Annotated in this window: 50 protein-coding genes and 3 pseudogenes (1 of these 53 only partly in view); 33 read left to right on the plus strand and 20 right to left on the minus strand. The window is 59.2% G+C overall.

Annotated features, from left to right (window positions below):
• Positions 1–115: 115 nt before the first annotated feature.
• Positions 116–808 (minus strand): DUF4352 domain-containing protein, encoded by a 693-nt coding sequence (locus EJ997_RS11895; protein WP_126704736.1) that lies wholly within the window; start codon positions 806–808, stop codon positions 116–118.
• A 131-nt stretch (positions 809–939) separates the two neighbouring features.
• Here EJ997_RS11895 and EJ997_RS11900 point away from each other — a divergent pair, with 131 nt between their 5' ends.
• The 8 genes and pseudogenes from EJ997_RS11900 (at position 940) to EJ997_RS11930 (ending at position 8,595) form a co-directional block, all read left to right on the plus strand.
• The gene (locus EJ997_RS11900; protein ID WP_126704737.1) at positions 940–2,445 is read left to right on the plus strand and encodes a sensor histidine kinase; all 1,506 of its coding nucleotides are present in this window, start codon (positions 940–942) and stop codon (positions 2,443–2,445) included.
• Between the two features lie 11 nt (positions 2,446–2,456).
• Positions 2,457–3,158 (plus strand): response regulator transcription factor, encoded by a 702-nt coding sequence (locus tag EJ997_RS11905; RefSeq protein ID WP_126704738.1) that lies wholly within the window; start codon positions 2,457–2,459, stop codon positions 3,156–3,158.
• A gap of 407 nt (positions 3,159–3,565) precedes the next feature.
• Positions 3,566–3,748, plus strand: a complete 183-nt coding sequence (locus tag EJ997_RS13815; RefSeq protein ID WP_206501679.1) for a DUF4956 domain-containing protein — start codon at positions 3,566–3,568, stop codon at positions 3,746–3,748.
• A gap of 44 nt (positions 3,749–3,792) precedes the next feature.
• Positions 3,793–4,132 (plus strand): annotated as a pseudogene (locus EJ997_RS13820) (DUF4956 domain-containing protein).
• Positions 4,129–4,884 (plus strand): VTC domain-containing protein, encoded by a 756-nt coding sequence (locus tag EJ997_RS11915; RefSeq protein WP_126704739.1) that lies wholly within the window; start codon positions 4,129–4,131, stop codon positions 4,882–4,884. Before EJ997_RS13820 ends, EJ997_RS11915 begins: the two are co-directional and overlap by 4 nt.
• Entirely contained in the window at positions 4,881–6,614 is a 1,734-nt protein-coding gene (locus tag EJ997_RS11920) for a carbohydrate-binding domain-containing protein (protein ID WP_126704740.1), read from the plus strand. Before EJ997_RS11915 ends, EJ997_RS11920 begins: the two co-directional genes overlap by 4 nt.
• 258 nt (positions 6,615–6,872) lie before the next feature.
• Positions 6,873–7,391, plus strand: coding sequence for an O-acetyl-ADP-ribose deacetylase (locus EJ997_RS11925; RefSeq protein WP_126704741.1), 519 nt, complete (start codon positions 6,873–6,875; stop codon positions 7,389–7,391).
• Positions 7,392–7,542: 151 nt separating this feature from the next.
• Complete coding sequence (locus tag EJ997_RS11930) at positions 7,543–8,595, plus strand: aldo/keto reductase (RefSeq protein WP_126704742.1); 1,053 nt, start codon at positions 7,543–7,545, stop codon at positions 8,593–8,595.
• A gap of 178 nt (positions 8,596–8,773) precedes the next feature.
• Here the strand turns inward: EJ997_RS11930 and EJ997_RS11935 are convergent, their stop codons facing one another.
• Positions 8,774–9,304 carry a dihydrofolate reductase family protein gene (locus tag EJ997_RS11935; RefSeq protein ID WP_126704743.1) on the minus strand — a complete coding sequence of 177 codons (531 nt, stop codon included), beginning with the start codon at positions 9,302–9,304 and terminating at the stop codon, positions 8,774–8,776.
• Positions 9,305–9,371: 67 nt separating this feature from the next.
• On the opposite strand from EJ997_RS11935, the gene EJ997_RS11940 reads away from it, so the two are divergent.
• Entirely contained in the window at positions 9,372–10,787 is a 1,416-nt protein-coding gene (locus tag EJ997_RS11940; RefSeq protein ID WP_164719998.1) for a hypothetical protein, read from the plus strand.
• Here EJ997_RS11940 and EJ997_RS11945 read toward each other — a convergent pair.
• Together EJ997_RS11945 and EJ997_RS11955 are read right to left on the minus strand one after the other, a co-directional pair.
• Positions 10,772–11,898 (minus strand): annotated as a pseudogene (locus EJ997_RS11945) (winged helix-turn-helix domain-containing protein). The gene EJ997_RS11940 and the pseudogene EJ997_RS11945 sit on opposite strands and share 16 nt — an antisense overlap.
• Before the next feature lie 276 nt (positions 11,899–12,174).
• Positions 12,175–12,972 carry a trimeric intracellular cation channel family protein gene (locus EJ997_RS11955; RefSeq protein ID WP_126704747.1) on the minus strand — a complete coding sequence of 266 codons (798 nt, stop codon included), beginning with the start codon at positions 12,970–12,972 and terminating at the stop codon, positions 12,175–12,177.
• Between the two features lie 548 nt (positions 12,973–13,520).
• On the opposite strand from EJ997_RS11955, the gene mvk reads away from it, so the two are divergent.
• The 9 genes from mvk to EJ997_RS11995 all read left to right on the plus strand — a co-directional run bounded on the left by mvk (position 13,521) and on the right by EJ997_RS11995 (position 22,979).
• Positions 13,521–14,501: a mevalonate kinase gene (mvk, locus tag EJ997_RS11960; RefSeq protein WP_265936860.1), complete on the plus strand. Its 981-nt coding sequence runs from the start codon at positions 13,521–13,523 to the stop codon at positions 14,499–14,501.
• Entirely contained in the window at positions 14,498–15,481 is a 984-nt protein-coding gene (mvaD, locus tag EJ997_RS11965; protein ID WP_126704749.1) for a diphosphomevalonate decarboxylase, read from the plus strand. The genes mvk and mvaD overlap by 4 nt, the downstream gene beginning before the upstream one ends.
• The gene (locus EJ997_RS11970) at positions 15,478–16,545 is read left to right on the plus strand and encodes a phosphomevalonate kinase (protein WP_126704750.1); all 1,068 of its coding nucleotides are present in this window, start codon (positions 15,478–15,480) and stop codon (positions 16,543–16,545) included. The genes mvaD and EJ997_RS11970 overlap by 4 nt, the downstream gene beginning before the upstream one ends.
• Positions 16,542–17,132 carry a beta/alpha barrel domain-containing protein gene (locus tag EJ997_RS13270; protein ID WP_206501682.1) on the plus strand — a complete coding sequence of 197 codons (591 nt, stop codon included), beginning with the start codon at positions 16,542–16,544 and terminating at the stop codon, positions 17,130–17,132. The genes EJ997_RS11970 and EJ997_RS13270 overlap by 4 nt, the downstream gene beginning before the upstream one ends.
• Positions 17,087–17,638: an alpha-hydroxy-acid oxidizing protein gene (locus EJ997_RS13275; protein WP_265936821.1), complete on the plus strand. Its 552-nt coding sequence runs from the start codon at positions 17,087–17,089 to the stop codon at positions 17,636–17,638. Before EJ997_RS13270 ends, EJ997_RS13275 begins: the two co-directional genes overlap by 46 nt.
• Positions 17,635–18,690, plus strand: a complete 1,056-nt coding sequence (locus EJ997_RS11980; RefSeq protein ID WP_126704751.1) for a hydroxymethylglutaryl-CoA reductase — start codon at positions 17,635–17,637, stop codon at positions 18,688–18,690. Before EJ997_RS13275 ends, EJ997_RS11980 begins: the two co-directional genes overlap by 4 nt.
• A 37-nt stretch (positions 18,691–18,727) precedes the next feature.
• On the plus strand, positions 18,728–19,876 hold the full coding sequence (locus tag EJ997_RS11985; protein WP_126704752.1) for a hydroxymethylglutaryl-CoA synthase: 1,149 nt from the start codon (positions 18,728–18,730) through the stop codon (positions 19,874–19,876).
• A gap of 292 nt (positions 19,877–20,168) precedes the next feature.
• On the plus strand, positions 20,169–21,881 hold the full coding sequence (poxB, locus tag EJ997_RS11990; RefSeq protein ID WP_126704753.1) for a ubiquinone-dependent pyruvate dehydrogenase: 1,713 nt from the start codon (positions 20,169–20,171) through the stop codon (positions 21,879–21,881).
• A 216-nt stretch (positions 21,882–22,097) separates the two neighbouring features.
• Positions 22,098–22,979, plus strand: a complete 882-nt coding sequence (locus tag EJ997_RS11995; protein WP_126704754.1) for an SDR family oxidoreductase — start codon at positions 22,098–22,100, stop codon at positions 22,977–22,979.
• On the opposite strand, the gene EJ997_RS12000 is transcribed toward EJ997_RS11995, so the two are convergent.
• The 7 genes from EJ997_RS12000 to EJ997_RS12025 form a co-directional block, all read right to left on the minus strand.
• Entirely contained in the window at positions 22,954–23,868 is a 915-nt protein-coding gene (locus EJ997_RS12000) for an NAD-dependent epimerase/dehydratase family protein (protein ID WP_126704755.1), read from the minus strand. The genes EJ997_RS11995 and EJ997_RS12000 overlap by 26 nt on opposite strands.
• 322 nt (positions 23,869–24,190) lie before the next feature.
• Positions 24,191–24,313, minus strand: coding sequence for a hypothetical protein (locus EJ997_RS13830; protein WP_265936822.1), 123 nt, complete (start codon positions 24,311–24,313; stop codon positions 24,191–24,193).
• 180 nt (positions 24,314–24,493) lie between these two features.
• Positions 24,494–25,174, minus strand: coding sequence for an AIM24 family protein (locus EJ997_RS12005; RefSeq protein WP_126704756.1), 681 nt, complete (start codon positions 25,172–25,174; stop codon positions 24,494–24,496).
• A gap of 398 nt (positions 25,175–25,572) precedes the next feature.
• Positions 25,573–26,310 (minus strand): ribose-5-phosphate isomerase RpiA, encoded by a 738-nt coding sequence (gene rpiA / locus EJ997_RS12010; RefSeq protein ID WP_126704757.1) that lies wholly within the window; start codon positions 26,308–26,310, stop codon positions 25,573–25,575.
• 201 nt (positions 26,311–26,511) lie between these two features.
• Positions 26,512–27,747, minus strand: coding sequence for an AI-2E family transporter (locus EJ997_RS12015; RefSeq protein ID WP_164719999.1), 1,236 nt, complete (start codon positions 27,745–27,747; stop codon positions 26,512–26,514).
• Positions 27,748–28,109: 362 nt separating this feature from the next.
• Positions 28,110–29,624: a catalase gene (locus EJ997_RS12020; RefSeq protein WP_126704759.1), complete on the minus strand. Its 1,515-nt coding sequence runs from the start codon at positions 29,622–29,624 to the stop codon at positions 28,110–28,112.
• A 26-nt stretch (positions 29,625–29,650) separates the two neighbouring features.
• Positions 29,651–30,082, minus strand: coding sequence for a Fur family transcriptional regulator (locus EJ997_RS12025; RefSeq protein ID WP_126704760.1), 432 nt, complete (start codon positions 30,080–30,082; stop codon positions 29,651–29,653).
• Between the two features lie 509 nt (positions 30,083–30,591).
• Between EJ997_RS12025 and EJ997_RS12030 the strand changes: the two genes are divergently transcribed.
• Together EJ997_RS12030 and EJ997_RS12035 are read left to right on the plus strand one after the other, a co-directional pair.
• Positions 30,592–31,515, plus strand: coding sequence for a VOC family protein (locus EJ997_RS12030; RefSeq protein ID WP_126704761.1), 924 nt, complete (start codon positions 30,592–30,594; stop codon positions 31,513–31,515).
• Between the two features lie 24 nt (positions 31,516–31,539).
• Positions 31,540–32,205 (plus strand): DUF1801 domain-containing protein, encoded by a 666-nt coding sequence (locus EJ997_RS12035; RefSeq protein ID WP_126704762.1) that lies wholly within the window; start codon positions 31,540–31,542, stop codon positions 32,203–32,205.
• A 395-nt stretch (positions 32,206–32,600) separates the two neighbouring features.
• Here EJ997_RS12035 and EJ997_RS12040 read toward each other — a convergent pair whose 3' ends face one another.
• From EJ997_RS12040 to EJ997_RS12050, 3 genes are all read right to left on the minus strand, one after another.
• Positions 32,601–33,026: a hypothetical protein gene (locus EJ997_RS12040; RefSeq protein WP_126704763.1), complete on the minus strand. Its 426-nt coding sequence runs from the start codon at positions 33,024–33,026 to the stop codon at positions 32,601–32,603.
• A 138-nt stretch (positions 33,027–33,164) separates the two neighbouring features.
• Positions 33,165–34,169 (minus strand): hypothetical protein, encoded by a 1,005-nt coding sequence (locus EJ997_RS12045; RefSeq protein ID WP_126704764.1) that lies wholly within the window; start codon positions 34,167–34,169, stop codon positions 33,165–33,167.
• 383 nt (positions 34,170–34,552) lie between these two features.
• A complete protein-coding gene (locus EJ997_RS12050) occupies positions 34,553–35,203 on the minus strand; it encodes an SDR family oxidoreductase (protein WP_126704765.1) in 651 nt (216 codons plus the stop codon).
• 471 nt (positions 35,204–35,674) lie between these two features.
• On the opposite strand from EJ997_RS12050, the gene EJ997_RS12055 reads away from it, so the two are divergent.
• Both EJ997_RS12055 and EJ997_RS12060 read left to right on the plus strand, forming a co-directional pair.
• Positions 35,675–36,931, plus strand: coding sequence for a glycosyltransferase (locus EJ997_RS12055; protein WP_126704766.1), 1,257 nt, complete (start codon positions 35,675–35,677; stop codon positions 36,929–36,931).
• Complete coding sequence (locus tag EJ997_RS12060) at positions 36,928–37,671, plus strand: PIG-L deacetylase family protein (protein WP_164720001.1); 744 nt, start codon at positions 36,928–36,930, stop codon at positions 37,669–37,671. The genes EJ997_RS12055 and EJ997_RS12060 overlap by 4 nt, the downstream gene beginning before the upstream one ends.
• A 137-nt stretch (positions 37,672–37,808) precedes the next feature.
• Here EJ997_RS12060 and brnQ read toward each other — a convergent pair.
• The 3 genes and pseudogenes from brnQ to EJ997_RS12075 form a co-directional block, all read right to left on the minus strand.
• Positions 37,809–39,175, minus strand: a pseudogene (gene brnQ / locus EJ997_RS12065) (branched-chain amino acid transport system II carrier protein).
• A gap of 371 nt (positions 39,176–39,546) precedes the next feature.
• On the minus strand, positions 39,547–40,656 hold the full coding sequence (locus EJ997_RS12070) for a cytochrome P450 (RefSeq protein ID WP_126704768.1): 1,110 nt from the start codon (positions 40,654–40,656) through the stop codon (positions 39,547–39,549).
• 42 nt (positions 40,657–40,698) lie between these two features.
• Positions 40,699–40,959 (minus strand): DUF2249 domain-containing protein, encoded by a 261-nt coding sequence (locus tag EJ997_RS12075; protein WP_126704769.1) that lies wholly within the window; start codon positions 40,957–40,959, stop codon positions 40,699–40,701.
• Between the two features lie 490 nt (positions 40,960–41,449).
• Here EJ997_RS12075 and EJ997_RS12080 point away from each other — a divergent pair, with 490 nt between their 5' ends.
• Positions 41,450–42,586, plus strand: coding sequence for an amidohydrolase (locus EJ997_RS12080; protein WP_265936861.1), 1,137 nt, complete (start codon positions 41,450–41,452; stop codon positions 42,584–42,586).
• 191 nt (positions 42,587–42,777) lie between these two features.
• Here the strand turns inward: EJ997_RS12080 and EJ997_RS12085 are convergent, their stop codons facing one another.
• On the minus strand, positions 42,778–43,200 hold the full coding sequence (locus tag EJ997_RS12085; RefSeq protein ID WP_126704770.1) for a MarR family winged helix-turn-helix transcriptional regulator: 423 nt from the start codon (positions 43,198–43,200) through the stop codon (positions 42,778–42,780).
• A 72-nt stretch (positions 43,201–43,272) separates the two neighbouring features.
• Between EJ997_RS12085 and EJ997_RS12090 the strand changes: the two genes are divergently transcribed.
• From EJ997_RS12090 to EJ997_RS12120, 7 genes are all read left to right on the plus strand, one after another.
• On the plus strand, positions 43,273–45,090 hold the full coding sequence (locus EJ997_RS12090; RefSeq protein ID WP_206501683.1) for an ABC transporter ATP-binding protein: 1,818 nt from the start codon (positions 43,273–43,275) through the stop codon (positions 45,088–45,090).
• A 234-nt stretch (positions 45,091–45,324) separates the two neighbouring features.
• A complete protein-coding gene (locus EJ997_RS12095) occupies positions 45,325–45,753 on the plus strand; it encodes a VOC family protein (protein ID WP_126704771.1) in 429 nt (142 codons plus the stop codon).
• A gap of 161 nt (positions 45,754–45,914) precedes the next feature.
• Entirely contained in the window at positions 45,915–46,331 is a 417-nt protein-coding gene (locus EJ997_RS12100; RefSeq protein WP_126704772.1) for a VOC family protein, read from the plus strand.
• A gap of 136 nt (positions 46,332–46,467) precedes the next feature.
• Positions 46,468–48,006: a succinic semialdehyde dehydrogenase gene (locus EJ997_RS12105; RefSeq protein ID WP_126704773.1), complete on the plus strand. Its 1,539-nt coding sequence runs from the start codon at positions 46,468–46,470 to the stop codon at positions 48,004–48,006.
• A 4-nt stretch (positions 48,007–48,010) separates the two neighbouring features.
• Complete coding sequence (locus tag EJ997_RS12110) at positions 48,011–48,847, plus strand: SDR family oxidoreductase (protein WP_228201507.1); 837 nt, start codon at positions 48,011–48,013, stop codon at positions 48,845–48,847.
• 276 nt (positions 48,848–49,123) lie between these two features.
• Positions 49,124–50,221, plus strand: a complete 1,098-nt coding sequence (locus EJ997_RS12115; protein ID WP_126705067.1) for a molybdopterin-dependent oxidoreductase — start codon at positions 49,124–49,126, stop codon at positions 50,219–50,221.
• A gap of 2 nt (positions 50,222–50,223) precedes the next feature.
• Complete coding sequence (locus EJ997_RS12120) at positions 50,224–50,676, plus strand: molybdopterin dinucleotide binding domain-containing protein (protein WP_164720003.1); 453 nt, start codon at positions 50,224–50,226, stop codon at positions 50,674–50,676.
• 245 nt (positions 50,677–50,921) lie between these two features.
• Here the strand turns inward: EJ997_RS12120 and EJ997_RS12125 are convergent, their stop codons facing one another.
• Positions 50,922–53,102 (minus strand): dolichyl-phosphate-mannose--protein mannosyltransferase, encoded by a 2,181-nt coding sequence (locus EJ997_RS12125; protein ID WP_164720004.1) that lies wholly within the window; start codon positions 53,100–53,102, stop codon positions 50,922–50,924.
• A gap of 119 nt (positions 53,103–53,221) precedes the next feature.
• On the opposite strand from EJ997_RS12125, the gene rsmI reads away from it, so the two are divergent.
• Positions 53,222–54,064, plus strand: a complete 843-nt coding sequence (rsmI, locus tag EJ997_RS12130) for a 16S rRNA (cytidine(1402)-2'-O)-methyltransferase (RefSeq protein ID WP_228201508.1) — start codon at positions 53,222–53,224, stop codon at positions 54,062–54,064.
• 758 nt (positions 54,065–54,822) lie between these two features.
• Here rsmI and EJ997_RS12135 read toward each other — a convergent pair.
• Positions 54,823–55,452: an isochorismatase family protein gene (locus EJ997_RS12135; RefSeq protein ID WP_126705068.1), complete on the minus strand. Its 630-nt coding sequence runs from the start codon at positions 55,450–55,452 to the stop codon at positions 54,823–54,825.
• 92 nt (positions 55,453–55,544) lie between these two features.
• On the opposite strand from EJ997_RS12135, the gene metG reads away from it, so the two are divergent.
• Both metG and EJ997_RS12145 read left to right on the plus strand, forming a co-directional pair.
• Complete coding sequence (gene metG / locus EJ997_RS12140; RefSeq protein WP_126704778.1) at positions 55,545–57,335, plus strand: methionine--tRNA ligase; 1,791 nt, start codon at positions 55,545–55,547, stop codon at positions 57,333–57,335.
• Positions 57,332–57,671 carry the start of a TatD family hydrolase gene (locus tag EJ997_RS12145; RefSeq protein WP_126704779.1) on the plus strand. 590 nt of this gene lie beyond the right edge of the window, so 340 of the gene's 930 nt are visible here — the first part of the coding sequence; it begins with the start codon at positions 57,332–57,334; the stop codon falls past the right edge of the window. The genes metG and EJ997_RS12145 overlap by 4 nt, the downstream gene beginning before the upstream one ends.

Here is a 57,671-nt window from a genome sequence, read left to right on the forward strand (position 1 = left end):
GCCAGTACGTTTCGGAAACGGAAGTGGCGCCCAACCGAAGTTGAGCGCCACCCCGCTCGAGAATGCGCTTGAGCGGGCTTAGTCCAGGTACTGCTTAGGTGGGGAGAATAGCTACCTATTGCAGGGATACCCGGATCGGGTCACCAAAGAACTCGTCGTTGCCAAGGTCAATAGCGGTGGGTACCGAGTCTGCTGGAATGTCGTAGATTAGGGCGCCTTCGACAGTGTTGCCGGGGTTGACCTCTGTGAATGCGAAGGTTTCGCCGTCGTAATACCAGGCGTCGCTCGACTCTGAATGCTGGCGATCTTGCTCGTCGATGAGCTTGTGCTCGGATGCTCGGAAGTGTTCTGCCTCGTTACCGGTGTTCGTGACCGAGACGTGAACGAGTACGAACTGGCCTGCGGCCTCAGCGTTGAAGTGTTCATTTCCGATCAGACCAACCTCAGCATCGACGCTTGTGATGGTGACATCGAAGTTTCCGGTGCTTACCGTGTCACCGACACCGGGAGCAGACTCGGCTGGCTCCTCTGCTTCTTCCGGTTCATCAGCCTCCGGTTCTTCAGCTTCCTCACCGTCGGCAGCGTCAACAATGGCTGCGTCACCGTCGCCACCATCATCATTGGTGTCTTCGTTGCGATCGTTGGAATTGCCGGTTGAGGTGTTTGAATCGGCTTTTGGTTCGTCGCCGTCCCCACCGGACCCCATGCTGGCAATAATGCCGATAATAATAATGATGAGGATGGCGGTGAGGATCTTGTGGCGCGCGAACCAGCTCTTCTGCTTCTGCGCCGGTGCCGGGTATGACATGGTGTCTCCTTTTTCAGATCGATACTTCGAAGTTATGTGTCGGAAGCTCGTCCTGACATCGGCCGATCGGCCATACTTCCCTGACCGAACGGCCGAGGCAAAAGGTCATAGGGAGGCAATACCATGGCTTCATGAATAGTGGTGCGAAGGATCTGGGGCCCCGTAGCCGGTTGGGCTGGGTCAAGAGCTTTGTCCTCATTCCCATTGCCTGGTTCATGACAATCGGAGCTCCCGCCTTCTACTTCGTGGGAGTTGAAGAACGGTACCCGAACGGTTGGCTCAATGGGGTCGGCACGTTCTATTCCGTCATCGCTATGGCAGCGGCCATCTACGCCTGCTATCTCTTCACGCAACGCAGGCAGAATCCTCGCAGGACAGGGCATATCCTTGCAGCGCTCCAACTTGTCTTCCCGGTAGGCCCGGTACTTGCCATTGTGCTTCCCAGATATATCCGCACCCAGCCCGCCAAAGATGGCATCTACATGTCGGGGTTCTACGGAGTTAGCCTGATCGTGACCATGGCGAGGGATCTGCTGGGTCAATCAACGGACACGTCAATCCTTCGCAGCCTTATGAACGTGGATGACACCGATGGTGGGGGTCCGATAAGCATCACGTCCCTTATCTCAATCTTCCTCATTACCTTCCTGCTACCCATCGGCCTCGGCTACTGGGAGGCCTCACGGGATGCTTTAGAGGAAACCGAAGGAAGACTTTTTGAGCAGGTTGGGCAACTCAAGCAGAGAGACGTGCAGCTTGAGGAGAAAGAGCACCAGCTTGGCCAGACATCGGAGCGACTTGAGGAGACCTCGGTTCGGCTCGAACAAACTTCCGAAGAGCTGGAGGAAAGATCTCGGGCTTCGGAGGAAATGGAGTACGAGCTGAGCCGCAAGGAAGAACGGGAAATCATGGCCCGGGATATTCACGATACTGTCGGGCACAGGCTCTCCCTCGTCTCACTCCACGCAGGTGTATTGGAGATGTTGGCGCAAGATGATGAGCTGAAAGACAAAGCGGTTCAGGTAAGGCAGGAAGCCCAGCAGGCCGTGGACGAACTCCGGGGCCTTGTTCACGTCATGAGGAATCCTGCTAAACGGACCGACACTTTCGATTACGACAACTACGAGATGACAGACCTGGCCGATGTCATCGAGCACGTCCTCGGAGCCGGCCACCCAGTCTCGTCTTCCGTGTTCGTGACCGATCCGGAAAAAGCTTTAGGGCTACTCACGAAGTCGACCTATCGGATTGTGCAGGAGTTACTGACCAACGCAATCAAGCACGCCCCGGGCGAGATCGTTCGCGTCAAAGTTAAGGGTGGTCCCGGCCAGGGACTCAACATCTCCGTAGCGAATCCCGTCACTGGAGGTGTGAGAGGAGCGGGTTTGAACTCTGGTCCCGCCGATGGTTTTGCACTCACTCCACACGATCCTCAGGATTCAGCATCGTCTACATCTGTACCGCAAAGCGGTGAATCTGCTCTAACAACTCGTGAGGGTGGAGCTAGAGTCGGCGGCTTGACCGGAATCAAGGAACGGGCCCTTGCCATGGGCGGGTGGGTTCTTGTCACCGAAGAAGATGGCGAGTTCAGGGTTGATGCTTGGCTTCCGTGGGAGAAGGGGAGTGCAGCCGAGTAGAATCGGTCCTTGTGAATGGTGACCGCCCCATCAAGCTCCTCCTCGTCGACGACGAGCCGCTCATGCTCGATGCCATCGAAACAATCTTCAAGGTCGGAAGTGCCGGCGAGATCGAGGTTGTTGGTAAAGCACACAACGGGTTAGCGGCAATCGACGCCGTCCATGCCTACAGTCCCGACGTGATCCTCATGGACATTCGGATGCCGAAGATGGACGGGATTGAAGCCACCCGGAGGATCCGGTCCCTGCCGAACCCTCCCGAGGTCATTGTCCTCACGACCTTCGATTCGGAAAATGAACCGATCCGTGCTGCAGAAGCAGGAGCGAACGGTTTCCTCTTGAAAACCGAGGGCCCGAAAGAGCTTGTTGGCGCCGTCAAGAACGTTGCCATGGGGGAGGGTGCGCTCTCACCCAGAACGTCCCGTCAACTCGTTGAGTTCATTCGTGTCTGGGCAACAAAACCGGAAGTCGTTAACGCTGCCAAGCAATTCCTTTCCCTCACGGCCCGCGAGCGCGACATCGCCAAGCTGGCCGCGGCAGGTCAATCGAATACGGAGATCGCGGACTCTTTGTTCGTGTCGCTTTCGACCGTGAAGACTCATCTCGCGTCAATTCAGCAGAAGCTTGGTGTCGACAACCGCGTTCTTATCGCAGTCACGATCACTCTCGCTAGCCTTGCTCCCGGATATCCGGACTTCACCTGCGGCGTCTAACCTATGGCGTGACTGCGGCTTCCACGCTCCTAATCTGAATACTTACTGAATGAATCCTGGGCGTCTAGCGGGGTTCTCATTTTGAGTTTTCGTTCCAAGAATGGGGCAAGGTCAGACTTGCTAGCGGCCTTCGAAAAGTGAACAAAAGGTGAACAGTTTCGCTCACGGGAATAGGTGCTGAACAGACCTCTGACCTGTGGAAGTGGGCTTCTTTGGGGTGGTTGGCGAGGTGAGCGTCGAGCCTCATTTTTGTGGTTCTGGCAGGTTGGTAGGTCGGACTTTTCCGCAGTGTGATGCGGTTTACTCGGGGTCAAATTTTCAGTTTATTCTTAGCTGAGGTGCGGTCTCGTCCCAGGCGGTGGTGGGTCAATAAGTCAGACACATTGACTGATCACGAGGAGAACGCCGTGAACGAATACTTGCCCATTGCCGTTGACATTGTCGCCATCACCATCCTGGTGTTCGGGATTTACTTCCCGAGGCACCGACGCACGGATATGGCACTGGCGTACATGACGGTGAACATTGGCGTCCTTGCGGTGGCCGATACTCTCGCAGCATCCGCTGTGGCTGCGAGAGTATCGGGCTAGGACTGTTTGGTGTCCTCTCGATTATTCGTCTCCGCTCCGAAGAGCTGACTCAGCGGGAGGTCGCCTATTACTTCGCGGCTCGCCATCGGCCTGATCGCCGGCCTTGCCGATGTCTCGCCGAAGCAGATTGGGCTCATTGCGCTAATCCTCATTGTTATCGCAATTGTTGACTCCCGTCATCTCTACCCCGTACGCCGCCGCTCCATGGTTCTTGACCGGGCGATTGCTGATGAGGGGGAGCTACGTGACTATGTTGCATCGTTTTGCTCCGGACGGATTGTCGACGTCTCCATCGAAGAAATCGATTTCGTCAAGGACTCGACAACCGTTCGCGTACAAATCAAGGAAGGCTCCGCACACCAGAGCGTCGGAGTCGTGGCATGACCGCGGTGGATCTGGAATGGTCGGCTGCCCTGCCCGCTATTGGGCTCGACGAGCTGAATACTTTCGCGGAACGGCTTATTCGAGTCGACCGGAAGTACCTTGTTCGAGCGGATGACATCCCCGAGATTATTGCCTCAGTGCCGGGACTGTCCGTACTCGATGTCGCCGGGGCGAGATCGACACAGTACGTGTCAACGTACTTCGATACCCCGGACTTTGAGTCCTATCACCGCGCGGGGCGGTGCCGCAGGCGCCGCTACAAGGTGCGGACCAGAAGGTACGAAAGTGGGGATGAGTTCCTTGAGGTGAAGTGGAAAGACGGTCGGGGAATGACGCACAAGGTGCGTCGCCCCTGGTGTAGCAGCGAACCCGCCGAAGAAGCGCACTCCTTTATCTCCCAGGTCCTCGCGGGAGCGGGAGTGCCCTGCCGGGTGAAAGAGCTCCGGCCGAGCCTGCGCACTTCCTACCGGAGGTCAACGGTTCTCATGGCGGAAGAAAATGCCAGGGCCACGATCGATTTCAACCTTGTCTGCGAATCACCCACCGGTCACGTCATCCTTGATCGCTTCGCGATCATCGAATCCAAAGCCGGTGCCCGGCTCACCTCCCTTGATCGACAGCTCCACCGCCACGGACACCGTGCCCTCAAGATGTCGAAGTACGGGGTTGGCATGGCGGCGACAGTGCCCGGCCTGCCACCCGAGAAATGGAGCAGAACACTACGACTACTGATTGGAAGTAAGAACTCATGAACAACCTGGGGAAAACCATGACCGCAGCATCGCTCGCCGTCCTCCTAGCCGCCTGCTCATCCTCTACCGCAGAAGAAGGTGGAAGTGCGGGTGCGGAAGCCACCTCGTCGGCGGGAACAACCACAAGCGGATCGACGATCTCAGCCGACCTTCCCGCTAGCATTGATGACGCCATGTCCTCCCTCAAGGAAGCGCACTCCGTCGACGAGGTCGATGCTGATTCCGCAACGACACTCCCCCTCGACGGCACCAGCGGGAAGGAAGACGTTGATGGCGTAGAAGTTGGCGACGGCACGGTCACCATCGCGGCCGGTGGTACGTACCGGCTGACCGGTGAGTACAGCGGAACCGTCACGGTTGCCGTGACGGATACCGAGAAGATCACGATCATTCTTGATGGAGTCGATATTTCTGCAACAGACGGATCTGCGCTCGCGGTTACGTCCGGTGACGAAGTCACGATCGGCCTTGCCGACGGTAGCGAGAACACGCTCACCGACTCGGAGACCTACTCCGATACGAGCGACAATGCTCCAAACGCTACCCTGTTTAGTGCCTCCGATCTGTCGATCACCGGAGAAGGGACGCTCACGGTCATAGGCCAGCACAACGACGGGATCTCCTCCAAGGACGGCCTCGTTATCGAGTCCGGAACCATCGAAGTAGAGGCAGTTGATGATGGCATTCGCGGCAAGGACTATCTCGTCGTCCAGGGAGGTTCCATGAACGTTACCTCCGGTGGGCACGCCCTTAAGGCCGACAATACTGATGACGCGACCGTTGGCTACATTGCGCTCCTCGGCGGAACGCTCAACATCCAGTCCGACGAAGACGGTGCCAATGCGCAAACAATCCTCGTCGGTCCCTCCACCGTCAACATCAGCGCAACCGATGACGGTATACACGCCGATGGTGTCCTGGCAATCGACACGGGTGAGCTCACCATTGCGCAAAGCTACGAGGGTCTCGAAGGAACGATCGTTGCCGTTTACGGTGGCACGGTCGATGTGACATCCACCGATGATGGCATCAACGGCTCCACGGGTGACAGCACGGATTCCATGAACCCCATGGCGGTATCCGAAGGCGTCGAGGTTTACATCAGTGGCGGCGAGATCCACCTTGATGCTGGTGGCGACGGCGTCGACTCCAACGGCGTCGCGGACATGACAGGCGGAACCCTGATCGTGGAGGGTCCGACCAACTCCGGCAATGGAGCAATTGACGTGGCCTCCACCTTCAGGATCAGCGGAGGAACCCTCTTCGCAGGCGGAGCTGCCGGCATGGCGGCAACGCCAAGTGCTGACTCAGCTCAGGGCTCGGTGAGTGCAACGGTTAACGCAACCCGGGGCCAGGCCGTTGCAGTAACTTCGACAGACGGCGAGGAACTCTTTTCCTTCACCGTCCAAAAGGCCACCGAGAACGCAGTCCTCTCCGTGGACGGAATGGAAATGGGACAGTCCTACATCGTTACCGTCGACGGCACCCAGGTCGGAACCGTCACTGCCGGTGAAGGCGGCATGAACGGTATGGGAGGCGGCCAGATGCCGGGAGGTGGTGGTCAGATGCCGGGCGGTGGCGGAGGCCAGATGCCTGGCGGTGGTCAAATGCCAAGCGGACCGGGTGAGATGCAGGACCGCCCGTTCCCGCAGTCCCCAACCGATGAACAGGAAGAAGACCAGTCATCCAGTTCGGCACAGTCAGAAGAGACTGACGCTTCAACAATCTGAAAGTAAACCATCGCAACCAGCCCGTTGGAATAGGGATTGAATACATCCGTCCTTTGACTAGATTGGGTGCGATAGATCTCCGGTCAGGCCTCCAGCCCCACAAGGCAATGCACAAATGACCGGGGCCTTTCATTCTCGCGGGGTCCCTCGGCGCTCAGTCTGCGCCATTAGGATGAGCAAACAGAGATCACGCATCTATGGCGCTCGAATCCCCAGTTGTACTTCACGGGGAACGAGAGCGAGAGAGGAAGGCTGACCATGGCACAGATAGAGATTGTCCGCGCAGACATCACCACGCTCGACGTCGATGCTGTCGTCAACGCGGCAAACAACCGCATGAGAGGTGGGGGAGGCGTTGACGGCGCCATTCACCGTGCTGGTGGCCCCGAGATTCTTGAGGACTGTATTAAGCGCTTCCCGGACGGACTTGCGACCGGGGATGCTGGATGGACAACGGGCGGAAAGATGCCCTCAACCTGGGTCATCCATGCGGTTGGGCCGAACTATTCCGCAGGTCAAACGGACCGTAGCCTCCTCGCGTCCTGCTATCGACGCTCCCTCGAGGTTGCTGATGAGCTTGGGGTGAAGAGCATTGCCTTTCCCATCATCAGTGCAGGAGTTTATGGATGGCCGGTGGAGGACGCGGCGGCGGCTGCATTGGAAACAACCTCGGCGCAAGAAACGGATGTGGAGAAGATAGTCTTCGCGGCGTTCAGTGACGACATGGTCAATGTTCTGCGGAGTGAAGCCGAGAAGCTTGGTCTCACAGTCGAATAGTCTCGACTCTTTCATCGGCTGGGCTGATTTACGAGTTTGCGTAGGTCGGTCAGATGAATGCTGAGACTCTGCCCGGGTCGGAACCTGACTCCTGTCTGGTAGGAATCTGTTGTGTGATGCTGGGGGAGAGGATCCGTGGAATTATGGTGCCATGAGCCATATTCCATACCAGCCCTCACCCAATCGATACGACGAGATCCCGTTCCGTCACTGCGGAGACACCGGTCTTCAGCTCCCCGCCATTGCCCTGGGACTGTGGCACAACTTCGGTGATGATCGCCCGTTCCAGACCCAGCGGGACATTGCCCGTAAAGCCTTCGATCTTGGGGTGTTCCACTTCGACCTTGCCAACAATTACGGTCCGCCCGCAGGAAGTGCCGAGGAGAACTTCAGCAGGATCCTCACGAAGGACCTGGCGCCCTTCCGTCACGAGCTCATCCTCTCCACCAAGGCAGGATGGAACATGTGGGACGGTCCGTACGGCTTTGGTGGCTCCCGAAAATACTTGCTGACCTCGCTCGATGAGTCCCTGCAAAGGCTCGGAACCGATCACGTCGATATCTTCTACCACCACCGCCCCGACCCGGATACTCCCGTTGAGGAGTCGATGCTGGCACTCCACCAGGCAGTGACCTCCGGCAAGGCGCTCTATGCTGGTATCTCGTCATACTCGGCAGAGGCCACGAAGGAAGCAGCCGCGATCATGAGGGATCTCGGCACTCCTCTCGCGATCCACCAGCCCTCCTACTCGATGCTCAACCGCTGGATTGAAGAAGGGAAGCCCTCGCTCCTGGAAGCGGCCGCCGAAGAGGGCATGGGAGTTATTGGTTTCTCGGCCATGGCCCAGGGCATCCTTACCGACAAGTACCTGAACGGCGTACCCGAAGGTTCCCGCCTCGCGTCGGGCAAGGTCAACGAAGACTTCTTCACCGAGGAAACCCTCGACCACGTGCGCGCCCTCAACGACATTGCTGAGGGCCGCGGGCAGACTCTGGCTCAGATGGCGGTGGCGTGGGTTCTTCGCGACCAGGGCAAGGTCTCACTCACCACCGCACTCATCGGTGCCTCCTCGGTCGAGCAGCTGGAAGACACCGTGAAATCCGTGAAGAATCTCGACTTCACAGACGAGGAACTGTCGGCAATCGACGAGCATGCGGTCAACTCCGGTATCAACCAGTGGTGGGGAGCTACCGCTTCCCGCTAAGTAAGCGCGTCTCGGCTCTTGCCAAGCTCATTCATTCATCCGTGGCTTCAGGAGACATCCCGTAGCCACGGGTGAAGTATATGAACCGCAGAGGTGGCGCTTCGATAGACGACTCGTGCTGGTTTTGGGGCGACCTTCGACATGTTTTCAGCGTTACGTCGGTATTGGAGTTGGTGCGTCAGTTTTCTGACTTGAGCACCCGGTAGTGCCCACACATGAACCCCCGGTTCTGAGCGACCTCGAGAAGTTCCACGTCGAGTGCTCGCGGCAACAGGGGCTGACCGGAGCCGAGGGTGGCCGGTGCGAACTGCACCCATACCTCGTCGAGGAGGTTCTCGTCGGCAAACTGCCCGGCAAGATCGCCACCACCCACGACCCATGCGTCCTTGCCGTTCGCTGCAGTGACAATTTCGTCGAAAAGGTCGCGCACATTGCCTTCGCGGAAAAGAATATTGGAACCGGTGGGAACAGGGAGTTCTCGGCTCGTGAGAACGAAGGCCGGTTGTTTGTACGGCCATGCCTCACTCTCGGCGAGAAGCCATTCGTATGTTGAGGACCCCATGACGAGAACCCCGATATCTTTCATGAACTCGGTGTAGTTCATGGGGCCCTCTTCGTCGAAATCCTGCTTGAGCAGCCAGCCCAGAGAATGATCGGCGGTTGCGATGAAACCGTCGAGGCTGGATGAAGTGTAGTAATGGACCGTCATTACCCGACCCTACTCCTGATGCAAGAGCGTTCTATAGGCTTGGGCTAAACTTTCTTCACTCCCAGCTATGTACAAGAAGAGCAAGGTGGCCCCCATGACATCCAGGCTTGTTGACGGACCGCGAGGCCGCCGCTTCCTCTATGAGCTCCTTGCTCGCGCTGAACAACGGGAAAACGGCGAGTACAACGAGAATTCGCTCGTCTCTGCCATGTGGGACCTGAGTATTCGGCTTACAAGAGATGATGGCTCTCACGCGGTAGCAACCTTTGAATGGACTGGGGAGGAGGCAGGTGCATCGAAGAGAAAAGGCAACACTGGCAGGCTCATTGGGAGGATCCGGAAGAAGTGGATGGCACGCTCGAGAGGCCCCTGGCACAGGTCCGGCTCTTTCCGCCTCGGACTTAAACCAGGATGGGCTGCCCATGCTCCTGCCGCCGGGTATACTTCCGGTCAGAGCTTCAACCCGGTACCTCACTGGAAGGAAGGTGTTCCTCCGGTACGTGACCTCGTGACCTCAGCGAAAGTTGCCGTGCTCATTCGAGAAGCCTCGAAACGTCTTGGCGAAGAAAAAATCCCGATGAGCGATCTCGTCCAGGCGCTCGCGGAGTCCGTTATCTCGGCACGGTACTGGCAAGAACCCGACATGATCGACATCATCCTTTCCGATCCTGTTGTGGCTGATGCGCTCCGTGATTCAGAAGAAATGCTTGAATTGCTGGGTCTCGATTTCGAGATGCTGGCAGGTGGGGGAGTAGAACTTGCCGCGACATGGCTGATTGACGAAATCGATAGCCAATGCGTTGTGAAGCCATCCGAACAGGTTCTTGACGCATGGCTGAAATCAACGGTGGCAAGGACCGAGAGCGCAACAAGGGAACGACCGGATGATTCGACTGCGAACTGGAGCGGTCACTGGTGGTCGACACCGCCCCGGGGCCTGTTGGTAAGTAACGGGGAAACGGTGGATGGGGATCCTGCGGCTTTCTCTTGCACCGAGGACGGTCCCATCTCTACTCGTGCCGAGATAAGGGAACTGACTGTGCCCGAGAAGCGGGTACTTGTTATCGAGAATGCTGAGGACTGGGCAGAACTGAGCAAGAGGTTCCCGCTCGATATCACGGCAGAGGTGCGTCACGACTGGTTTCGCGTTACCGGTCTCGATGTGACGTGGATTATCCCGAACTGGCGTGATGTTGCCCGCGAGTGGGATGGCGTGAAGCTCTCCGTCCGCGGTTACCTCACCTCAGCGACACGGGCAATAGACGTTGGGGACAACGCAAGCATGATCGCTGGCTGGGGTCCCGGGGAAACCTTCTGGTTGAACGGCGAAGGAATCTTCGTTGGGGAGTCAGAAATCTGGGAGCAATCAAACGTCGGTGATCTCCTCTGGGAGCGGGTCTCTAATCGACATGGTGAGAACCTGGAAGATGATGAAACTGCGCTGGGTGGTAACGAGGGTCCTGAGGATCAGCTATTTAACTGAGATTTGATTCCGTTAATGGCTTCTCCGGGTGCGTCATCGGTGACGGTGATGCTGGTGGCTCCCAGCCACCCCGCCATGCGCTCCAGCTCACTGCCGAGTGCCCGGTCGGTGCTGTCGAGTTCGTAGCCGGGCTCGTACCAAGCCCCGGTGACTTGGAGAGTCTGTGTTTTGCGGTTGAGTGCCAGGTCGACGCGTGCGGGGATTGTCGCGTCTTGGAGGAGCGGCAGGGAGTAGTAGCCGCGGGTTCTTTGATTGACGGGAGTGTAGATCCCGATCCGATAGTGCAGTCCGAACAGTGCGAGTGCCCTATCGCGTTCAAAAATTAGAGGATCAAAAGGTGATAGGAAGGTCGTGCCTTCCACGGAACGTGGAATAACGGTCGATGTTGGAATGATTGCGTCTTTCATTCCTGGCACCTCCACCCACTCCGCCTTGCCGGCTTTCACTAGGTCGTCGAGGACGGGCCGAACGTCGAGCTGTCGGAGCCGGAAGAAGTCCGCAATCGTGGCGGGATTACCGATCCCGACCTTGTCGAGAGAGATTTTGGTGAGTTCCCTGATTGCCTCCTCCCGCGGAGCGGGAGGCAGGTCTGCTACAGACGGGTGAAGGATCTTTTCTGTGAGGCCGTAGAGTCGGTGGAAGTGGTGGGTGCGACCAGCACTTGCTAGGACGTCTTCGTCGTAGAGGTTCTCTAGAACAACCTTCACTGAGCTACGCGACCACAGGCCCTTCATTCTGCCCTCAACAAGCTCCGTTTCAGCCGGTGTGAGCACCTGACCTTGGAGCCAGGTCGAGACCTGCTGGGAAGTGGCGGGGACTTGGCGATCCTTTCAACAACCCGTTCTTTCAGGGGAGCCGCTCCCGGATGTTCATCGAGTGCATAACCCGACCCCCATCGCCTCCCAAACCCGGCAAGTAGGCGATGCGTTCTAGGTGGGACGAAACTGGCTTCGTGGCCCCACTGTTCGTGGATAAGACGAGGCGGCTTCGTGCCAGCTTCGTCAAGCAGTGACGTGTCGTAGGGACCGAAACGGGAATAGAGGGGCAGGTAGTGGGCGCGGGTCAGGATATTGACCGTGTCGATCTGGAGCACTCCCATGCGGTCCACCATGTTCGCAACATCGGCACGGGCCTTCGCGGGCTTTGTTCGGTCGAGATGCTGGGCGCGGATAGCTATCCGGCGGGCCTGGGCAATACTCAGTTTCCTCACGGCTACTCCTTTGCTGGCCCTGTCACGCCTGTGCTGACCCTGTCGTGCTCGCGTTATCCGAATTGTGTGGCGGGGGCTCGTCTCGATCAGTCGGTCTGAGGCTCTTAGGTGAAATCTACAGGCTGAGCCACATGCTCGAAACTCCGTGTGAATACCTGTGAGGGGCAGGAGTCCAGGCTATTCGTCTGGGCGGTTCTCGGCGTCCTCAATCTCGATGATCTCTTCAGCGAGGCTCTTGCCCTTCTTTTCTTTTTCGGCCTTCTTTTTCTTGGCCTTGTTCTTCAGGGTGTTTGTGAAGTTGTAGGAAATGGGCTTAGCGGCCCTCGGGAAGTGCCAGAGCTTCGTGCGTTCTTGACGCTTGTATTCCTTCTCCTGGTAGTCAAAGACCGGCAGGGAAAGCTTGAAGTAGATGGCGAGGATACGAAGGATGAAGACGGTCAGCAGCGAACTGATGATTGTGATGTCCTCGTGGACACCGAGTTCTCGAAGGCCCAGATACACGAATACACCAGGGGGAACAACGGAAGCGTAGAGCTCCTTGTGGAAAACAAGGGGGATGCGGTTACACAGAATGTCGCGCAAAATTCCGCCCATGATTCCCGTAATGAGAGCGGCAACGAGGGCAACAACAAGTCCGTGGCCCATCTCTAACGCCACTCGTACGCCGAACACGGTGAAGACGGACAGGCCGACCGAGTCGAGCACGAGGAACAGCACCCGGAAGTACTTCATGAGTGACGATGTGAAGACCGTGATGATCGCGGCCGCCGCAACGATAACCAGGTAGTGCGGGTTCTCCACCCAGACGAGCGGATAGTGGCCAAGCAACATGTCTCGGACCGAGCCGCCACCGAGAGCCGTCACGCACGCCACCATGGTGACGCCGAACAGGTCCATTTTCTGTCGACCGGCAGCCAGGGCACCTGTCATCGCCTCGGCCGTGATGCCGATGATGAAGAGGACAGTTAAGAGCACGCCTAACTCCTTGTCGAAAGATCATGGACGAGCCGGAAAATGGCCCACCTAAGTTTAAGAAAGAAAGGTGTCCCATCCTAGAGACGAATGGCACGCGCAGTCTTGGCGCGATTTGGAGGCTTCTTCCAACGCTGTCTTTTCCTAATCGAGGTCAAGACACACCTGACGCGGAATCCCGGAACCGCCAGTTTTTCGGACAAATAATATAATGAGCTGTGAGGGAATAATCCCCGGTTATTGGCCAGTCCCGAATGATTCCACGGAAAACAGAGTGAATCGTGTGAGTACAATCATCTGCGTTTCACACTACAACTGCGAGTGAAGCACTGCATGGTCAAGCTAACCTAAATTGTGTAACTTTAAATAGTTTCTAATACTAGGAAAAGTGTCTTCTTGCCGAACCCCGGCATCCGGGCACGCGAAGTGAGCATGCAGAAACCCGATTCAAACGACATTAACGTCAAGACACCCCCGGAGGCGGACCCGACCTTCGGCGACCATCTGTCTTTGGGGCAGGGCGGGCGCTACGCGGAGTTTCCCACGGCGGGCTGGGAAGCGCCCACGGCAAAGCGATCCTCATGGGAGAGCACTCCGTGGTCTACGGCGCCCCGGCGGTAGCCTTGCCGCTTCTCGATCTGCAGACCGCGGCCTCGGTTCGCACTTCAGCGTCCGCAACGATCACCTCGGATCTGTACACGGGCCATATTTCGAAGGCGCCCAGGCAGCTCAAGCCGGTGATCACAGCTCTTCGTGCCACCGCCGAGCAGGTTGGTCTCAACATAGAGAGCTGCGAGGTGGTTATTTCCTCAACGATCCCGCTGGAACGCGGACTTGGTTCCTCCGCGGCCGTGTCTGCCGCAATGGTCCGGGCAGTCAGTAATGCGGCCGGCGTGACCCTTTCGGCCGAGGAGACCTTCAACCTCGTTCAGATTGCCGAGAACGTTGCCCACGGAACCTCATCGGGTCTCGATGCTCACGCCGTGCGGTCGCTCACCCCGGTTCGTTTCCAAAAGGGCAACCCCACCGACGTGGAAGTGGCCAAGCCCCTCACGTTCGTCATTGCTGACACCGGCACATCCGGTTCCACTTCGGCCGCCGTCAACGGCGTCCGCATGCTCCGGGAGCAGACACCCCGCTACGTTGACTCGATCATCGAATCCCTTGCCGATCTTGCCGAGTCCTCGATCGAAGCGCTCGGAACCGGCGACGAGAACAAGCTTGGCATGCACATGTATGAAGGCCAGGAACAGCTTGTCCGCCTCGGAGTATCCGCCCCCGCTCTCGATGCTCTGATTGAGGCCGCGCACAAGGGCGATGCTCTCGGCGCGAAACTCACCGGATCGGGGCTAGGCGGATGCGTTCTTGCGCTTGCGAAGGATCAGGATCATGCCTCGGCTCTGATCGAGGACTTTACCGAAGCGGGTGCCACGAGGGGATGGAAGACATCCCTCGTACCTTCTGATCTCGCGGACGAATATGATCAAGAGACGGGCCTCGAGGCCCTCTTCGACAACCAGGAGAATGCGTGACACAGGCGACCGCACGGGCCTATCCAAATATTGCCCTCGTCAAATACTGGGGCAAAGCCAACGAGGATCTTATCCTTCCCGCGGCCGGATCCATGTCCATGACTCTCGACGACTTCGCGACAACGACGACCGTGACGCTCGACGAGACCGACTCTTTTAGCCTCAACGGCGCCGAGCAGGGCGAAGCGGGAGCATCCCGCGTTATCGCCTTCCTGGACCTCGTTCGCAACTTCGCTCGCACCGCTGGCCTGGACACTGCCGATCAGAACGCGCGGGTTGTTTCCGTCAACGAAGGCCCCACCGCCGCCGGCATGGCATCCTCCGCTTCTGGCTTCGCTGCACTCGCGGTCGCAGCATCGTCCGCCTACGGCCTTGAGCTTTCCATCCGCGACCTCTCTCGTCTCGCTCGCCGCGGCTCCGGCTCCGCTTCCCGCTCCCTGGTTGACCGCTTCGCGGTCTGGCACGCCGGGGACGATCAGTCGTCCTACGCGGAAGAGATCCCGGCGCCCGACATGGCAATGATTGCTGTTCCCGTGGCAACCGGCCAGAAGGCCGTCTCCTCCCGCAAGGGCATGGTGGCTACCGCCACTACCTCGCCATTCTACCCCGCCTGGGTGACCTCGACCGAGGAGATCCTGAAGGAAATGATCGGTGCCTGCAAGGACAGTGACTTCACGCTCGTTGGTGAGATCGCCGAGACGCACGCGATGAGAATGCATGCCGTTATCGCGGCTTCCCGACCGTCGATTCGTTACCTCAGCCCCACCAGCCTTGAGGTATTTGACAGAATTGCACAGCTTCGTGCCGACGGTATCGAAACCTACGGAACGGCTGATGCTGGGCCGAATGTTTTTGCGATCACCCGGCCCGAACATGCCGAGGTCGTCTCCGAGCGCCTGCGGGACCTGACGAAGGATGGGGAGGCGAAGGTCCTCCGCCCCGGCAGGGGAGCCCACCTCGTCGGGGACGATGCTCTGTGACCGTTGTAGCCAAAGCCCCCGGCAAGCTCTTCATTGCCGGCGAATACGCCGTTGTGGAACCCGGATATCCCGCGGTTCTCGTAGCCGTCAACCGCTTTATTACCGTGACCCTCACCGAGTCTGAAAACCGCGGCCGAATCCACTCTTCGGAGTACGGTATGCCGGTGGAGTGGCGGAGGGACACCTCCGGCCAGGTCGTCGTGGAGAGCCAGGTCGACTACGTCATTAGCGTTATCTCGACCGTCGAGAGGATCCGCGAGGAGCGGGGCGTCGCCCCCGCCTACTTTGATCTTTCCATTGAGTCGGAACTCGATGATGCTGACGGCCAGAAGTTCGGCCTCGGCTCCTCCGCAGCGGTCGTTGTCGCAACCGTTTCCGCCATGAACACCTTCTATGGGCTTGAGCTCACCGACCTTGAACGCTTCAAGCTCGCCCTGCTTGCCACGATCGAGATCTCGCCCCGGGCGTCCGGTGGAGATATTGCGGCCTCCACCTACGGCGGCTGGATTGCCTACTCCTCACCGGACCGCGAATCGTTGCGCTCGTTCGCAGAAACACATTCGGTCACTGAATTACTTGAGGCAGACGGCTGGAGGCCGTTTGCCGTACGCCGACTGCACACCCCGCCCAGCATCTCCCTCCAGGTGGGGTGGACTGGGTCCCCGGCCTCGACCGCTGCTCTCGTTGGTTCCGTCAAGAAGGCGAGCCCGAAGGACAGCCCCGACTACGAGACATTCCTCCAGTCGTCAAAGCGCTGCGTTGGTCAGCTGGTCTCCGCACTTCAGGCCGATGATCTTGAGGGCGTCACCAACCTTCTTATGATTGCCCGCCAAAACCTCCTTGACCTTGAAGCATCGTCTGGAATTCTCATCGAAACGGACAAGCTTTCCCTGCTCTGCGATATCGCAGAACGCTACGGTGCTACCGGCAAGCCGTCCGGCGCCGGCGGCGGCGACTGCGGCATTGCACTGATCGACTCGGATCTGCCGGTTGACAGCATGCTGGAAGAATGGTCAAGCAACGGTATTCGGCCACTCAATCTCATGGTGGAGGAGCTGTCATGATTGTTTCTTCCCGCAAGGATGACCACATCCGTCTCGCCTCCGAGCAGCAGGACAACCCGTTGCCGCGCCGCGACTACGACGACATTTCCTTTATTCACCACGCCCTCGATGGTATTAACCGTGACCAGGTTGATCTGAGCGCTCAGGTTGGTCCCTGGACCTATCCGGCACCCCTGTACGTGAACGGCATGACCGGCGGCACGGACACGGCAATGATCATTAACCGGAACCTGGCGATCGCCGCGTCCCGCACGGGGATTACCATGGCGTCCGGCTCCGTTGGCATTGCCCTCGACTACCCGGAAACCGCGCCCTCCTTCACGGTGATCCGCGAGGAGAACCCGGACGGCATTGTCTTTGCCAACATCGGTGCGGGGCGAAGCGTTGACGACGCAAAGCGGGCAATCGACCTGCTGTCCGCCGACGGGCTTCAACTCCACGTGAACGCGGTCCAGGAGACCGTTATGCCCGAGGGGATAGAGAGTTCTCTTCCTGGCTGGGGCTTATCGAATCTATTGCGTCTTCCATCGACGTCCCGCTCATGGTCAAAGAGGTGGGCGCTGGCCTGTCCGCAAAGACCATGCTGAAGCTGAGAGACGCTGGCGTCACCATCGTCGACGTGGCCGGCAAGGGCGGAACAGATTTCGGGAAGATCGAGAACCACCGCCGCGACGGGGGACACGACGACTACTCGTACCTGAACGGCTTCGGCGGCTCCGCAGTGCAGTGCCTGCTCGATGCTCGAGCAGCCGGCCTTGTCGGGCCGGGTGCCGATCCGGGCTTCACCGTGCTGTCTTCCGGCGGTGTGCGCCACCCCCTCGACATCATGGTTTCCCTTGCCCTTGGGGCACGCGCCGTGGGCGTTGCCGGTACGTTCCTGAAGGTTGCTTTGAACGAAGGGGCGGACGCAATGACGTCCGTTCTGGAGACCTGGAGTACGCGCGTGGGAGAGATGATGGCGTTGCTAGGAGCCACGAGCCCGGCCGCAATGGAATACACTGACGTTCTTATCGGCGGGCAGTCCCGCGACTTCGCGGATGTGCGAGGAATCGACCGAGCGGCCCTTGCTCGGCGGAGCCAGGAGGACAGATGAGCAAGTCAACGTACTCGGAGACGACGATGACCCAGATCCCGACCCGCTGGGTCGGTCCAATCCGGTTCACCGGTAACGCCGTCACCGGTGACATCGACGTTCCGCTCGCCACCTACGAAACGCCGCTGTGGCCTTCGGTTGGTCGTGGTGCTAAGGTCTCGCGCCTCGTCGAGAATGGCATTGTCGCGACCGTCGTCGACGAGCGCATGACCCGCTCCGTTCTCTTCACCGCTCGCGACGCGGCACACGCCTACCGTGCACAGACCGAGATCGAAGCACGCTTTGATGAACTTGCCGCCGTTGTGTCGGCGGGCTCCCGCTATGCTCGTCTCATCGAGATCCATCCCGAGATCGTTGGCAACCTGCTGTTCGTCCGCTTCGCCTTTAGCACGGGCGATGCTTCGGGACACAACATGGCGACCCAGGCCTCTGACGCACTCATGTCGACAATCCTGTCCTGGGATCTGGGCCTCGGTTACGGTTCGATTTCCGGTAACTTCTGCACCGATAAGAAGCCCACCGGGATCAACGGTGCGCTCGGCCGTGGCCGTGCCGTCCAAGCCGACATACTCATTCCCCACGACATTGTTTCATCGACACTAAAGACCACGGCCGATAAGGTGACAGACCTCGTTGTTCGCAAGAACTACGTGGGATCGACTATCGCGGGTGCCCTGCGTTCCTCGAACGCCCACTTCGCCAACATGCTTCTCGCGTTCTACCTGGCAACGGGACAGGATGCGGCAAACATTGTGGAAGGCTCCCAGGGCCTGACCTATGTCGAGAACCGTGAGGAGGGCCTGTACTTCGCGTGCTCCCTGCCCCACCTCATTGTTGGCACCGTCGGCAACGGTAAGCATCTTGAGCACGTGAACGTCGCCATGGAGCGGCTCGGCTTGCGGGAAGACCGCGAACCGGGTGAAAACTCGAGGCGACTCGCCGCAATCATTGCGGGCACCGTCCTATGTGGGGAACTGTCTCTGCTGGCAGCACAGACCAATCCGGGTGAGCTCATGGCAGCCCACGTCTCCCTCGAACGGGGACAAAACTAGGCCAGCTCTCTTCTGGCGCAGCAAAGGAGAAAAATCCGTGAATATCGGAATCCACGACCTCGACGTCGCAACCACGCATTACGTCCTCAAGCTTGACTCCATGGCGGAAGCACTCGGAGTGGACCCGGCCAAGTACCAGCTCGGCCTCGGCCAAGACGAGTTCTCCGTCCCGGCCCCCGACGAGGACGTCGTGACCATGGGAGCCCACGCCGCGAAGCGACTGCTGGACCGTAACGATCCGTCAAAGATCCGCATGGTCCTGTTCGCCACCGAGACCGGCATCGACCAGTCCAAGGCCGCAGGCGTGTTCGTGCACGGTCTCTTGGGCCTCCCGACCGCGGTCCGCACCGTCGAGTTCAAGCAGGCCTGCTACTCCGGCACCGCAGCCCTCCAAACCGCCGTCAACCACGTTGCGCGGTACCCCGAGGACCAGGTGCTCGTCATTACTTCTGACGTCGCCCGCTACGCGGTCGACTCTGGTGGTGAACCGACCCAGGGAGCCGGTGCCGTTGCCATGCTGGTTGCGGCCGACCCGAACCTTGTTGTTATCGAGCCCCAGTCCGGTGTGTTCACTGCCGATGTGAATGACTTTTGGCGGCCGAACGACTCGTCCACCCCATTCGTCGAAGGCAAGCTGTCTCTCGATGCCTACCTCGATGCAACGATCGGTGCCTGGGATGATCTTGCGGCCCGCCGCGACCTCAATGTTTCCGACATTCATCGCTTCATGCACCATCAGCCGTTCACGAAGATGGCGAGGAAGGCACATACCAAGCTTGCGGAGCACGTCGGCGTGGAGCTCGGTTCCGAGCTCATCGAAGAGTCGATGACCTACAACCGGAGGATCGGCAACTCCTACACCGCTTCCCTCTACTTCGGCCTCGCCGCTCAGCTACACGGCAACGAGGATCTCGCAGGCAAGCGCCTCGGCCTGTTCTCCTACGGCTCCGGCTCTGTTGCTGAGTTCTTCACCGCCGTTGTACAGCCTGGCTACACCGAGCACCTCCACCCGGAGACTGTCGCAGAATCCCTCGATTCCCGCGAAGAGATCACCTTTGAGCAGTACCGCGACCTCCACAACGCTTACGTCGGCGAGTCTGAAAACTACGAGACCGCGACCGTCACGGACGCGCCGTTCCGCTTCACTGGCGTCACCGACCGCGTACGCCAGTACGAGGCTCGCTAAGAACTAACGCAACCGAGGGACCCCGGCAGTATGAACTGTCGGGGTTTCTCATTGCCTAGCGTCTGCTGTCATGTCTCCTGCCTTCGTGAAGTTGAGTTATGCGACTCCATCCCCACAACCAGCTGTTTTACCTGGGTGGAGGCTGAAAGCACTTTGTACTAAACCTGTTTTTGCAGGGGTTTGTTTCGTAGGTTGGGGAACACGCAGGCTCGTTCGCGGACGTCCGCTACCTTCTTGGATGTTCGCGTGCACCTGGAGCAACTGAACAATAACGCGCCCCGCGGGAGGACACATGCCGACCATTGCCCAGAACATTGTCAACACACTGAACGCAAGCGGGGTGCGGCGAGTCTACGGACTTGCTGGCGACTCCCTCAACGGGTTCACTGATGCCATTCGCGAGAGCGATCTTGATTGGATCCACGTGCGTCACGAAGAAACGGCAGCATTTGCTGCCGCGGCGGAAGCGGCGACAACCGGTGAATTGACCGTGTGTGCTGGGAGTTGCGGTCCAGGCAATCTCCACCTCATCAACGGAGTATTTGATGCTCAGCGCTCAAGAGTGCCGATGCTGGTCATTGCCTCCCACATTCCCTCCGACGAGATTGGTTCCGGCTACTTCCAGGAAACACATCCGCAGTCACTCTTTGAAGAATGCTCCGTCTATGTCGAGCATGTATCGAATGCGAAGCAGATGCCGAGGCTCCTGCGGATCGCCATGAGGGAAGCGCTCTCAAAGAGCGGCGTGGCCGTTCTCGTGATTTCAGGGGATACTCTCCTCACCGAGATTGAGGCCGAGCCGGAGGTTATCCGGCACTACCCGTCCTCCACCTATCCCGATCAGGCGCAACTACTCAAAGCTGCCGAAGCGCTTAATGACTGTGACCGGGTCACAATCCTCGCGGGGGCAGGAGTTGAAGGTGCGCACAATGAACTTGTTGAAATAGCGGGGCGCCTCCAAGCCCCGATCGTGCATGCCCTCAGGGGCAAGGAGTTCATCGAGTACGACAATCCCTACGACGTGGGAATGTCGGGGCTACTCGGTTTTGAATCCGGATATCGGGCACTTGAATCCGCGCAGACGCTTCTCATGTTGGGAACCGACTTCCCGTACCAGCAGTTCTTTCCCGAGGATGCCACGATCATTCAGGTCGATATTCGCGGGGAACAGATCGGTCGGCGCACACGCGTTGATATCCCACTTATCGGTGGGGTGAAGGAAACGATTGAAACTCTTCTCCCGCACCTCACCAAGAGGAAGTCGTCGAAGCATCTGGACAAGATGCTCAAGCATTACGAGAAGACGAAGAAAGACTTCGATGATCTTGCCTCGCCCTCTCGTCAAACCATCCATCCCCAGTACCTGACCAAGCTGATTGATGAAGCGGCGGACGATGATGCTGTCTTCATTCCAGATGTTGGTTCGCCCGTCGTTATGGCAAGCCGGCACCTGACCATGAACGGTAAGAGAAGGCTCATTGGATCCTTCAGTCACGGCTCCATGGCCAACGCCATGCCCCAAGCAATCGGTGTCCAAGCATCCCATCCCGACCGTCAGGTCGTAGCGCTCGCGGGAGACGGCGGCCTCGCCATGCTCCTTGGTGACCTTCTGACGCTCAAGCAGTACGACATGCCGGTGAAGATCGTTGTGTATAACAACTCTTCCCTCAACTTCGTTGAGCTGGAAATGAAGGCCGCGGGAGTTGTTACGTTCGGCACGGACCTGGAGAACCCCAGCTTTGCGGCGCTCGCGGAGGCCGTGGGGCTCAAGGGCTTCACAGTCGAAAAGTCGAAAGACCTGCCGGGTGCTGTTAAGGAGTTCCTGGCGCATGATGGTCCGGCAATCCTGGATGTGACAACCGAGCGACAGGAACTGACGCTCCCGCCCTCGATCGAACTGGAGCAGGTCAAAGGCTTCACGCTCTATGCGTTGCGAACCGTCCTTAACGGCAGGGGAGACGAGCTCGTCGACCTCGCCAAAGCCAACCTCCGCAGGTTCTTCTAAGCACGCCCGATAAGGCGTTGCCACTGCGGCGAGCGCGCACTCGCGAGTCGGATGCGATTGGATTGGGCGTGCCGGACGCGCGGATCGTACTCAAACCCTACGAGCTCCCCACCCCGCACCAGCACTCTAAAGACCCGCACTTTTTATTCGGAATATTAGCTATCTGCAACCGAGACATTCATCTAGAACCTAGACAACCAGATTGGAATAATCATTATGGCTCTCAACGATCCCCGTCATCTCTACCCGAAGATCTCGCCGCCCCGACAGACCCAGAAGGACCCGGGGCTTGATCAGAAGCTTGAGCCGCAGGCCGATATTGGCTTGGACTCCTATGTGGGACGCGGTCGGCTGGAAGGCAGGAAGGCTCTGATTACCGGTGGTGACTCCGGGATCGGATCGGCCGTTGCTGTCGCCTATGCGAGGGAGGGCGCCGATGTTGCTATTTCCTATCTGCCGGAGGAACAAGCGGACGCTGACCGGGTGATTGCGGCGATTGAGGAAGCGGGCAGGAAAGCTCTCGCGCTCCCGGGCGATCTCTGCGATCTTGAGCAGTGTCAGCACATTGTTGCCAAGACCGTTGAGGAGTTCGGCGGTCTCGACATCCTCGTCAACAATGCGAGCCGTCAGCTGTGGCACGACGGCTTGGAGAACATTCCCGAAGATGACTTTGACCGTGTCATGAAGTCAAACATCTACAGCTCCTTCCGGGTGACGAAGGCAGCACTGGCACACCTGGAGCCAGGCTCCTCCATCATCTTCACCTCATCGATCCAGGCATACGATCCGTCGGATACATTGCTGGACTACGCGATGACGAAGGCAGCCATGAACAATCTGGCGAAGGGCCTCGCCCAGCAGCTGGCACCTGAGGGGATCCGAGTGAACTCCGTAATCCCGGGGCCGATATGGACGCCGCTGCAGCCCTCGCACGGTCAGCCCCAGGAAAAGATCGAATCCTTCGGCCAGAACACTCCGCTCGGTAGGGCCGGACAGCCTGCTGAGCTCGCAGGGGCCTATGTCTTCCTGGCAAGCGATGAGGCCTCGTACGTCGTTGGGGAGTCCCTCTCGGTTACTGGTGGGAAGCTAGCTCCCTAGCAGCAAAAACGTTCTCGACCACGACAAGTTCATCCTCGCGGCTTAGTCCAAGCGGGGTGCCGTGGTTGAGATACCAGTCGAGCGTATCCTTTGCGGTTTCTCGCAGGCTCCTCGTTTTCAGTCCCGCCTCTGCGGCCGGCTCATGGTCTCTTGCCATCATCCCCACCATCGATTGGTCCGGGATCCACATGGGAAGAGATCGTGGGCCCGCCCAGGGGCGGATCTCATTCTCGGCAAGGTCTTCTGGGCCAACCCAGAGCGGTTCCGGCGCCGGATCGAATAGTTGGGTAAGAGCAACAAGGAACTCCCCACGTTCAGCTGCCTGACCGACTGCGTCGAATGTGCCTGTCACCGAATTCTGTGCAAGGTCGATGATCCATTTGGCGAGATCCCGAACATCAACCCACTGGACCAGATCCGTGGGAGGGGTTGGCGCTAGATACGGCTTCCTATCGGCAGATGCCTGGGCAAGTCTCGTAGGCCAATGCGTAAACCGGTTGCTTTGATCCCCGGGGCCCGAAATTAGGCCGGGGCGAATAATGACGCGATCCGATATCTCTGCGACGGCATTCTCGCATGCAACCTTGCAGGCGCCGTAGTTCTCCATGACAACTTCGTCAGGATTGCCGGCAGGCTTCAGCAGAGGGGTGTTTGCTGGAGATCCGCCTAATGTCGAGAAGTCAGCGTAGGTAGAGATCGCCGAAAGATAGATCCAGCGAGAATCCGGGAAAGCACCCACTGCTTCTCTCACGTGCCCGGGCTTGGACGAGACGTCGACGACCACGTCGGGGGAGATGGTGGCAAGCTCCTCCGGCATCGGGTCTTCTCGGTCCCAGCGAATAAAGCGGGTGCCTTCCGGGGCATGCCGCTTATCCCGCGAGCCGCACACACCACCTCGATGCCATTCTCAAGGGCGGTGCGGGCAAGAACGGAGGAAAGGAATCCAGTGCCTCCGAGGACAAGAAGGGTCATGGTTGCCTTTGCTGATCGATAGGGAAAACAAGTAAATGACGGAACCGCGGGTGAGAAGGCTCTGAAAGAACCTCGTGCACCAAGCGGTCCGCTTGGAAGGGCCACGTCGCGTAGTAGCGCCAGGTCGTGCTTAAGGAGGCGCTGCGCCTGCCTACTGGAAGCAGTGGAATGGTGTAGGGCGTGAAGTTGCGGGGGCATTGAGGCCCGGGACAGGTCAGTCCCGGGCCTCAACGGTTAGGTTAGTCTTCGCGCTGCTCTTCGGCGTCGTCAGTACGCTCGCCCTCAGCGGGCACTTCTTCCGAGGCCTTCTTCTCGAGATCCTGATCCTTCTCGTGATCCTGCTTGGCGTGCTTTCCACCCATGGATTCTTCTCCTTTTCTGGATGCTACTTACGGGTAACGCTAGTGCCCTATCCGCTGGCATTGTTTCTTATTCCGCTAACGGAAAAAGGGACACTTATCTGACCGGGTGCATTCTGCAGTGCTTTATTGGCGTTGCGCGGTGGGGTGTTGGCGTGGCCTGTTATGCCTGTCGTGGAGCGTCTAACCGAGCATTTTCTGGTTCTGCCTGCCCTCGGAGGGCTGGACAACAACGAAACCGGGACCGTGGAAGCCCAGCTGGAAGGATTCTCCAGATCCCCTGCCGATGAGAGATCCCATCTTGAAATCATTCTTCAGGGATGGGCTGAGGTTGGGGGACCAGCAGATAGCTGCCTGGGGATCAACGAAGGTGGGCTGCTGGGAGCAGTCAAGGAGCATGGGAGGACCATCGCTTGTGACGGCGATCGTGCCGTGGCCTTCCAGGAAGTAGTTGAAGAGACCGCCCGACATGAGACCTGCGCCGCCGAGGGAACGAATGTCGGAGCGGAGCGAATCGTCGTAGGCAAGCATGCTTGCCGAGTTCAGAGTAAGGGCTTCGCCTTCGAGCGTGATAAGGAAAATGTCCTGAGCCTCCCGTGCTAGGAACACTTCGCCCTGTCCTCTCACCTTCATGAGGTTCCCGCCCTCACCTGTCGCAAACTTCTTCAGCATCTTCATGCCGCCACCGGACCCCTGGTATGAGAAGTCCATGTTGCCCTGATAGGCGACCATTGCGCCCTGCGCTGCGACAATCTCGGGAGCTCCCGGGACAAGTCGGCAACGGAGCATCTTGCTGGACTGGAGCGCCCACCTCTCCTCGGTTTGACGCTCTTGATTTTGCTGATCGAACAGTGCTGATCTCATAACGGGTCCTTGCTACGGGAAGAAAACGGGAAACGAAAACCCGCGTGGAAGCACTACCAAAGTGACTTGTGATGTGGGTTACGAATAAGGGTCAGTCTAGACGCAGATCGGCGTTCTGTCATGGGAAGAGAACTAGCGACGATCTATTGCGCGCGCCGCTTGAGGACCGAGTCATGCCGGAAGCGTGTGGCGCAGTCCCGCTCGCCATGACCTTGTTCGGTAACTGTTCCGTGATTGTTCCCGCAGAGCGCAGAGGGAGGCCGGGATGAGGTGCGGGAGACAAATGGGAGATGGGCCAGTGGAGCTGGATGGAATGAAGGACGGCGACAAGTGCGAGATGTGGTGGGGCCGCAGGCAAGCTATTCGTTCTTGCGGCCCCACCAGGTGAAGCATTGGGATCAGGCGTTGACTGTGGCCGGGTCGAAGCCGATCTCGAGGAACTCGGCAGTGCCGTCCGGCCTGCCGACGATGACGCCCTTGGACATGGCTGGGAACAGGCCGTTTTCAACGACGCCGGGGATCTGGTTGAGGGCGATGGCGAGGCCCGCGGGGTCGGTGATGGTCTCGAGCTTCGCGTCAACAATGAAGTTGTCGTTGTCGGTAATAACCGGGCTATCCCCGTTCATCCGACGTTCGACGGAGACGGCTTCCCAGCCCTTTTCTGCCAGCAGTTCGCGGATGTTGCGGATCGTTGTGCCGTAGTAGGCCGGGGTTACCTCGATCGGGAGAGCGAACTGTCCAAGAGTCTTAACAATCTTGGAGGGGTCAACAACGGTCAGCATCTTTGCGGAGTTAACCGCAATGATCTTCTCCCACAGCAGGTTTGCCCCGCCGCCCTTGATCATTGACCCATCGGGAGCGACTTCGTCGGCACCGTCAATGCAGATATCGAGACCAGTAATATCATCGAGCTCGACAAGGGGGACGTTCAATTCCTGTGCGAGATCGCGGCTTGCCTTCGAAGCGGGCACGGCGATGATGTCGAGGCCTTCTTCGATTCGCTTGGCTAGTGAACGGATAAAATGCCAGGCGGAGGTACCCGAACCGAGGCCGACCTTCTGTCCGTCCTCAACAAGGGAAGCGGCATAGACACCCGCTGCGATCTTGGCCTGCTCATTTCTCGAATCAGTCCCCATGGACCCTCCTTCATTCCGTTGCCACAACGATACTCCACAGGTGTGCGGAACGGATGAGACCCCTGGTCCCACGGCGCTGGCGGGGTCCGATGCGAAAGAGCAGTCCCCTGTGTGGAAACTGTCCTGAGCACACCCGTGACGAGCCTCCGTGAAAGGCGGGAGCGAGTTGATGTCTTGGTGCCCGTATGACTACGGGTTTCCTCAACGGTCTTTCTTGAGGAGCTGTTCTGCGTTCACTTCGGGCAGTTCCTCCCTGGGAGGGTCTTGTCTGCGAACTACTTTGTACATCGCCCAGAGTGACGACAGGATCGGGATGGCGATGATTGCGCCAACAAGACCGGCGAGGAATGTTCCTGTCAGGACAGCGATAGCGATAACAAGCGGATGGAGTGATACTTGCTTGCCCATGACAAGAGGTTGGAACACGTCACCTTCGAGCTGGCCGATCAGGGCAACTCCGAGAAGAACAATGAGCGCAGTGACCGGGCCGTTGGCGGCGAAGGCAACAATCGTTGCGATGATCATGGCGATCGGGGCACCGAAGAGCGGGATGAAAGCACCGATGGTGACAAGGATAGCGAGGGGCGCTGCGAGAGGGACCTGAAGGATCAGAAGCAGAATGAAAGCCAGGACCCCGTCAAGGACAGCAACGATCACGGTGCCGCGCGCGTAACCCGAGAACGACAACCAGGCCGCACTGGCCGCCCTGTGGGTAACGTCCCTGTTCTTGTCCGGAAGCTGGTTGAGGAACCAGAGCCACATTTTAGCGCCCGACATGAGGAAGAAAATGGTGGCCAAAGCGGCAAGGGAAACGATCATGATGAACGTGCCGATCGCGGAAGCACTCGACATGACCTGTGCAGAGATTTCCCCAGCATTGTCCTGAAGCCAAGCAATCCCGGTATCGACAAGATCCGATAGTTGCGCTGACGCATCCTCAGCAGAAAAGTCCCACGGTAAAGGACTTTTTTCCAGCGTCTCCAGCAGAGAGTCAATGCCGGAAGAGAACGTGTCGGCCAGTTCATCCCATTCGCCCTGCACCGAGTACACGACGTAGCCAATAAGGCCGCCGAATATGGCGAAGGCAGCGATAAAGGACAGGATCATGGCGAGGGCCCGGGGCATCCACCTGGCAAAGAAGTCCGTGACGGGGCGAAGCACGGAGGTGGCAACGAGGGCAAGGAATATGCCCACAAATACGAATGAGATTCTTGCTGTTGCGAAAACGAACAGCGAGACAATAATGACGATCCCGATGAGATACCAGGAGCCCAACCCGTACTTGGCAAGCCCCCGGGGGACACCGACCGAAACGCCGGGGGCCGTGTCAGAAGTGATGGGAACGTTGTGCGGCTGCACGGTGGGGGAGTGAACGGCGGCCGGGTGGGCCGGCGGCGGTGTCTCGGTGGCCCGTTTCCTCTTCTTACGCAGAATCACGACAATCCCCTTCCGGTTGCCCGACCTAGTGCCTGAAGTTCTACCTGCCGCGCATGCACCGGGCAGACATGCTGATCGTGTCACCGATCATGCCAGAAGCCTGGCATAACCACGCGATCAGAACCTGATCAATTAAGACAGAGTGCTCGCGTTGTGCCTGGTAATGAGCCCATTCAGGCCGGTATTGGTGCTGAGCCGGATAAGAGCAAAAGGGCGGGGCCCCGGGAGAATGTCCCAGAGCCCCGCCCCATTGTTGCTTGGCTGCCCGCCTGCGAGGGTCCCCGCGTGCCGACAGCCTTACGCGCTCACGTGCAGGCCTATCTGCTTGTGTTCAGAACGAACTGCACGAGCGTGGAGGGTGCTTACCTAATTGCTTCGGGCTCGCCGTCGATCGGATCGCCACCGGGCACCTGAGTGCCGGACTGCTCGTAGTAGCCCTTCTCGATGCGCTCGCCGACCTCCTGGTCGATGTTCTTCCAGTACTGGAAGACGTTCGAAAGGACGGGCTCGACAACGTCGGGAATAAGGGTGCCAACAACGGTCTCAACAAGGCGTTCGCGCTCTTCGTCGTTGAAAACCTCGCGGACCAGGGTGTGTGCCTGACCGAAGTCATCATCCTCGGCGTGCAGGGAGTAAGCGGAGCGAACCATCTCGCCGTCCGCTTCCCAGCCGTTTTCGACCGGGCCCTGAGTGTCCTGATAGGCGCGACCGTACGAGTTCGGTGCGTACACGGGAGCGTTGCCCGTGTGGTGGTACTGCATCGCACCCTCCTTGTCGTACGAGTTCGTCGCGGTGATCGGCTGATTAACCGGAATCTGGTTGTAGTTCGTGCCGATGCGGTGACGCTGAGCATCCGGGTAGGAGAAGACGCGACCAAGCAGCATCTTGTCAGGGGAGACGCCGGTGCCCGGAACGGTGTTCGCGGGGGAGAAGGCAGCCTGCTCGATCTGTGCGAAGTGGTTTGTCGGATTCTCGTTCAGCGTGAAGCGACCAACCTTGTGAAGCGGGTAGTCCTTCTTCGAGATCGTCTTCGTCAGGTCGAACGGGTTGAAGCGGTAGGTCTTCGCATCCTCGTACGGCATGATCTGGACCGACAGAGTCCAGGACGGGAACTCGCCACGCTCAATAGCGTCGAACAGGTCGCGACGGTGGAAGTCAGCATCCTCACCAGCAAGCTTCGAAGCTTCCTCGTTCGTCATGTTCTCAACACCCTGATCGGTGTGGAAGTGGTAGACAACCCAGAACTTCTCGCCAGCCTCGTTCACCCACATGTAGGTGTGCGAGGAGTAGCCGTTCATGTGACGCCAGGTGCGGGGCAGGCCGCGGTCACCCATGAGGTACGCAACCTGGTGAGCCGACTCGGGGGAGAGGGTCCAGAAGTCCCACTGCATGTTGTTCGAACGCAGGCCCGAGTCGGGCATGCGCTTCTGCGAGTGAATGAAGTCAGGGAACTTCATGGGATCGCGAACAAAGAAGACCGGCGTATTGTTGCCGACCATGTCGAAGTTGCCCTCTTCGGTGTAGAACTTCAGGGCAAAGCCGCGTACATCGCGCCAGGAGTCAGGGGAGCCAAGCTCGCCAGCAACCGTCGAGAAACGGGCCAGCATTTGGGTCTTCTTGCCCGGCTGGAGGAAGTCGGCCTTCGTGTGGGCGGAAACATCCTCAAGAACCTCGAACGTGCCGAAAGCGCCAGAGCCCTTCGCGTGAGGGCTACGCTCGGGAACGCGCTCGCGGTCGAAGCGTGCAAGCTTCTCAACAAGAGCGACGTCGTGGAGGAGGAGGGGGCCGTTAGCGCCGACGCTCAGCGAATGAGCATCAGATTCGCGAGGTGCACCAGCTTCGGTTGTAGATTTCTTCGTAAAATCGGATTGAGTCATGGTCAGCCATCATCTTTCGTAGCGCGCTAGTTTTCATGAGCGGCCTCCAGGCAGTCCGGGCATAGACCGTGATAGATGACTTCAGCCTCGTCCACTGTGAACCCGTGATCTTCTTCGGGAAGCATGCAGGGAGCTTGGCCAACATGGCAGGGCACATTCTCGATTCGGCCGCAGTTGCGACAAAGCATGTGGTGATGATTGTCGCCCACCCGAATCTCGTAACGTGACTTGCGTCCATCTAACGTGATCTTGCGAACGAGATTGCAATCGGTCAGCGCATGCAGGACGTCATAGACGGCCTGCGTTGACACTGATCCGAGACGCTCTCGAACCTCCCCGGCAATGAACTCAGCATCGGAATGCCGGTTCTCTGTAATGACAGCGAGGGCTGCCAGCCGCGGAGCCGTAACACGAAGACCTGCTGAACGCAGGGCAGTAACGTGTTCGTCGGAAGCCATACCTCAACCCTAACTACTAAATTGGAATTAATCCAATAAACGATTTTCTACGAAGAAAGACGTGCTTCCTGCGAATCCTCTTTGCGTAAGTCTAGGCCAAGCGCCTTCGCGAACCTGAAGTACGTCAAGAAAATTCCGTGTTTATAGGAGATGTTACGGGATGTCAGGCTTTGTAGAAGAAAACCTGTGATGTCCGGCCGGTAGGGAGTGCGGTCGTTCCGGGCGCGGCTCTCCGAGTGTTGGCGGTCTCGGAGGTGGCGGTGAACGCTCCGCGGTGGGGCTGGGGCCTGCTCGAATTACCCTCCGGGAAGAATGCTCTCGTTCCGGCCGGCTTGGTTGTTGGGTTCGGTTGCTGGCGCCAAGTTGCCGGTTGGCGGCCTCACAAAATAAGTAGTTGCAGGTTTAACTATCTAGTTCTAGAGTGTAGTTGAAACGGAAATGACTGGGCTTTAGGCTCGGGAAGAACTTGCGAGATGCATGGTTCGGCATGTAGCTCGAGGAAGAAGAAAATGATGACGACAACGACACTTGCAGACGGTCGCATTCTTAACCCTGCGACGGGCATGGATGCCGTGACTCTCCGTGTGGGGGATCTCGAGCTCATGTCCTCCTACTACGCTAAGGCTCTTGCACTTGAGCCGATCGAGGAGCAGTCCCACGGCCGCGAAGTTCACCGAGTGCTGGGACGCAACGGCGTGCCCTTCGTGCGGCTCGTTGCGACTCCCGGTCTTCCCGGTGTGGATCCGTCGAAGCCCGGTCTCTACCACACGGCATTCCTGTTCGATACGCCCGGTGCTCTTGCCGCCACGCTGTATCGAGCCGCACAGGACCCCCGTAGCCAGTATGTTGGCGCCGGTGATCATCTTGTTTCCGAGGCCTTCTATTTCACCGACCCCGAAGGTAATGGCATCGAGCTCTACATCGACCGCCCGCGCGATCAGTGGGAATGGGTCAATGGTCAGGTCAAGATGGCAACCCTTTACCTCGACCCGAATGAATTCCTTAAGAACCACCTGACGCAGGAAATCCACGATGCTGCCCCGAAGACAGTTGGCAAGGTCGGCCACGTCCACCTTCAGGTTGGCGACATCGCTACCGCACGCGATTTCTACGTCGAGGGCCTCGGCTTCGAAGCGACTTTGGATTACGGCGGCCAGGCACTCTTCGCTTCGGCTGGTGGCTACCACCACCACGTTGCTATGAACACGTGGAACTCGGCAGGCTCCGGCCCGCGTGCTGCCAGCCTGGGCCTCGGTAACGTGGCAGTCACCGTTCCTGGCCGTGAAGACCTTGACGCTCTCGTGGCTCGTCTTAAGGGCAAGAAGATCTCCTACACGGATAACGGCACCTCCGTTGTGACCGTGGATCCGTGGAACACCCAGGTCAGCCTTTCCCTCCCGGGAATTACCACGGATGAACTGCTGACGCTCTGACGCGTCGCCCGCTAGATTGTTTCCATGGGAACACCTCTCGACCAGATCCCCGGAGTGGGGCGCCCCTTCCGGGACGCGGTAAAGCTAGCGGGCTATACAGACCTTGAATCACTAAACGGCGCCGACTACCGGGAGCTCCTCGAGCTCCACGGGGTCGGCAAAGCCGGTTTGCGAACAGTCCACGACGCCCTCATGGAAAGGGGCCTTGGCGGACTCGTTGGAGACATTCCCGAGGCGAAGGGATCAACATGGACCAAAGGACATACCGGTGAGAATGCCGCCGATATCAAGACCGCCCAAACCTCACAGGATCCGGAAGAGTGGATCGAATCGCTCGAGTGGCCCGCCCGCGTCAAGCAGGGGAAGGAACTGCTCAAGATCTTCTCTGAAGCCACGGGCGAGCAGGGTGTCATGTGGGGGCCGAGCATGGTCGGCTACGGAGCCGTCCACTACACGTACGCCACCGGGCGCGAAGGCGACACCTTTCACGTTGGCTTCAGCCCCCGCAAATCGTCCCTATCCCTCTACGGGCTCCAGGGTCACCCTCGCAGCGAGGAACTCCTGGGCAAGCTCGGTAAACACAAGACCGCCGTCTCCTGCGTTTACGTCAACAAGCTTGAGGACATCGATCTCTCAATCCTTGCCGAGCTGATCAAGCACTCCTGGGAAACGGAGCCGGGGGACTGTTAGAGGCACCCTCAAAAACTGCCACGTGTGTGCCCCACATTGCCTTTGTTGTATTAACCAGGTGCGGCACGCACATTCCCTTTTGTCCTCGGGTTGTTAGGCTGGTTTGTCACCCGGCGGCTAGGCCAGTGCACTAATTCGCCAGGTACGACATGACTTAGTTGGGCGGGCTGAATTGGTCGGTGCTTGAAGGCAATGGTGAGCTCATTGGCGCACGTTCGCGAAGCTGCTGCGTGCTGAGTTATGCGCGTGATCGAGCCGAATTTGGTGCCGGGGGCGCGTGACGATCGCTGAAGATTCTTGGAAGATTCGTGGCCACTCCTTGGGCGGAAAGGACCCGCTCCCCGCCATTGCGAAGCGAGCCCCGCAACTATGTTCCCCAATTTTCCAGCTGTTGTCTACCTCTCATTCAGGAATTGTGTGTAGTGGGTGTGGGCAGCCCTGATTCGGATAGCCAGTTTGTCGATTTCTGCGACCGAAAGGTCCTGCTCGTTTTTCTGTGTCGCCGTATCGAGAATCTCGTACCCGATCTTTTGGATCATGAGGTGGCCACGCCATATTGCCTTTGCCGTCGAGTGGTGATCCTTGTTGAGGGAGAGAATGGTGCGATGTTCGCCGACGAGCTCGAACTGGAGATCGCGGCGCCGGGCCAGGGCCTTCGAAGGTGGCAGGAAGGTGAGCACGCCGATCAGGTCACCAATGGCATCGAAGCAACGATCTACCAGGCGGAGGTGATGGAGTCGTTGTACGCGGTTCGAGGACGCCCATAGGAAAGTGATGGAGATGGCGACGGCAATTGTCACCTCGAGGATACGGAACGTCATGATCTGCCCGAGAGGCCCGGAGGCTCCGCCACCGAGTAGCAGTGCGAGCGGGGTTGTGAAGATAACCGTGAGGGCATAGTTTCACACGAGGAAGATCTCGGCATAGAACTGACATGTCACCAGAATGAGAAGGAGAAGCTAGGCAGCAGGCTGGGAGATATGGACGAGGTCGAAGATGCCAATGTCGATAATTGAGTCGAGGAGGCGGTGGAGGGCGCGGACGGATCCTGGGACCTCGTCCGGGTCCCACTGGAGAACAAGAACAACGCTGGCGATTGCCCAGTCCGGCCGGCCCAGGCCAAAGGCTATGGAGATCATTCCGGACAGGATTGAGGCCCAAAAGATCTTCTGCGCCGTCAGTGTCGAGTGTGAGTACCGGTGGATTGACCGATAGATCATGTACGGGGCGGTGAGACGCCCGTGCGGGATAGCCACGCGGTGCGGGTCTGTGGCGGAGAGGTTCTCGTACTCAGTCCCTCCCGTCACGTCCTCGTTCAGGGCCGCGAGGCGGTTCTGTGCCGTCAGCGCCCGGGCCACGAGATCGGACTGGGATTTGCGGATCACTCGGCCGCCACTAATGATCCCAGCATCCTTGAGGGCAACCCAAACAGTATTGAGCGCCGAGGAAGCACCGTGCCGTTCCTGTACGGCATAGCTCGGTGACTTCTCGTACTTCTCAACGGCCTTCTCAAGGTTCTCAACGGCTTGACGTTCTGGTGCGTGCGGGTCAATGAGTGCCGGGAGCATGCCGAGAATCCAGGCGCTGACAGCGCCGACTGTTGCCCACATGCCAACCTGCCAGGGCTTAAGACCAAGCCCCGATGACATCTGGGAGCTTGAGGTCACCATGACAATAAAGAAGATGCCGGGCGCAGTCATGCGGAGCGAGTTCGCCCCGAATACCAGGATGGCCGCAACAATCGACGAGAAGATCACGGTGATAGAAATCCACCACGTGTTCCCCGTTTCTGAGACAAGTTCCTGGACTTCCTGGCCGATGAAAGATCCCATGGTGACGCCCGCGACGAGGAGGACGCCGATGATTGCCATGGGCTTCCACCGGTACCGGAACGGATGTCCTTCGCCCGAGATCACGGCGTATGCGCCGGTGGCGATGAGGAGCATCTCGTTCTCGAAGCTCAAAATCAGGGCAATTAAGCCGGGTATGCCAAGGGTAGGCGCCGCGCGAGCGGCACCCGGCCACCTGAGACTCAGAGCCTGCTAGGTAAAAAGCTGTCGCCACAGGTTCTGTTTGGGTGATGGAATCGGCTCGCTGAACGTGGCGTCATCGACACCAAATTTTGCAATCTTGTACCTCCGAATCCATCCCATACTATCCCGAACAAAAACCAGGCTTTTGGTGAGTTCCCGCTCTTCCCGCCACGGGTGATGGGTTAATTCACGGTGATGACAGGATCGCGAAGGTCAACGTGGAAAAGAAATGGTGGCAGGTGCTAAGCCCCGTAGTCGAGTTCGGCTTAGTACCTGCCACCGTGAGAAGAGGTGACTTCCGTTAGCGGCCTTCGTCAGGAGAAGAGACCTTCGATAGGGGTCTCCCCATCCGTGAAGCCAATGGTCTTCCCAATAGCGTTCGGGGAGGCAAGAACCTCGACGATCATCCGTGCCACGTTGGCGCGCGAGGTGTCGCTCGGTCCCTCGTATCCGATTTCACGCACGGTAATGGAGTTGGTGGGCTCCTCAAGGGTCAGGGCGCCGGGGCCAAGGATCGTGTAGTCGAGACCGGTGCCGCGCAAGTGCTCGTCGGCCTCCGCCTTCGCCTGTGCGTAGTGGTAGAACGAGTTATCCTCGGGGACGCCGTGGTCGAGCGACGAGTTCAGGTACGAAACCATGACATAGCGGGAAACGCCCGCGGCCTTGGCGGCTGCCATCGACCGGACCGCGGCCTCGTAGTCAACCGCGCGGGTGCGTGCCGGATTGCCACCGCCAGCACCGGCGGACCAGACAACCCCGTCCATCCCTTCCATGGCGCGAGCGAGGTCTTCCTCGCTTGCTTGCTCAATATCGAGGAGAAGGGGCGTCGCCCCGGTTCCCTCCACGCCGGCGCGGTGGTCAGGATTGCGAATCAGCGAGGCGACCGCGTGTCCGTTGTGAACGAGTAGCTCCGAAGCAAGCAGAGCGACCTTGCCGTGACCGCCAATGATGAGATATTTCGACATGTTGTCCTCCTCAGGTACTCCCTCCAGGCTAGACGCCACGCACGGCACGTGCCAGAAAAAAGGCTCCAACCGGCACGGCAGTCCAGGATTCTCCCTGGATTGAACGGGACGCGGTGGACTCCGTTGCGGCTAGTGATGCTACAGCCATCTGCGGGAAATCGGCGCCTCGCAAAAGTTTGGTACCACTCTCTGGTATTCCTCAATAATCTGGCGCTATTCAATGGATGGATAGTTGAGCGTTTACCCAGAAGTGACCTAGCCAATTGGGAAATATGCCGCACCGGCGTATTGTGAAGACTGGATTCCAATGGTGCCCATCCTTTCGTCCAGATTTGTGGGACATTGGTTCAGGATGGTCGCGGTTGGCGGATAACGCTGGCACACTTGTGGTCGACACTGTGAAGGGGGTGCGCCGTGGCTCATGAAGCGTCCGGGTTAACAATTGCTCTCGTCGCTCTCCACACTGATCCCATGGCAGTACCGGGGGCCGGTGAGGCAGGCGGTCTCAACGTTTACCTGCTGAACTCCGCGAAAGAACTGGCCCGGTTGGGGCACCGAATCCATATCGTCACACGCAAAGATCGTCGGGAGCTTCCCGAGGTCGAACCAATTTTTGATGGCGTAACAGCCCACTATCTTGAAGCGGGCCCACGAGAGCCCGTGTCCAAGTCGGATTCAGAACGGCTGATCGAGCCGTTCGAGAGCGCCCTCGATACCTGGGTTCAGCACAGCCAGGTCGACATTATTCACTCGCACCACTGGTTTGCTGGCGTGGCAGCAATTCCGGTTGCCAATCGTCATGCCATCCCCCACATCCAGAGCTACCATTCGCTGGCTGCGCCCGCGGGCGCAGGATGGGAAGCGGGAGAGAAAGCAGAATCTCCCGGCAGGATCGTTGGGGAGCGGCAGATAGCAGCTACATCGGATCTGATCATCGCGGTCAGCGAGTTCGAAAAGAACCTCATTGTTTCCCGATACAACGCGGACCCTGCGAATATCGCCGTCGCCTCCCCCGGCGTCGACCACGTAACCTTCGCTCCAATCTCCGAGAAGGAAACGAAGCCTGGTCACGCAGGCCACCGCAACAGTGGTGCAAGTTCAGCGCGTGCCGACGGTGTTCAGGAACGTGTGAAAGGTGCTGAGCCATCCGGGGCGAACATTCCCGCGGAGGTTTCAGAACCCACTATTGTTTTCGCCGGTCGCATTCACCCGCTCAAGGGAGCGGACCTGGTTGTGCGAGCTCTGTCGCTCATGAACCCCGATTCTCGACCCAAGCTCATCATCTCGGGAGAGCCCGCCTCCGGCTATGACGACTACCTGGACGAGGTCCGGACCCTCGTCACCCACCTTGGCACCGGCTTGAAAGTGGAGTTCCGTCCCTCGCTGACGCGCGAGGGGCTCGCTGAACTCATCGGCCGTTCTCTTTTCCTTATCAACCCCAGCCACCTCGAAACCTACGGGATCATCAACGTTGAAGCCGCGGCCTGCGGCGTTCCCGTTATCGCCACAAAGACCGGTGGCATGGTCGAATCGGTTCTCGATCGACAGACCGGCTACCTTATTGACTCGCGTGACCCAACGGAATGGGCGCGCACCATGGAATCGCTCGCGCACGACCCGGCCCGCAGGGCCGAACTCGGTGCGGCGGGACGACGCTTTGCCCTGACCCGTGGATGGGACAATGTTGCACGGGAACTCACTGCCATCTACCTAGGAGAAGCCGGATGAAACTTGAGGACATCTTTGGGAAGGCGCCCCTCTTCGTCCATGCCCACCCGGATGATGAGACCCTTCATACCGGTGCACTACTCGCAGCCTGCCACAACGAAGGCCTGAGAACTACCGTTGTTACAGCAACGCGAGGAGAGCGCGGAGAGATCGTCCAAGGAGTTATTCCCCTCGACTCAACCGTCGATGAACTCGCAGCCCACCGCGAGCAGGAACTGGCGCTCGCGGTCAAGACCCTTGGAGTGGACCGCCACTACTGGCTGGGGAACGTGCCCGCTCGAAAGGAGGGGCTTAGCGAGAGGCGCTATGCAGATTCCGGGATGGTCTGGATTGATGAAGGCGTCGCCGGCCCCGCAGAGAACCTCGAAGAAGGCACGCTCTGCTCCGCAACCATTGCGGAAGCCGCTGGCGACCTAGCTGCACTCATTGAGGCCATCGCCCCAACTGGAATCGTGTCCTACGACAGCCGGGGCTCCTATTCTCATCCTGACCACATCCGTACCCACGAGATCGCCCTGAAGGCATCCGAAATGACCGGGGTCGATTTTTACGAGGTTGCTTCCGACGTCAACGACCCGGGTTTCGAACACCTCGAGCTCTCCCAGTATCTCGATATCGTCGTCGACGCACTATCCATGTACCGTAGTCAACTCACCGTCTACCCCGACCATATCGAGCACGTTGGCGGCCAGCGAGACGACTTCTCTACCGCCGTCGGGATCCGACGCTACGCAGGATAGCGGTAACGCACCCGAGATAAGCTTCGCAAAGGTAGAAAACGTGAGAGCCCGGCCGACAATAGCCGGGCTCACTCATACCCGGGCGGGGAGAAAGCTGCCGAGCATGCTCGCTTGCGTCGCTGAGGGCAGGGGGATTCCTAGTCGGCCCAGGCAGGGACCTGAGTCTGGGTCTTGCTGGGCCTCAGGCGGCCCTGGGAGAAGTCGGCGATGAGGCCGACTGCTCCGGCAACAAGAGCGGGAATGGCCCATGCCATGTTCACCTCGCCGAGGGGGATCATGTCGATGTATTCGCGGAGGAATGCGAAGGTCGCAAGGTTTGTTGCCCAGAGCGCCTCGGGGATCGCGATGACGATGGCGGTCCAGGCCGAGAGCCGGTACGTCCAGTAGAGCTTGCCGGGCAGGAAGATATCGAGAAGGGCCACGGCAATGAGGCAGATGGCGATGGGGTAGAGAAGCTGGTTAATAGGGGTGACAATCTCCAGGATTTTCTCCAGGCCCAGATTCGCAAGAGTCAGGGCGACGAGGCACTGGACGGCGACCATAGCTTTGTGGCTGATCTTCGGGAATAGCTTGCGGAAGTACTGGCTTGAAGAACCGATAAGGCCGACAGCTGTGGTCAGGCAGGCGAGGATCGTGACGGCGGAGAAGACCGTCTGTCCAATTGGGCCAAGGCCGGCTTCTGCCGCGTAGGCAAGACCGGCGGCACCACCGGTGAAGCCATGTCCGGCAACTCGCGTGCCAATCGCTGCCAGCCCGAGGTAGATGAGGCAGAGGCCGATGCCGGCAACGAATGCCGACAGGGTCGATCCCAAGATGAGCTTCCTGCGGGTTGAGAAGCCGTGGCGAGCCAGGGAACGGAGAATAATGACCGAGAACACGAGCGAGGCAATCGCGTCCATCGTGTAGTACCCCTCGAGAAGGCCCGTGGGGAGGGGATTGCTCGCATAGTCGGGGCTCGGCTCCACGGAAACCGGATCCATGGTCACAACGACAGTGATGATGAGAACCGCGAGAACAACAAGAAGCGTTGGTGTCAGGTATGTGCCGAGACGAGCGACGATTTTGCCGGGATTCAGGGCAATAGCCCCAACGGCTGCAAAGAAAACGATCGAGTAAACCAGCAGGTGCAGAGAATCGGATTCGGTTCCGTCAGCAATGTGCGGCACGACCGTCATCTCGTAGCTCACGGTTGCCACCCGGGGATTGCGTAGAGCATGCCCGTGGAAAGGAAAATTGCGACCGTGAAGGCCAGGCCCGGTATTCGTCCAATCCTGGACGCGATGCCATCCGGCTCGCCGCGTTCCTGCGTGGATGCGGCGATCATGCCAAGAACGGGAAGCGCCACTCCCGTCATGAGGAAGCCCGTGATGATGAGGGCAGTATTGTTGCCTCCTGTCATGCCGATCATGACCGGGAAGATAAGGTTGCCTGCTCCGAAATACATGGAGAAGAGCGCTAGGCCCGTGACGATGATGGTAACGAGCTTCGACTGGGTTTTGGGCATAGTACCTGCTTAAAGACGAGTGACCAGTCGATGCTACCCCCGGCCCCATCCGCTTCTCATAGGACGTCCACCATAGTGAACACAAGAAACTGGGGTTCGTGCCTGAACTCACCGCGCGGGGCACCTGATGCTGAGGCAATTGGAGGACGGTCGGTCAAGGGGCAAGGAGATAATGATCGGTCCAAGAGGCAAAACGATCAGCCGGGGACGTAACGACCGGTCCATGAGACAAGCGATAGAAGGGATGGATGGCGCGAACGGGTGTGAGTTGGATGGGTCGAGCCCGCGGCTGGTGCCGCGGGCTCTTCCTTCCCAGTGTCGGTGCAACGCTCCCGTTCGTCAGACGGAGGCTTGCGCCCTATTGGTGGTGGTTAGTGGTTGGTGGCTGTGCGCCGGACGGGTACTGAGGCGAAGCCACCAACGGGATTCTCCTCGCGGGGTGCCTCGCCGGTCAGGACGAGATTGCCCCCGCGCAGGAGCGCTACAAGAGCGGCCCTGAGCTCCAGGGTGGAGAGAGTGCGACCCGGGCACACGTGAGGCCCGGAGCCGTAGACGAGATTGTGTGCCGCATTGCCTTCGGGGTTGTACGCATCGGGGTACCCGACCGCTCGGGGATCCCTGTTTGCGGCGGTCCAGTGGATGACAACCTTTTCGCCGGCCGGGATCTCCTGCCCGGCAATCGTGACCTGCTTCGTGGTCTTGCGGCGGTTTGAAATAAAGGGGTCATCGATTCGAAGAATCTCGTCGAGCGCGCGGTCAAGAGCGTCTGTGTTCCCCTGCTCGTCGTAGCGGCGCAAATCAGCCGCAATCTGGTGGTGGGTGGCCAGGAAGTGGGCGACAATGCCAATCGAGTAGGCGATCGATCCGAGATCGCCCGAGGTCCAGTTGCGGAGAATCGAAACAATCTCCTCCTTAGCCAGCGGACGTTGTTCCCCGTTCTCCTCGACCGTGTCATGCCTGAGCTTCGCTGTCGGGCTCTCGTCATCCTCGTGGGTGGTGACGATTCTGCGAACAATGTCGGTGAAGGCTTCCGCGACAGCCTTGGTGCGCCTCTTGTCGCCGGAGCGGGTGGCGGCCTGATTCTCGGTAATCCACTCCAGCAGTTCGTTCTCGTACGAGGCAGGCCACTTGAGCCACTGGCTCTGGCAACGCACCGCGACCAGCCTGCCAAAGTCATTCGCGTTGAACGAATCTCCCATCGATGCGTAAATCTCGGTGGCAAGTTCTTCGAAGCCGGGGTAAAGCGGGACAATGACGTCGTCGGACAGGTAGCGTTCAATGACGGTCCGGAACCTGCGGTGCTCATCCCCATCCATGCCATTCGGCACGTTCAGGTGCTTCGATACGTGGCTGGAGAAAGTCTCTGGATCGTTTGCAACGAGACGAGCCTCCTCGTTACCCCACACTGTCCACGACGAATCGTCATGGGTGACAGGGCAGCGGCGGAGGCTCGTATCGCCAAGAGTTCTGGCGTCAGTCATAGATTCACTATAGAGATGTAGACCACCGGTTTGTCAGATTCGTCAGGCCGCACGACGTAGGCGGACCAGCCAGTGCTCAGGGCCGTCCTTCACAACCTCGTGGTTGAACTCGCCCTCCAGATCCTTGACCTCGCTAAGAAGCGGGTTGGGCATGTGAGGGGCCTTGAGCAGAAGAGAGCCATTGACCGGAAGAGCGGCAAGGGCGCCCAGGATCGCGGCGTGGCGGACCGTGTGGGGGATCTCCAGAACGTCGAGAGTCTCCTCGACAGTGTCGTCGTTATTGCACTGGCATTCATGCGACATGGCATTCTCCTGAAAACGAAGGGTGCGTTACACCCACCAATTTACACGAGAAAACTGTTAATAATTAATTGAATGGTTGTGCCGCACGTCGCAGGGCGGATGGGGCTGTCGCTCGGTTGTCAATCGTCGGCCACCGTTCACGGGGTTTGGTCGGCCCGGTCATGCCGGCAGGCTCGGCCAGACCCCGCCAGCGGGGCGAGCCCTGTGGCATCCTCGCAGGGAGGGGCGTGTGGCATCCTCAAAAGATTCTTCACGGACTCTCCATTTAATCCGCTCGTGGGATTCTGCTTTCGATCCGCTCGTGGGTGCTGGTGCCAGTTCTGATTGACGGTCGTAGACTGGATGCGTTCCTAGGAGAGTGAATGTCGACCGAATGTGATCGCACGCTGGAAAGAACAAGAGAAGACCGAGTCGAGCTCTATAAACGTTTTCATCAGATCCGGAGCTGTCGCTCCAGGAGAGCGAGACATCCTCCCTTATAGCGGAGCGGCTGCGCGCTCTTGGGTTAGATCCCACTGCAGTCGGGGGAACCGGCCTTGTCGCGGTCCTGAAGAACGGCGACGGTCCGGTTGTGGCATTCCGTGCCGATATTGACGGGTTGCCGGTGGCGGAAAAGTCCGGGAAGGACTATGCGTCTACGGCAACCACGACAAGCGCCGATGGTGAGACTGCCGGCCTCATGCATGCCTGCGGGCACGATGTCCACATCGTTTCCCTTCTTGGTGCCCTCGAAGCTCTCGTTGAGTCAAAGGATGACTGGTCGGGAACCTTCGTTGCGGTATTCCAGCCCGCCGAGGAGATCGCCGAGGGCGCCCGCGCCATGGTGGAAGACTGCCTCGCAGGAGCGATGCCGAAGCCGGATGTGTTCCTCGCCCAGCACGTCATGTCGACCCTTCCCGTGGGAACGGTCGGCACCAGGGCGGGGGAGTTCATGGCGGCAGCCGCCTCTATCAAAGTCACCGTGCACGGCTCTGGAAGTCACGGTTCGATGCCTCATGCTGGAGTTGACCCCGTTGTTCTCGCCTCCGCGATTGTTCTCCGCCTTCAAACCATCGTGTCCCGTGAGATATCGCCCGCCGAATCCGCAGTCGTCACCGTCGGAGCAATCCGGTCCGGCTCCAAGTCCAATGTCATTCCCGAGACCGCAACCCTACTTATTAACACCCGCGCTTTCGATGATGCGGTGGAAAAGCAGATTCACGCTGCAATAGAGCGGATTGTTCGTGCCGAGTGTGATGCTTCCGGTTTGCCCCGGCCGCCCGAGTTCGAGTATTACGACCGGTTCCCGCTCACCGTTAACGACGAAGATGTGACGGATCGAGTTCAGGATGCGTTCGATCATCGCTTTGGTGACCGCAGCATTGTTGTTGGCGCCATGTCAGGATCGGAAGACTTCACGATCCTTCCCGATGCTCTCGGCGTCCCCTCCTGCTACTGGGTAATCGGCGGATTCAAGGAAGGGAAGGGGTTCCGAACCATTCCCCGTTCTTCGCTCCCGAGATCTCGTCCATCGACACCGGCGCGGAAGCCATCATTGCGGCGTCGATGGTCTGGCTTGGCAAGTAACCGCGATGCTACGGTCCTGGCCGGGAGGGAAGTCTCGACCGACCAAATCGTTAGCCTTTGAATTTTGATTCGTTGAATTATTGGCTCTGGTTGGGTGAGGAGCCTCGGTGGTTCGCGTGAGGAGCCTCGGTGGTTCGGGTGAGTCTTGCTGGGCAATCATTGGCAATACCCCCGCGAGCGGACCGATGAGGTTTAGTGAGCCGATCGCGCGTAGGGGTTGCTCGCAGGGGTGTCGGTGTGGAAGTTGGGCGACTAGTTCCCTTTTGCGATCCGGTCGGGAAGGGCGCTTAGGAGCTCCTTAAGCTGTACCTTCTGGTCGTCCGTGAGGGCTGAGAAATATTCGTCGGCCACTGCCGTGCGCTTCTCCTCAAGCTCGGTGAGGAGCGTGCTGCCGGATTCGTTGATTTGGAGGATCTTGGCCCTGCGATCATTCGGGTCGGCCTCCGTGTGAATGAGCTCCTTGTCGACGAGGGCGTCAACGACATCGGTGACGGCCCGCGGTGTGATGTGGAGCTGTTCTGCGAGGCGGGCTGGGCGGATAGGCTCTTTCGCAATCATCTTCAGGGCGCGGTGCTGATGGGGTGGGATTCCGCGGGAGTGGTGACGGATGTAGCGGGCTACGGAGCCGATCATGTCAGCCAGCTCGGTGCCCGTTGGTGCTGTAGTTTCGCTCATGCGGGAATAATATCATGAACTGGCGAGTTAACCTCATAGTGAAGTAACCTCAGTAAACGAAAAGGAGGCTCTATGAGTGTCAATATGCACATGGGTCCGGGTGGGATGAGGGGGCCTCAGAAGGTTGATCCTGCCGATAAGGCCCGGCTTGAAGAGAATCCCGTTTCCTACGGGAGGGTTATTCGGCTTTTCAAGCCCCACAAGTGGCAGCTCGCTCTCGTTGTTGTCCTTATCGTTTCCGTCTCGGGCCTGACTGTTGTTCAGCCCTTCCTTGTGAGGACCGTTGTGGACGAGGCAATCCCGCAAAGCGACGTTTCCCTTCTTGTTTGGCTGGTTGCCGGGATGATCCTTATCGCGATCGTCACCCAGGCGATCGGCGTGATTCAAACCTGGATGAGTGCCAAGGTTGGCCAGCGGATCATGCACTCGCTCCGCGTGCGGGTCTACACGAATCTGCAGCGGCAGTCCCTCGGGTTCTTTACCCGCACCAAGGGCGGAGAGATTCAGTCCAGGCTGACCAACGACATTGCCGGCATGAAATCCATCGTCACCTCAACGGCAACCTCGATTGCCTCGAACCTGACGATCTCGGTAGCCACCATTGCCGCCATGATCGCCCTCAGTCCTACGCTGTCGCTCCTTTCGCTCATTGTTCTGCCGCCTTCGATCTGGCTGACCCGAAAGGTCGCCCACGCGCGTAAGGCGATTACGATCGAGCAGCAGAAGAAAATGGCGATCATGCAGTCCACGATCACCGAGACGCTCTCGGTTTCCGGTATGAGACTAACCAAGACACTCGGCCTGGAATCCCGTAACGAGAAGGCCTTCTCGGACGTCTCCGAAGAACTCATCGATCTCGAACTGAATTCTCAGATGGCGGGGCGGTGGCGCATGGCTTCCATGCAGATCATCTTCGCGATCATCCCCGCTCTCGTTTACCTCGTTGCTGGCTTGCCCTCCACCACCATCTCCATCGGAACTCTTATCGCGTTCACGACGCTCCAGTCGCAGATCTTCCGCCCCCTCACCGGTCTGTTGGATATTGGCGCCCAGTGGATCTCGGCAATGGCGCTGTTCTCCCGAATCTTCGAATACCTCGACCTCGAACCCGAGTTGGCAGAACCGGAAGAGAATGCTCCGACGCCGACACCTGGCGACTCGTCGATTGTGTTTGATTCGGTCACCTACAGCTACCCCAACGCGGAACGGCCTGCCGTCTCCAACATCAACCTGGTGGTTCCCGCCGGGTCCTCCGTGGCACTGGTTGGCCACACCGGCTCGGGTAAGTCCACCCTTGCCTCACTCCTGTCACGGCTCGTTGATCCGTCGTCCGGTTCGATCCGAATCGGCGGCGTGGACCTGCGCCACATGAACTCGGCTGAGCGTGCTCGCCGGATTGGCATTGTCTCCCAGGAGACGTACCTGATCCACGACACGATTAGAGAGAATCTCAGGCTTGCGAAGGAGAATGCGAGCGATGAGGAGCTGTGGGAAGCCCTCGGCATCGCCCGCATCGACGCCCTTATTGCATCCCTGCCACAGGGGCTCGACACAATTGTTGGTGCGCGTGGCTTCCGATTCTCCGGCGGTGAGCAACAGCGCATTGCCATTGCCCGCACCGTTCTACGCGACCCTGAAATCCTCATCCTCGATGAAGCAACATCCGCCCTCGACAACGAGACGGAACGCTTCGTCCAGGAGGGTATTGATAACCTGTCCCACGGAAGAACAACCGTGACGATTGCCCACCGGCTCTCCACCGTTCGGGAATCCGACAACATTGTTGTCCTTGATGAGGGGCGGATCATTGAGGCAGGAACGCACGACGAACTGCTCGAACGTGGCGGCCACTATGCGCTGCTCGAAGCCGCAACTGAGAAGGTTGCCTAGTCCAAGCGGTAAGTGGTCGGGCAGCTCCAGGGTCGCGGGCGCGGACCGGTCGAGAGAAACATCGGTGGGACCTTGCGTTTGAGCTTCCCTGGGCCCACGGAGGCTGTGCTGTCCGGGAGCCGGGGAAGCGCACGGGAGGGACCTTCTGTCATGTGCCTAGGCCTTTTCCTGCACATAAGACCAGCAGAGGGCTGTCTACTATCGTATAAAGGAGACTGCGGATACCTTGATGTCATGGAAATCCAAGTGACATTCGATGCCGATGATCCGCGGGCCCTGGCAGATTTCTGGCAGGAGGTCCTCGACTATAAAAGAGATGAACCCCCGGCAGGCTTCGATACGTGGCAAGAGTTCCTGGAGGACGCCGGTGTCCCCGAGGAGCAGTGGGATGGGGCGGATGCTCTTGTCCCGAAAGACGGGAACGGCCCCCGAGTTTTCTTCCAGAAAGTACCCGAATCGAAGACCGCGAAGAACCGCATCCATCTCGACGTTCGCGTAGCCACGCACCTCAATGGTGACGAACGCATGGCGGCGCTGGAGGATCGAGCAATGGAACTCATTGCCATCGGTGCAGCCCGTCTCAAGCGTTTCGAACCCGATAACTTCACCCGCGGACACATCGTTCTCGCCGATCCCGAGGGCAACGAGTTCTGCCTGGACTGAAACGAAAGAAAACAGGATATCCGTTGACCGCGTCGGCCTGAGGTCTTTGTCGTCGATGTCGTGTCGCAGGGCGCAGTCTCGCTAGCGGGATGGGAGCATTTCTCGTTGAGACTGGTGCTCAGTACCTAGCGGATTGGGCCTGCCGAGGAGAGCGTTGTGTCATGCAGGTTCAGCTGACTTTCGATGCCCATAATCCGGCTTTGCTGGCGGACTTCTGGGCGACGGCCCTCAAATACACGAGGGAGACGCCGCGCGAGGCGGAGGCGGCGCCTGCCTCCGACAGGGCAGGCTGCCGTCCCTGGCAGGACGCCGTCGCCATCGTCCCCAAGGACGGCACCGGCATCCGCATCTCCTTCCAAAAGGAGACCGAGTCCAAGAGGGTCAAGAACCGGCTCCACCTGGACGTACTGACGGCACCCGGCCTCGAGGGAGAAAAGCGGATGGCGGTGCTGGAAGCGCGCGCCGATGAACTCTCCGATTACGGTGCTACTCGCATCAAACGCTGGGAACCGGACGGTGACAACCCCGGCTACCTGGTCATGGCCGACCCCGAGGGTAACGAGTTCTGCCTGAACTAGCGAAGTCCGCCCGGTGACCGAGCAACAACGAGGTGTGCCTGCAATGAAACCCTCGTGCAAAGAGCGTATTGCGAAGGGGCTATTGAGCGATTATCCCAGCCCTTACTTGCGCTAGTGTGGGGCCGAGGAGGATCCCATGAACAGACTAAGCGCCACTTCCAAGAAGCTACTTGGCGACCCCGCACTGTGGGTAACCACCCGATCGTCGCGCCCGGGAGCCCCGATCGTTTCCCCGCTCGATGGAATCGAGGTTGGTACCTATCCGATCTGCGAACCCGTCGACGTTGAACTTGCCCTCACAAGAGCTCGCGCTGCCCAGTCTCGCTGGGTCGAAAAGGAACCGGCCGAACGGGCCAAGATCCTCGAGACGTTCACCGCTCTTGTGTGGAAGTACGAGAACGAGCTCCTCGACCTGATCCAGGGCGAGAATGGTAAGGCCCGGTCCCATGCCTTCGAAGAGATCTCGGACGTGGCAATGACGGCCTCCTTCTATGCCAAGAAAGGTCCGGGCTGGTTGAAGCCCGAGAGGGTGCCGGGCGTGCTACCCGTGCTGACAAGAACAAGGGTTAACCATCACCCGCGTGGCGTCGTTGCCGTTATTGCTCCGTGGAATTACCCGTTAACTCTGGCGGTCTCCGATGGGATTGCGGCTCTTATGGCCGGCAACGCCGTTGTCCTCAAGCCAGACTCGAACACGGTGCTGTGCGCGCTCGCGGCCAAGAAGCTCCTCGAAGAAGCGGGCCTGGAAGCCGACCTGTTCCAGGTGGTGCCAGGTCCCGGATCGAAGCTCGGTGCGCCGCTGATCGAAGGCTCTGACTACGTGATGTTCACAGGCTCCACGAAGACCGGGCGCAACCTGGCGGCCCAGGCGGGGGAGAAGCTTGTGCCGTTCTCTGCCGAACTCGGTGGTAAGAACCCGCTCATTGTTCTCGAGGATGCTCCGCTGGCACGCGCCGTACGCGGCGCGGTCAAGGCCGTCACCTCAAACTCCGGCCAGCTCTGCATCTCGATCGAACGGATCTATGTGGAGGACGGGATCTGGGACAGGTTTGTCCCGGCCTTCACGCGCGCCATGAAAAAGGTTAAGGTTGGCGCGAACCATTCCTGGAAGACCGGGATGGGCCCGCTGATCTCAACGCAGCAGCTCGAAACCGTCACCCGTCATGTCGACGACGCCGTTTCTCAAGGCGCGACCGTTCTCACCGGCGGCAAGGCCCTCCCGAAGGTGGCGCCCACCGCCTATGCCCCAACGGTTCTCACGGGCGTCACCGACGAAATGACCGTGGCCCGCGAAGAGACCTTCGGTCCCGTCGTCTCCCTCTTCAGGGTGAAGGACGCGGAAGAAGCCATTGATTGTGCGAACGACAGCGAGTACGGACTCAACGCCTCAGTGTGGTCGTCCTCCCGTAGGGGAGCGAGGATCGCATCGAGAATCCAGGCCGGCACGGTTAACGTCAACGACGGTTATATCGCCGCCTGGGCATCACTGCATGCACCCATGGGAGGAATGAAGTCCTCCGGTATGGGCCGCAGGCACGGCAAGGAAGGGCTCCTGAAATATACGGAGACTCAGAACGTCGCGACCTCGCTCGTTCTCCCCGTCCAAGCACCGAGCGGTGTTGGCGAAAAAACCTGGTCACGAATCATGAAGGTGTTCATCAAATATGGCAAGTAGTCGCATGCGTACACCGCTCGGTGGAGCAGTCGTCCTCATCACCGGAGCCGCCTCCGGTATTGGGAAAGAAATGGCGGAAGGTGCTGCGCACCGCGGCGCCAAGCACGTCATCGTGTGGGACATTGAAGAGGAGGGCGGCGAGATTGCCGCTTCCGAGATCCGCTCCTTCGGAGCGAATGCCACGTACTATCGCGTGGATCTCACGGATCCCGACGACGTCGCCGCTGTCGGTAAGAGGGTCCTAGCTGAACACGGCAGGGTCGATGTTCTCATCAACAACGCTGGGATCGTCACGGGCAAGGACTTCCTTGACCTCACCGAAGAAGAGATCGCTCGTACGTTCGACATTAATGCGCTCGCCCTCTACCGCACCACGCGAGTGTTCCTTCCCGGCATGATCGAACGCGGCAAAGGATCGGTCACAACCATTGCCTCCGCCGCCGGTCTCCTCGGCGTTGCCCGACAAACCGACTACTCGGCCTCGAAGTTTGCGGCAGTGGGATTTACCGAGTCGCTACGGGCCGAGCTTCGGCACCACGGCAACCCGCTCCACACCCTGATCGTCCACCCCTACTACACGAACACCCGAATGTTTGATGGTGTGAAATCCCGGGTCTCGGCGCTCCTTCCCATCCTCGACACCGAGGAAGTGGCCGCCCGGATCCTCGATGCTATCGAGGCCGGAAACCAGTCACTTGTCATGCCGCGCTTTGCGGCAACCATCAGGCTCATGAAATGCCTGCCCGTGCCTGTCTTAGACAGGGTGACCGACCTGTTCGGCATCCACTCGACGATGGATGAGTTTGTCGGCCACTCCGGAAAACGGGGAGACAGCCAGTAGCCCAATCTGGTACCTACCTAACTCAACCCGATCGAAGGCATCTCCCGACATCTCCCAGTCCGCGCGCTGTTCGTTACTGCGGATGGACGATTAATCTGCGCTGGCGCATATTCTGCCTTGCGGAATTGCGTTTTGCCCGATTTGTGCTGTTTGAGAATGCTCTCGGAAATGCTTGGGGATTTTGGTGCCAATTCCGGGATTACCGGCGCAAATACCCTGAACCTGACTTAAGGGGGCATTGTGGCCTCCCGCGCTGAGTGAAGGAGCGGCAATAAAATGAGCATTGATATTGAACCACCAGTTAATGAGCAACAGAGCGGTCCGACGCGTCGATCGTTTATGAAGTGGTCGGCAGTGGCGGGTGGCGCGGCAGCCGTTGCCGGTGGTGTTGGCTTTGGCTTGAAGGACGCGACTTCGGAAGCTGCGAGCACCTCTGGAAACACGAAGGTGTTCCGTACCGCCAACACTCCCGAGGGTCTGCACTGCGCCATGCTCGTGCAGGTCGAAGATGGCAACGTGAAGCGCGTGACCGCGGATCCTGATTTCCACATCAGGGCCTGCGCTCGCGGAACCTCCCGAATCAACCAGCTGTACAGCCCGCACCGTCTCCAGTACCCGCTGAAGCGCGTTGGCGAACGCGGGGCGGGAGAATGGGAAAGAATTTCCTGGGACGAAGCTCTCGACACCGTCGCTGGGAAGATGGAAGAGATCAGGGCAGAGAGCGGTAACGAGGCATTCCTCGCCTATGGTGGTACGGGCAACTGGTCTTCGCTTTCAACCGGTGTCAGTGGCCTGTGGGCGGCGTTCTGGAACCGGTTCGGCGGATCCACACCCACCGTATCGTCGCTCTGCTGTCCGGCAGCAACCGAAGGATTCAACGCCGTTCTCGGTGGTAACCGCTCGGAGTTCCGTGACGAGTGGGTTCACACGAAGCTGTTCATTGCCTGGGGCAATAACCCCGCTGTTTCGAACCAGGGCTACTTCAAGAACATTATTGAAGCCCGCCGCAAGAACGGCGCAAAGCTCATCACGATTGACCCGCGCTATAGCGAGACTGCGGCGCATTCGGATACGTATATCCCCATTCGTCCGGGCACCGACTCTTCGTTTGTTCTGGGGATGATGAAGGCCTTATTTATGAGAAGGTTTACGACGAGAAGTACCGCAAGACCTACTCCAATGCCCCTTCCTCGTGAAGCTTGGAGAAAGCGATCGATCCGCTGTTCGAATCGAAGAGTGACCACTGGATTCTCACGCAGCTTGCGAACCGCCTTGGCTTTGGTGAGGACTTCGACAAGCCGGAGGACAACCTTATCCGCAACGTTCTCGAACCCACCGGTGTCACCCTGGAAGAACTGGAGAAGGGTCCGGTAAGTGTGGCTCCCGAGAAGTGGATTCCATTCGGGGACAAGAAGTTCAATACATCGTCCGGGCGGATCGAGTTCTTTTTGACCTACCTGCAAGACAAGGGTTTTGAGCCGGTGCTCGAATATCAAGAGCCTGTCGAAGCACCATGGGTTGATAGGGAACTGGCGAAGAAATACCCGCTTCAGCTCGTGAACCGACGGAACTTTAACCAGGTGAACTCGAGCTACCTGCACCAGCAGTACCTGACTGAAATCTGGGACCGGCAGGTTGTTCAGCTTCACCCGCGTGACGCTGAAGCCCGTGGCATCAAGCACGAAGACGACGTGTATGTCTACAACGACCGCGGCGAAGTGGAAGCCAGGGCAATCGTAACCGAGAGGATCATGCCGGGGATCGTCAGCCTTGTGACGGGCTTCGGTGTGGTCAACGAAAAGGAGACCGCAAGTATCCTCACCCCGTGAAGGTTGATCCGATCTCCCTCGCGCAGACACTGAACTCGTCCATGGTTGATGTCAAACCCCGATAGAGAAGACATTGTCGGGCCCCGATAGGGAAGACGTTGTCAAACTCCGATAGGAACGGTGTCGAGGTGACGCGACAGGGTTAGGCATGGAGCTTGAGGCCGCCTTGTATAGGCGGCCTCAAGTCGCGTTAGCAATGCTTCTAGGTGACAAGTGGTCAGTCTGTGGCGTCGTCACCCGCGGGATCAGGACCAACCCGGCAGCCAGATGTGCATCTTCCAGAAGTCGTATGGGATCGTCATTCCGGTCCACAAGGGCCACCAGAAGATCGACAGGGCGAGCGTCAGGCCCGCTGTTACTCCGAGAACCACCCAGTCCTTCTTCCTTGCGGGGAGAAGCGTGTAGGGGAGCGGTTCCGGACCATGCTCGAGAAGGACTGCTCGCTCAATCGGATCCATGTCGGGGTCAATGGAATCGGCGAGGCCACTATTCTCTGTCGCAATGCGCTCAGCACGGGAGCTTAGGGCCGTGCCGTTTTCATCTTCTGAACCCGCGACATTGGCAGAAGGTTGCGCATTCACGGGGTTTCCGTGATGAGAATCCGCTTTGTCATCGGACGGTTTCGTACCGTCCTGACCTTCAGTGACCTCGGTGCTCCCGCCATCGATATCGTCCTCGGCGACTAGATGCGCAATGGCTTCTGGGTCGAGGTCCTCGAGGCCTTGACCGGTTGGTGCTGTGGTCGTGTCATCGGCTCCGAGGGTGAAGTCCTCTCGGTTAGGCCAGTCGATGTCCGGGCTGCCGTCCAAGTCCGGGTCGTCGGGATCCTGCGGGGTGTCAGTTCGGTACCTGTCTAGCGGATCCTCTTCGTCGTCCTGTGTGTGCTTGCCCTCGCCGGGCATAGCAATGCTCCAGTCCTCGTCGAGTTCCTTCTTTCGGCGTTTGGCTGCCGCCTTGCGTATGGCGGCGAGGGAGGGTTCGCCAAGCATGTCTGTCACCCAGGCAAGCGCGAAGATGAGGGCGAGAACAACGTAGGGGAGGAAGGCGACGGAATAGAACTGGTAGACGGTGCGGCCAATGTAGTTGAACCACGGCAGGTACATGGCGCCATAGCCAGCGAGGATTGCCCAGGCCCGCCAGTCGCCCTTCCTGATCGCGTACCAGAGGACGAGAATGAGGGATGCTGCCGCCAGCCACCAGATACCGGGGTTGCCGACGGAGGAGATGGCTTGGACGCAACGCTCGGCGCCGCAGTCCTGGACCAGTTTTTCTTCGGGGGGCCAATAGAAGTTGACGGGCCTGAGCTGGAGGATCCAGTCCCAGGGTTGCGACATATAGGTGTGTTCGGAGCTCAGTCCCGTGTGAAATTCCCACATTTGTCGGTGATACTCGATGAGTTCAGCAATGGGGTCGCCAAGGCTTTCGAAGGGGACTTCCTCGCCGATAAGACGTTGACTCTCGGCCCAACCCCGCTTGTATCCGCGGGGGTCAAGGAACCAGGAGGTCCAGGAACCCACGTAGGTAACGAGAGCGATCGGGATAAACGAGAGGAATGCGGGAACGCCGCCGGTGACGATACCGGAGGCGAACCAGCCCTTCACGCCGAGCTCCTTGCGGGCGGCAGTGTCCCAGCAGAAGACGAGGATCCCGAAAACGGCAAGGGCATAGGCGGCGGACCACTTCACCCCACATCCCATACCGATCAGAAGACCTGCCAGGAGGAGCCACGGTCGCCACAGAATGATGGGGCCAAGGTAGGAGCGGGGCTTCCCGCTCTTGGATACTGGACCGTGCGCAACCCTGTGCGCGAGTTTTGCTCTCGTTGCATCCCTGTCTCTTAGAACGGCCCAGAACCCGGCCAGCACAAAGGTGGCAAGCAGGTTGTCGAGGATCCCGGTCCTCGACAGGACGATGCCGACACCGTCGATCGCCATGAAGAAGCCCGCGAGGAAAGCGAGGGGGACGGAGCGGAACATGCGGAGCGCAATGCGGGTGAGGAGCATGACGCCGATGATCCCGGCGACCGCCGTAGCGAACCGCCACCCGAACCCGTTGTCGGTTCCAAATATTGCTTGCCCGAATCCGATTAACCATTTCCCAAGGGGCGGATGAACAACATAGTCGGCGGCAAGCTCCGCAGCAGCATCCGTGCCCTGAACGAACATTTCGTCGGCGTTTTCACCAACCCAGTTCCGTTCATAACCGTGAACGACGAAAGAGTATCCTGCTTTCACGTAGTAGGTTTCGTCGAACACCATCTGATGGGGGTGGGAAAGCCCCCAGAAACGCGTCACGAGAGCGATGAAGCCGGTGACTGCGGTGGCGATCCAGCCCCACAGCCTGATTTGGGCGGGGAGTGTTGAGGTGGGTAGACCCAGCCTGCTACGGAGTTCGCTCTCCCAGGCTCTGGACTGCCGTTCGCTCAAGCGGCGGCCCCTTGGCTGCCTCTTCCACGCGCGTGTCTTCTTCAATGCCACCCTAGAAGTCTACGTTCACTTCTCGTAACAGGGTGGCCCGAGCGGGGCTAATGGTAGATAGTTGGAGTGTGAGTGACGGCAAAATCTACGTGGCAGCAACACCGATCGGCGATGCTGGGGATGCGACTCCCAGGCTTAGGCAGATGCTGGAAACGGCCGACATCATCGCGGCCGAGGACACGAGACGATTACTTAATCTTGCTGGCAGGCTCGAGATTCCCATAACCGCCAAGGTTCTCGCCTTCCACGACCACAACGAATCCGAACGGATCGACGAGCTCCTGGATGCTGCTCGCGCAGGCATGGAAGTCCTCGTTGTCTCCGACGCCGGTATGCCGACCGTGTCGGATCCCGGATACAAACTTGTTCGCGAAGCCCGCGAAGAAGACGTGCCCGTCACGGTGATCCCGGGTGCGTCGGCAGTGCTGACCGCGCTCGCGATCTCCGGCATCCCCACCGACCGTTTCAGCTTCGAAGGGTTTGCGCCCCGGAAGGACGGGGATCGGGCACGAGTGTTCTCCGTTTTGGCGGATGAGATGCGAACCATGGTGTTCTTTGATTCCCCGCATAGAGTCGGCGACACCCTGGCGATCATGGCGGAGCAGTTTGGTGCCGACCGAGAGGCCGCCGTGTGCCGCGAGCTCACCAAAACCTATGAGGAAGTGAAGCGAGGCTCGCTTGACGAGCTGGCGGAATGGGCGGCTGGCGGTCTTAAGGGTGAGATCACGATCGTTGTGAGCGGCGCCCCCTACCGGGAGCCCAGCCCCGACGACCACGTCGACGACGTTCTTGTCCTAGCGGATTCCGGCATGCGCATGAAAGCCGCAGCCGCCTACATCTCAGCCCGTACCGGAGTGCGAAAGAAAGAACTCTACGAAGCCGCGCTTGCTAAGCGCGACGAAGACCTCTAGGCCGGACGCGGCGCTGTAGCGGCGAAGGGCTCTGCGCCCGGTGGCAACGGGTGATACTCACACGGCACTGTGCTGAATGCTGGCGAGATGAACGCGCGTTAGCTGCCTACCGCCAGTGGGTGAGCACCTTCCACCTTCGCCGTGTCCGTATGGTGGATTTCTGACCGTCTGGTGGCTTTGCAAGATGAGCGTGCCAGATAGGCCAACTTGGCGGTAATTCAAGGTTTACCCGAATTATCGTTCTAATTGTTGTCAAATTGAGATAATTTAGACCAAGAATCAGTATGCGTTGCTAAAGCATATCGGCTTATACTTGATAAGCTCGTTTGATCGAGCTGTGATCTGATTGGAGTGGCCCCCGTTGGATCACAGGCGGGGAGTGCGTTTCGTGCTCCCCGCCCTCCTTTGGCAGCTGCCGGGAAGTCGGTTTCGTGGCATCATAGGCCCGTCGCGGGAGTCCGTTCCCCAGCTGGGGCGATGACGTGCGTTGCTTGAGACTGTGGCTCAAACCCGCGTTCCTTATTCGGGCCGGCCGGATCTGCGCAACATCTCCAGATCAGTACTGCTTCTTCTGGTCTGCGCTACCTCTTCTGGTCCGTGCTACTTCTTCTCGCGCTGTGACTCGTGCTGGTCGGCACGGTTCGTGCTGGTCTGCGTAGGCCGATGGGGACATCGACTGTTTTGCTCTGTCGAAATAACATCGCCCCCGCTACGATCCCAAAGTGGATGGTGCGAGGGCGATGTGGCTGGCAGGTGGTTTAGAGCCAGGCGTTACGTGATTCGAGCTGGATGATGCCGGCGCCTTCCATGATGGTGCGGGCCTTTTGGCCGAGTTCTTCGCTGACGGGGGCGGTGAGGTCCGAGAAGACGCGGACTTCCTCGTAGAGAGCCCGAGCGTCCAGTGCCGTGTCCTTAACGCAGTGGGATTCTGCGAGTCCCACGATGTCGATGCTTGTCACCTCGGACATTTTAAGAACGTCGAGAAGGGAACGACCATCTTCCGTCTTCCCCTCGAAACCGGAGTACGCGGCAGCGTACTGGCCCTTCTTGACGGACTCTTCCGATAGTCCGGCAACAGCAGGGTGCAGTTCTGCTTCTTCGGTGCCAGCCACGCCGTGGGGAGGCCAGGTGTCGACGAAGTCGGGGTTGTCGGAGAAGTGGTCGCCGGGTTCGATGTGCCAGTCCTGTGTGGAGACCACGATCCCGTAGTTGCCGCGGTTCACCTTGACGAACTCGCCGATCTTGCGGGCGACCTCGTTGCCGCCTTCCACTGCGAGGGCACCGCCTTCGCAGAATGTGGGCTGTACGTCGACGAGGATCAGGGCTCGGTGGGGCTTAATCAGGAGGGCTGCGAGGGTGTCGTCGTCCTCGGGTTCCGTTCCGTCCATATACGTGTCGCTCATGTCCCACATCCTAGTCGTGACCGGCACAATTGGCTCAAGATTCCGACGAGACGAGGTTAGGCATTAACCTAGTGACTATGTCACGAGTACTATCCGCTGTTGCCTGGCCTTACGCTAACGGCCCCCGTCACATCGGCCACGTTGCCGGTTTCGGTGTGCCCTCCGATGTCTTTTCGCGCTACATGCGCATGGCGGGGCACGACGTGCTCATGGTGTCGGGAACCGATGAGCACGGCACCCCGATTCTCGTGGCCGCCGACCAGGAAGGCATTGAGCCCCAGGTCCTTGCCGACCGCAACAACCGGATCATCGTGGAAGACCTGGTAGCGCTCGGCCTGTCGTACGACCTGTTTACGCGGACAACCACTCGCAACCACTATGCGGTTGTGCAGTCGATGTTTGAGACTGTCCGCGACAACGGCTACATGCTGGTGGAGACCACCTCGGGTGCCGTCTCTCCCACGACGGGCCGAACCCTGCCCGACCGTTACATTGAGGGCACCTGCCCACACTGCTCCTACGATGGTGCGCGCGGCGACCAGTGCGACAACTGCGGTAATCAGCTGGATCCGACCGAGCTGATCAATCCCCGGTCAAAGATCAACGGTGAAACTCCTGACTTTGTCGAAACCGACCACTACTTCCTGGACCTCCCGGCACTCGCCAAGGAGCTTGGGCGCTGGCTCGACAACCGCGAAAAGTCTGGTCTGTGGCGCACCAACGTCATCAAGTTCTCCCAGCACCTGCTCGAAGACGTTCGCCCGCGTGCCATGACCCGCGACATCGACTGGGGTATCCCGGTCCCCGGATGGGAAGACAAGCCGAACAAGCGCCTCTACGTCTGGTTCGACGCCGTCGTCGGCTACCTGTCCGCCTCCATCGAGTGGGCACGCCGCATCGGCGACCCGGAGCGTTGGCGCGACTGGTGGAATGACCCCGAGGCGCTGTCCTACTACTTCATGGGTAAGGACAACATCGTCTTCCACAGCCAAATCTGGCCCGCCGAGCTGCTTGGCTACAACGGCGAAGGCGACAAGGGTGGCGAGCCGGGCTCCTACGGCAAGCTCAACCTTCCCACCCAGGTCGTTGCCTCCGAGTTCTTGACCATGGAGGGACGGAAGTTCTCCTCGTCCCGCAAGATCACGATCTTCGTTCGCGACGTGCTGTCCCGCTACCAGCCGGACGCGCTACGCTACTTCATCTCGATCGCCGGCCCCGAGACCTCAGACTCCGACTTCACCTGGGCCGAGTTCGTTCGCCGCAACAACTCCGAACTGGTGGCAGGCTGGGGTAACCTCGTCAACCGCACCGCGGCCATGATCGCGAAGAACTTCGGTGAGATCCCCGAGCCCGGCCAGCTCGAAGACATCGACAACGAGCTTCTTGCCGAGGTCCGCAAGGGCTTCGAAACCGTCGGCGGCGCCATCGAGAACCATCACCAGCGTTCCGCGCTCGCGGAGGTCATGCGCATCATTGGCGAAGCCAATGCGTACGTGTCCCGCACCGAGCCGTTCAAGCTCAAGGCGCCCGAGGAGCGCGAGCGTCTCGCCACGATCCTCCACACCCTGATCCAGTCCGTTTCCGATATCAACACGATGATGTCGGTGTTCCTCCCGCACTCGTCCAATGCCATCGACAAAGTCATTGGCGGTCCCGGCGACATCGCCCCCATGCCCCGCATGGAGGAAGCTGAGGACCTTGACGGTGGCGGTGCCTACCCGATCATTACCGGTGACTACTCAAACCTGCGTCCTTGGGAGTCCGTCCCGGTGACCGTGGGTACTCCGATCAGCAAGCCGAAGCCCGTCTTCGTCAAGCTCGACCCCGAGGTCGTCGACGAAGAGCTGGCCCGCCTGGACCTCCAGTGAGCCGCAAAGACCGTTCCCTCTTCCCTCCCATCCCCGAGCCACTGCCCCTCCCGGTTATCGACAACCACACCCACGTGGGAACCGATCGGCCAGGGCGGGTGCAGAATCGCTCCGAGGATGGCGAGCCCCGTTACCCGCTCCTGATCGACGGGCAGCTGGAGGGTATGAAGCAGTCGGGGATTTCCCATGCCATCACCGTCGGCTGTGAGGTCCCAGACCTTCAAGACGTCATCGACCTCGCCGATCAGCACCCGGAGTTCTCCGCCGCTATCGCCATCCACCCCAACGAAGCAGCCATGCACGCTGGGGTGCGGGAGATTGGACCCGACGGGCTCG

The organism is Flaviflexus ciconiae, assembly GCF_003971195.1.
Classification (GTDB): domain Bacteria; phylum Actinomycetota; class Actinomycetes; order Actinomycetales; family Actinomycetaceae; genus Flaviflexus; species Flaviflexus ciconiae.

Coding starts and splice junctions, on each gene's coding strand:
- EJ997_RS12075 (WP_126704769.1), bottom strand. CDS start 40,959: ATGTCGCATGAATGCCAGTGCAATAACGACGACACTGTCGAGGAGACT.
- EJ997_RS11920 (WP_126704740.1), top strand. CDS start 4,881: ATGAACAACCTGGGGAAAACCATGACCGCAGCATCGCTCGCCGTCCTC.
- EJ997_RS11935 (WP_126704743.1), bottom strand. CDS start 9,304: ATGACGGTCCATTACTACACTTCATCCAGCCTCGACGGTTTCATCGCA.
- EJ997_RS12135 (WP_126705068.1), bottom strand. CDS start 55,452: ATGGACGGAACGGAACCCGAGGACGACGACACCCTCGCAGCCCTCCTG.
- EJ997_RS11900 (WP_126704737.1), top strand. CDS start 940: ATGAATAGTGGTGCGAAGGATCTGGGGCCCCGTAGCCGGTTGGGCTGG.
- EJ997_RS12055 (WP_126704766.1), top strand. CDS start 35,675: ATGGCAGTACCGGGGGCCGGTGAGGCAGGCGGTCTCAACGTTTACCTG.
- EJ997_RS12035 (WP_126704762.1), top strand. CDS start 31,540: ATGGGAACACCTCTCGACCAGATCCCCGGAGTGGGGCGCCCCTTCCGG.
- rpiA (WP_126704757.1), bottom strand. CDS start 26,310: ATGGGGACTGATTCGAGAAATGAGCAGGCCAAGATCGCAGCGGGTGTC.
- EJ997_RS12020 (WP_126704759.1), bottom strand. CDS start 29,624: ATGACTCAATCCGATTTTACGAAGAAATCTACAACCGAAGCTGGTGCA.
- poxB (WP_126704753.1), top strand. CDS start 20,169: ATGCCGACCATTGCCCAGAACATTGTCAACACACTGAACGCAAGCGGG.
- EJ997_RS11980 (WP_126704751.1), top strand. CDS start 17,635: ATGAGCAAGTCAACGTACTCGGAGACGACGATGACCCAGATCCCGACC.
- EJ997_RS12105 (WP_126704773.1), top strand. CDS start 46,468: ATGAACAGACTAAGCGCCACTTCCAAGAAGCTACTTGGCGACCCCGCA.
- EJ997_RS11995 (WP_126704754.1), top strand. CDS start 22,098: ATGGCTCTCAACGATCCCCGTCATCTCTACCCGAAGATCTCGCCGCCC.
- EJ997_RS12005 (WP_126704756.1), bottom strand. CDS start 25,174: ATGAGATCAGCACTGTTCGATCAGCAAAATCAAGAGCGTCAAACCGAG.
- EJ997_RS12100 (WP_126704772.1), top strand. CDS start 45,915: ATGCAGGTTCAGCTGACTTTCGATGCCCATAATCCGGCTTTGCTGGCG.
- EJ997_RS11925 (WP_126704741.1), top strand. CDS start 6,873: ATGGCACAGATAGAGATTGTCCGCGCAGACATCACCACGCTCGACGTC.
- EJ997_RS12025 (WP_126704760.1), bottom strand. CDS start 30,082: ATGGCTTCCGACGAACACGTTACTGCCCTGCGTTCAGCAGGTCTTCGT.
- EJ997_RS12060 (WP_164720001.1), top strand. CDS start 36,928: ATGAAACTTGAGGACATCTTTGGGAAGGCGCCCCTCTTCGTCCATGCC.
- EJ997_RS11895 (WP_126704736.1), bottom strand. CDS start 808: ATGTCATACCCGGCACCGGCGCAGAAGCAGAAGAGCTGGTTCGCGCGC.
- EJ997_RS13270 (WP_206501682.1), top strand. CDS start 16,542: ATGATTGTTTCTTCCCGCAAGGATGACCACATCCGTCTCGCCTCCGAG.
- EJ997_RS12030 (WP_126704761.1), top strand. CDS start 30,592: ATGATGACGACAACGACACTTGCAGACGGTCGCATTCTTAACCCTGCG.
- EJ997_RS12040 (WP_126704763.1), bottom strand. CDS start 33,026: ATGACGTTCCGTATCCTCGAGGTGACAATTGCCGTCGCCATCTCCATC.
- EJ997_RS12090 (WP_206501683.1), top strand. CDS start 43,273: ATGAGTGTCAATATGCACATGGGTCCGGGTGGGATGAGGGGGCCTCAG.
- EJ997_RS12110 (WP_228201507.1), top strand. CDS start 48,011: ATGCGTACACCGCTCGGTGGAGCAGTCGTCCTCATCACCGGAGCCGCC.
- EJ997_RS12070 (WP_126704768.1), bottom strand. CDS start 40,656: ATGACTGACGCCAGAACTCTTGGCGATACGAGCCTCCGCCGCTGCCCT.
- EJ997_RS13275 (WP_265936821.1), top strand. CDS start 17,087: ATGGTCAAAGAGGTGGGCGCTGGCCTGTCCGCAAAGACCATGCTGAAG.
- EJ997_RS11915 (WP_126704739.1), top strand. CDS start 4,129: ATGACCGCGGTGGATCTGGAATGGTCGGCTGCCCTGCCCGCTATTGGG.
- EJ997_RS12115 (WP_126705067.1), top strand. CDS start 49,124: ATGAGCATTGATATTGAACCACCAGTTAATGAGCAACAGAGCGGTCCG.
- EJ997_RS11940 (WP_164719998.1), top strand. CDS start 9,372: ATGTACAAGAAGAGCAAGGTGGCCCCCATGACATCCAGGCTTGTTGAC.
- EJ997_RS13830 (WP_265936822.1), bottom strand. CDS start 24,313: ATGGGTGGAAAGCACGCCAAGCAGGATCACGAGAAGGATCAGGATCTC.
- EJ997_RS12050 (WP_126704765.1), bottom strand. CDS start 35,203: ATGTCGAAATATCTCATCATTGGCGGTCACGGCAAGGTCGCTCTGCTT.
- metG (WP_126704778.1), top strand. CDS start 55,545: ATGTCACGAGTACTATCCGCTGTTGCCTGGCCTTACGCTAACGGCCCC.
- EJ997_RS11930 (WP_126704742.1), top strand. CDS start 7,543: ATGAGCCATATTCCATACCAGCCCTCACCCAATCGATACGACGAGATC.
- EJ997_RS12095 (WP_126704771.1), top strand. CDS start 45,325: ATGGAAATCCAAGTGACATTCGATGCCGATGATCCGCGGGCCCTGGCA.
- EJ997_RS12085 (WP_126704770.1), bottom strand. CDS start 43,200: ATGAGCGAAACTACAGCACCAACGGGCACCGAGCTGGCTGACATGATC.